Origin of the sequence: Streptomyces sp. NPDC001816, from assembly GCF_042892235.1 — a bacterium.
GTDB lineage: Bacteria > Actinomycetota > Actinomycetes > Streptomycetales > Streptomycetaceae > Streptomyces.
On sequence record NZ_JBIATY010000006.1, the window covers coordinates 56,234 to 112,788 of the forward strand.

The 56,555-nt window shown below is 70.4% G+C and carries 50 protein-coding genes, 8 tRNA genes and 1 pseudogene (2 of these 59 running past the window's edge); 37 read left to right on the forward strand and 22 right to left on the reverse strand.

Annotation, left to right across the window (positions count from 1 at the left end):
• From ACFYZZ_RS21940 to ACFYZZ_RS22005, 14 genes are all read left to right on the forward strand, one after another.
• On the forward strand, positions 1–365 hold the 3' portion of the coding sequence (locus ACFYZZ_RS21940; RefSeq protein ID WP_389178434.1) for a hypothetical protein. Its footprint begins 19 nt before the window's first position; only the last 365 of its 384 coding nucleotides appear in the window; the start codon falls outside the window, past its left edge; its stop codon occupies positions 363–365.
• 60 nt (positions 366–425) lie between these two features.
• A complete protein-coding gene (locus tag ACFYZZ_RS21945; protein WP_389178436.1) occupies positions 426–1,082 on the forward strand; it encodes a phage tail protein in 657 nt (218 codons plus the stop codon).
• Between the two features lie 107 nt (positions 1,083–1,189).
• The gene (locus ACFYZZ_RS21950; RefSeq protein WP_389178438.1) at positions 1,190–1,513 is read left to right on the forward strand and encodes a hypothetical protein; all 324 of its coding nucleotides are present in this window, start codon (positions 1,190–1,192) and stop codon (positions 1,511–1,513) included.
• 116 nt (positions 1,514–1,629) lie between these two features.
• Complete coding sequence (locus tag ACFYZZ_RS21955) at positions 1,630–1,932, forward strand: hypothetical protein (protein ID WP_389178440.1); 303 nt, start codon at positions 1,630–1,632, stop codon at positions 1,930–1,932.
• A gap of 4 nt (positions 1,933–1,936) precedes the next feature.
• A complete protein-coding gene (locus tag ACFYZZ_RS21960) occupies positions 1,937–6,298 on the forward strand; it encodes a phage tail tape measure protein (protein WP_389178441.1) in 4,362 nt (1,453 codons plus the stop codon).
• A gap of 12 nt (positions 6,299–6,310) precedes the next feature.
• Entirely contained in the window at positions 6,311–7,204 is an 894-nt protein-coding gene (locus tag ACFYZZ_RS21965) for a hypothetical protein (protein WP_389178443.1), read from the forward strand.
• The gene (locus tag ACFYZZ_RS21970; RefSeq protein ID WP_389178446.1) at positions 7,204–8,349 is read left to right on the forward strand and encodes a phage tail protein; all 1,146 of its coding nucleotides are present in this window, start codon (positions 7,204–7,206) and stop codon (positions 8,347–8,349) included. Before ACFYZZ_RS21965 ends, ACFYZZ_RS21970 begins: the two co-directional genes overlap by 1 nt.
• Complete coding sequence (locus tag ACFYZZ_RS21975) at positions 8,350–9,276, forward strand: hypothetical protein (protein WP_389178449.1); 927 nt, start codon at positions 8,350–8,352, stop codon at positions 9,274–9,276. It begins immediately after the preceding gene.
• Positions 9,277–9,285: 9 nt separating this feature from the next.
• A complete protein-coding gene (locus ACFYZZ_RS21980) occupies positions 9,286–9,918 on the forward strand; it encodes a hypothetical protein (protein WP_389178451.1) in 633 nt (210 codons plus the stop codon).
• Between the two features lie 9 nt (positions 9,919–9,927).
• Positions 9,928–12,459: a right-handed parallel beta-helix repeat-containing protein gene (locus ACFYZZ_RS21985; RefSeq protein ID WP_389178454.1), complete on the forward strand. Its 2,532-nt coding sequence runs from the start codon at positions 9,928–9,930 to the stop codon at positions 12,457–12,459.
• Positions 12,460–12,521: 62 nt separating this feature from the next.
• On the forward strand, positions 12,522–13,316 hold the full coding sequence (locus ACFYZZ_RS21990) for an N-acetylmuramoyl-L-alanine amidase (RefSeq protein WP_389178457.1): 795 nt from the start codon (positions 12,522–12,524) through the stop codon (positions 13,314–13,316).
• A gap of 8 nt (positions 13,317–13,324) precedes the next feature.
• A complete protein-coding gene (locus ACFYZZ_RS21995) occupies positions 13,325–13,510 on the forward strand; it encodes a hypothetical protein (protein ID WP_389178460.1) in 186 nt (61 codons plus the stop codon).
• Between the two features lie 71 nt (positions 13,511–13,581).
• The gene (locus ACFYZZ_RS22000) at positions 13,582–13,935 is read left to right on the forward strand and encodes a hypothetical protein (protein WP_389178463.1); all 354 of its coding nucleotides are present in this window, start codon (positions 13,582–13,584) and stop codon (positions 13,933–13,935) included.
• Complete coding sequence (locus tag ACFYZZ_RS22005; RefSeq protein ID WP_389178465.1) at positions 13,925–14,302, forward strand: hypothetical protein; 378 nt, start codon at positions 13,925–13,927, stop codon at positions 14,300–14,302. Before ACFYZZ_RS22000 ends, ACFYZZ_RS22005 begins: the two co-directional genes overlap by 11 nt.
• 52 nt (positions 14,303–14,354) lie before the next feature.
• On the opposite strand, the gene ACFYZZ_RS22010 is transcribed toward ACFYZZ_RS22005, so the two are convergent.
• Positions 14,355–14,921 carry an HD family hydrolase gene (locus tag ACFYZZ_RS22010; protein ID WP_389179734.1) on the reverse strand — a complete coding sequence of 189 codons (567 nt, stop codon included), beginning with the start codon at positions 14,919–14,921 and terminating at the stop codon, positions 14,355–14,357.
• Positions 14,922–14,948: 27 nt separating this feature from the next.
• Positions 14,949–16,064: a helix-turn-helix domain-containing protein gene (locus ACFYZZ_RS22015; RefSeq protein ID WP_389178468.1), complete on the reverse strand. Its 1,116-nt coding sequence runs from the start codon at positions 16,062–16,064 to the stop codon at positions 14,949–14,951.
• A 125-nt stretch (positions 16,065–16,189) separates the two neighbouring features.
• On the opposite strand from ACFYZZ_RS22015, the gene ACFYZZ_RS22020 reads away from it, so the two are divergent.
• A complete protein-coding gene (locus tag ACFYZZ_RS22020) occupies positions 16,190–16,843 on the forward strand; it encodes a hypothetical protein (RefSeq protein WP_389178471.1) in 654 nt (217 codons plus the stop codon).
• Between the two features lie 287 nt (positions 16,844–17,130).
• Here ACFYZZ_RS22020 and ACFYZZ_RS22025 read toward each other — a convergent pair.
• Positions 17,131–17,203: transfer RNA gene (locus ACFYZZ_RS22025), tRNA-Lys, on the reverse strand.
• 275 nt (positions 17,204–17,478) lie between these two features.
• On the opposite strand from ACFYZZ_RS22025, the gene ACFYZZ_RS22030 reads away from it, so the two are divergent.
• Complete coding sequence (locus tag ACFYZZ_RS22030) at positions 17,479–19,200, forward strand: hypothetical protein (protein ID WP_389178473.1); 1,722 nt, start codon at positions 17,479–17,481, stop codon at positions 19,198–19,200.
• A 3-nt stretch (positions 19,201–19,203) separates the two neighbouring features.
• Here the strand turns inward: ACFYZZ_RS22030 and ACFYZZ_RS22035 are convergent, their stop codons facing one another.
• Positions 19,204–20,730 carry an amino acid permease gene (locus ACFYZZ_RS22035; RefSeq protein WP_389178476.1) on the reverse strand — a complete coding sequence of 509 codons (1,527 nt, stop codon included), beginning with the start codon at positions 20,728–20,730 and terminating at the stop codon, positions 19,204–19,206.
• A 58-nt stretch (positions 20,731–20,788) separates the two neighbouring features.
• Between ACFYZZ_RS22035 and ACFYZZ_RS22040 the strand changes: the two genes are divergently transcribed.
• Entirely contained in the window at positions 20,789–21,175 is a 387-nt protein-coding gene (locus tag ACFYZZ_RS22040; protein ID WP_389178479.1) for a glycosyltransferase, read from the forward strand.
• Positions 21,176–21,417: 242 nt separating this feature from the next.
• Here the strand turns inward: ACFYZZ_RS22040 and ACFYZZ_RS22045 are convergent, their stop codons facing one another.
• The 3 genes from ACFYZZ_RS22045 to ACFYZZ_RS22055 all read right to left on the reverse strand — a co-directional run bounded on the left by ACFYZZ_RS22045 (position 21,418) and on the right by ACFYZZ_RS22055 (position 24,776).
• Positions 21,418–23,604, reverse strand: coding sequence for a DEAD/DEAH box helicase (locus tag ACFYZZ_RS22045; protein ID WP_389178482.1), 2,187 nt, complete (start codon positions 23,602–23,604; stop codon positions 21,418–21,420).
• Positions 23,605–23,819: 215 nt separating this feature from the next.
• On the reverse strand, positions 23,820–24,326 hold the full coding sequence (locus ACFYZZ_RS22050; RefSeq protein WP_389178485.1) for a hypothetical protein: 507 nt from the start codon (positions 24,324–24,326) through the stop codon (positions 23,820–23,822).
• 99 nt (positions 24,327–24,425) lie between these two features.
• The gene (locus tag ACFYZZ_RS22055; protein WP_058081062.1) at positions 24,426–24,776 is read right to left on the reverse strand and encodes a metallopeptidase family protein; all 351 of its coding nucleotides are present in this window, start codon (positions 24,774–24,776) and stop codon (positions 24,426–24,428) included.
• Positions 24,777–24,870: 94 nt separating this feature from the next.
• On the opposite strand from ACFYZZ_RS22055, the gene ACFYZZ_RS22060 reads away from it, so the two are divergent.
• The 9 genes from ACFYZZ_RS22060 to ACFYZZ_RS22100 all read left to right on the forward strand — a co-directional run bounded on the left by ACFYZZ_RS22060 (position 24,871) and on the right by ACFYZZ_RS22100 (position 32,997).
• Positions 24,871–26,424, forward strand: a complete 1,554-nt coding sequence (locus ACFYZZ_RS22060; RefSeq protein WP_389178488.1) for a metallophosphoesterase — start codon at positions 24,871–24,873, stop codon at positions 26,422–26,424.
• 81 nt (positions 26,425–26,505) lie between these two features.
• A tRNA-Glu gene (locus ACFYZZ_RS22065) sits at positions 26,506–26,578 on the forward strand.
• A gap of 36 nt (positions 26,579–26,614) precedes the next feature.
• Positions 26,615–26,689 (forward strand) — tRNA-Asp (locus ACFYZZ_RS22070).
• A 25-nt stretch (positions 26,690–26,714) separates the two neighbouring features.
• Positions 26,715–26,788: transfer RNA gene (locus ACFYZZ_RS22075), tRNA-Phe, on the forward strand.
• Positions 26,789–26,928: 140 nt separating this feature from the next.
• On the forward strand, positions 26,929–27,228 hold the full coding sequence (locus ACFYZZ_RS22080) for a hypothetical protein (protein WP_389178491.1): 300 nt from the start codon (positions 26,929–26,931) through the stop codon (positions 27,226–27,228).
• A gap of 101 nt (positions 27,229–27,329) precedes the next feature.
• On the forward strand, positions 27,330–28,271 hold the full coding sequence (locus tag ACFYZZ_RS22085; RefSeq protein ID WP_389178494.1) for a hypothetical protein: 942 nt from the start codon (positions 27,330–27,332) through the stop codon (positions 28,269–28,271).
• A 93-nt stretch (positions 28,272–28,364) separates the two neighbouring features.
• Positions 28,365–32,309, forward strand: a complete 3,945-nt coding sequence (gene hrpA / locus ACFYZZ_RS22090) for an ATP-dependent RNA helicase HrpA (RefSeq protein WP_389178497.1) — start codon at positions 28,365–28,367, stop codon at positions 32,307–32,309.
• Between the two features lie 96 nt (positions 32,310–32,405).
• Positions 32,406–32,480, forward strand: a tRNA-Asp gene (locus ACFYZZ_RS22095).
• 322 nt (positions 32,481–32,802) lie between these two features.
• Entirely contained in the window at positions 32,803–32,997 is a 195-nt protein-coding gene (locus ACFYZZ_RS22100; RefSeq protein ID WP_389178500.1) for a DUF6274 family protein, read from the forward strand.
• Positions 32,998–33,457: 460 nt separating this feature from the next.
• Here the strand turns inward: ACFYZZ_RS22100 and bldC are convergent, their stop codons facing one another.
• Together bldC and ACFYZZ_RS22110 are read right to left on the reverse strand one after the other, a co-directional pair.
• The gene (gene bldC / locus ACFYZZ_RS22105; protein WP_003949541.1) at positions 33,458–33,664 is read right to left on the reverse strand and encodes a developmental transcriptional regulator BldC; all 207 of its coding nucleotides are present in this window, start codon (positions 33,662–33,664) and stop codon (positions 33,458–33,460) included.
• Positions 33,665–34,182: 518 nt separating this feature from the next.
• Positions 34,183–35,025, reverse strand: a complete 843-nt coding sequence (locus tag ACFYZZ_RS22110; RefSeq protein ID WP_389178503.1) for a hypothetical protein — start codon at positions 35,023–35,025, stop codon at positions 34,183–34,185.
• A gap of 200 nt (positions 35,026–35,225) precedes the next feature.
• Between ACFYZZ_RS22110 and ACFYZZ_RS22115 the strand changes: the two genes are divergently transcribed.
• Positions 35,226–36,320, forward strand: a complete 1,095-nt coding sequence (locus tag ACFYZZ_RS22115; RefSeq protein WP_389178506.1) for a Leu/Phe/Val dehydrogenase — start codon at positions 35,226–35,228, stop codon at positions 36,318–36,320.
• Positions 36,321–36,626: 306 nt separating this feature from the next.
• Positions 36,627–36,878, forward strand: coding sequence for a DUF3073 domain-containing protein (locus tag ACFYZZ_RS22120; RefSeq protein ID WP_067000810.1), 252 nt, complete (start codon positions 36,627–36,629; stop codon positions 36,876–36,878).
• A 66-nt stretch (positions 36,879–36,944) separates the two neighbouring features.
• On the opposite strand, the gene purM is transcribed toward ACFYZZ_RS22120, so the two are convergent.
• From purM to ACFYZZ_RS22150, 6 genes and pseudogenes are all read right to left on the reverse strand, one after another.
• Positions 36,945–38,036, reverse strand: a complete 1,092-nt coding sequence (gene purM / locus ACFYZZ_RS22125; protein ID WP_389178509.1) for a phosphoribosylformylglycinamidine cyclo-ligase — start codon at positions 38,034–38,036, stop codon at positions 36,945–36,947.
• 34 nt (positions 38,037–38,070) lie between these two features.
• Positions 38,071–39,600: an amidophosphoribosyltransferase gene (gene purF / locus ACFYZZ_RS22130; RefSeq protein ID WP_386580405.1), complete on the reverse strand. Its 1,530-nt coding sequence runs from the start codon at positions 39,598–39,600 to the stop codon at positions 38,071–38,073.
• Between the two features lie 201 nt (positions 39,601–39,801).
• Positions 39,802–40,221: an META domain-containing protein gene (locus tag ACFYZZ_RS22135; protein WP_389178512.1), complete on the reverse strand. Its 420-nt coding sequence runs from the start codon at positions 40,219–40,221 to the stop codon at positions 39,802–39,804.
• A 56-nt stretch (positions 40,222–40,277) separates the two neighbouring features.
• The gene (locus ACFYZZ_RS22140) at positions 40,278–41,075 is read right to left on the reverse strand and encodes a sterol carrier family protein (protein ID WP_389178515.1); all 798 of its coding nucleotides are present in this window, start codon (positions 41,073–41,075) and stop codon (positions 40,278–40,280) included.
• A 162-nt stretch (positions 41,076–41,237) separates the two neighbouring features.
• A pseudogene (locus ACFYZZ_RS22145) lies at positions 41,238–41,498 on the reverse strand (DUF4429 domain-containing protein); the annotation flags it as partial.
• A 159-nt stretch (positions 41,499–41,657) separates the two neighbouring features.
• The gene (locus ACFYZZ_RS22150; protein ID WP_389178518.1) at positions 41,658–42,296 is read right to left on the reverse strand and encodes a TetR/AcrR family transcriptional regulator; all 639 of its coding nucleotides are present in this window, start codon (positions 42,294–42,296) and stop codon (positions 41,658–41,660) included.
• A 96-nt stretch (positions 42,297–42,392) separates the two neighbouring features.
• Between ACFYZZ_RS22150 and ACFYZZ_RS22155 the strand changes: the two genes are divergently transcribed.
• The gene (locus ACFYZZ_RS22155) at positions 42,393–43,856 is read left to right on the forward strand and encodes an MFS transporter (RefSeq protein WP_389178521.1); all 1,464 of its coding nucleotides are present in this window, start codon (positions 42,393–42,395) and stop codon (positions 43,854–43,856) included.
• A 4-nt stretch (positions 43,857–43,860) separates the two neighbouring features.
• Here the strand turns inward: ACFYZZ_RS22155 and ACFYZZ_RS22160 are convergent, their stop codons facing one another.
• From ACFYZZ_RS22160 to purS, 4 genes are all read right to left on the reverse strand, one after another.
• Entirely contained in the window at positions 43,861–45,078 is a 1,218-nt protein-coding gene (locus ACFYZZ_RS22160) for a hypothetical protein (protein ID WP_389178524.1), read from the reverse strand.
• Positions 45,079–45,302: 224 nt separating this feature from the next.
• Positions 45,303–47,579 carry a phosphoribosylformylglycinamidine synthase subunit PurL gene (gene purL, locus ACFYZZ_RS22165; RefSeq protein ID WP_389178527.1) on the reverse strand — a complete coding sequence of 759 codons (2,277 nt, stop codon included), beginning with the start codon at positions 47,577–47,579 and terminating at the stop codon, positions 45,303–45,305.
• Entirely contained in the window at positions 47,576–48,256 is a 681-nt protein-coding gene (purQ, locus tag ACFYZZ_RS22170; protein WP_389178530.1) for a phosphoribosylformylglycinamidine synthase subunit PurQ, read from the reverse strand. Before purQ ends, purL begins: the two co-directional genes overlap by 4 nt.
• Complete coding sequence (gene purS, locus ACFYZZ_RS22175; protein ID WP_015659417.1) at positions 48,253–48,516, reverse strand: phosphoribosylformylglycinamidine synthase subunit PurS; 264 nt, start codon at positions 48,514–48,516, stop codon at positions 48,253–48,255. Before purS ends, purQ begins: the two co-directional genes overlap by 4 nt.
• A gap of 311 nt (positions 48,517–48,827) precedes the next feature.
• On the opposite strand from purS, the gene ACFYZZ_RS22180 reads away from it, so the two are divergent.
• The 8 genes from ACFYZZ_RS22180 to ACFYZZ_RS22215 all read left to right on the forward strand — a co-directional run bounded on the left by ACFYZZ_RS22180 (position 48,828) and on the right by ACFYZZ_RS22215 (position 53,611).
• Positions 48,828–49,145, forward strand: coding sequence for an Lsr2 family protein (locus ACFYZZ_RS22180; protein WP_031164632.1), 318 nt, complete (start codon positions 48,828–48,830; stop codon positions 49,143–49,145).
• A 428-nt stretch (positions 49,146–49,573) separates the two neighbouring features.
• Positions 49,574–49,645: transfer RNA gene (locus ACFYZZ_RS22185), tRNA-Gly, on the forward strand.
• Positions 49,646–49,727: 82 nt separating this feature from the next.
• Positions 49,728–49,800 (forward strand) — tRNA-Gly (locus ACFYZZ_RS22190).
• 130 nt (positions 49,801–49,930) lie between these two features.
• Positions 49,931–50,869, forward strand: a complete 939-nt coding sequence (locus ACFYZZ_RS22195) for an ABC transporter ATP-binding protein (protein WP_389178533.1) — start codon at positions 49,931–49,933, stop codon at positions 50,867–50,869.
• Positions 50,866–51,645 (forward strand): ABC transporter permease, encoded by a 780-nt coding sequence (locus tag ACFYZZ_RS22200; RefSeq protein WP_389178536.1) that lies wholly within the window; start codon positions 50,866–50,868, stop codon positions 51,643–51,645. The genes ACFYZZ_RS22195 and ACFYZZ_RS22200 overlap by 4 nt, the downstream gene beginning before the upstream one ends.
• Positions 51,627–52,901, forward strand: coding sequence for a sensor histidine kinase (locus ACFYZZ_RS22205; RefSeq protein WP_389178539.1), 1,275 nt, complete (start codon positions 51,627–51,629; stop codon positions 52,899–52,901). Before ACFYZZ_RS22200 ends, ACFYZZ_RS22205 begins: the two co-directional genes overlap by 19 nt.
• Positions 52,898–53,512 (forward strand): response regulator transcription factor, encoded by a 615-nt coding sequence (locus tag ACFYZZ_RS22210; protein ID WP_389178542.1) that lies wholly within the window; start codon positions 52,898–52,900, stop codon positions 53,510–53,512. Before ACFYZZ_RS22205 ends, ACFYZZ_RS22210 begins: the two co-directional genes overlap by 4 nt.
• A 23-nt stretch (positions 53,513–53,535) precedes the next feature.
• Positions 53,536–53,611: transfer RNA gene (locus ACFYZZ_RS22215), tRNA-Gly, on the forward strand.
• 38 nt (positions 53,612–53,649) lie between these two features.
• Here the strand turns inward: ACFYZZ_RS22215 and ACFYZZ_RS22220 are convergent.
• From ACFYZZ_RS22220 to ACFYZZ_RS22230, 3 genes are all read right to left on the reverse strand, one after another.
• Complete coding sequence (locus ACFYZZ_RS22220) at positions 53,650–54,549, reverse strand: phosphoribosylaminoimidazolesuccinocarboxamide synthase (protein WP_389178545.1); 900 nt, start codon at positions 54,547–54,549, stop codon at positions 53,650–53,652.
• A gap of 93 nt (positions 54,550–54,642) precedes the next feature.
• Positions 54,643–56,139, reverse strand: coding sequence for a N,N-dimethylformamidase beta subunit family domain-containing protein (locus ACFYZZ_RS22225; protein ID WP_389178548.1), 1,497 nt, complete (start codon positions 56,137–56,139; stop codon positions 54,643–54,645).
• Positions 56,140–56,402: 263 nt separating this feature from the next.
• Positions 56,403–56,555 carry the 3' portion of a hypothetical protein gene (locus tag ACFYZZ_RS22230; protein ID WP_389178551.1) on the reverse strand. The gene runs 1,692 nt beyond the window's last position, so 153 of the gene's 1,845 nt are visible here — the last part of the coding sequence; its start codon lies off the right edge, out of view; it ends in the stop codon at positions 56,403–56,405.

A 56,555-nucleotide genomic window follows, 5' to 3' on the forward strand; every position in this document is an offset into this window, starting at 1 on the left:
TGGCCGTCATGAAGGGGATACGCCCGCAGCTGGAGGGCGTCCGGGTCACGGACGAGGTCCCGGCCAAGGTCGAGGGCCTGGTGCCGGTCGTCGTGGTGCGCATCGCGGGCGGCGCGGACGACCGCATCTCAGACACCGTCACCGTCGACACTGAGTCGTTCGGCGCCGACCGGGCCGCCATGTGGCAGCTGGCCGAGCGGACCCGGGCCGCCGTGCACGCGCTGGCGGCCACCATGGCCGGCGGCGTCGTCATCGACACGGTCGACACCGAGCAGCGGCCAGTCGAGGTCCCGTACGGCAACCCTGCGGTCCGTCGTGCGGTCGCCACATACCGGCTCACCACCCGCGCCCGGGCCGACGCCTGACGCGCAGCAACCATCCCAGCCCCCGCCCGCGCGGGGGCATCGTCATGGAAGGGGGCCGCGATGCCGGCCGCTGACTTCACCACCATCGCGGAACTGCGCCAGTCGCTGATCCGCAAGGCCCTGCGCTACGCCATCTTCGCGGCCGACACGACCGTGGCCGCGGTGACCGCACCGTTCGACACCGCAGGGCTGCTCCAGACCCTGCCGGCCGGCTACCTGCCGGTGGGCTTCACCACGACCGACGGCGTGACGTTCTCCGGCGACCTGTCCAACTCGGACGTCGAGTCGGGGCAGTCGGCCAGCCCGACCCGCTCGGACGTCGAGACGGACACGGCGACCGCGCAGTGGGTGCCGCAGGAGACGAACGCGGCCGCCGTCGCGCTGTACGAGAACCTGCCGCTGTCCGGCACGGGCGCCCTGCCGGACCTCGGCACGGCGACCTGGACCTGGTCGAGGCCGAAGACCCCGCCGACCCGCTACCGGCGCCTGGTCTTCATCGCCGAGGACCTCAACAAGGAGACCGGGAACGCGCTCTACATCGTCCGGCACTTCCCCAGCGCGCTGCGCTCGGGCCGTGAAGACGAGCAGTGGACGCGTACCGCGGAGATCAGCCGCGGCGTGACGTACCAGGCCTACCTGGACGACGAGGCCGGCACGGACTCCATCACGTGGATTGACGGCCCGGGCTGGCGCGACTTCGCGCCGGAGACTCCGTGACGTCGTCCCCCCGCAAGCCGGCGCAGCGGCGGCGGACTGGGGTGAGCCGCGCCGCCGCTGCGCCTTCCACGGTTCACCCCGAGGCCCCCCAGGAACGAGAGCAGACCATGAGCAAGCCCAACCGGAAGCGCTACAAGCTGACCGAGGTGAAGCAGCAGTTCACCGAGGCCGTCGGCGGCGAGGACGTCGAGTTCGAACTGGCCAACGGGGAGGTCCTCACCTTCCCGCACCCGCTGTTCGCCCCGGACGAGTGGTCGACCGCGGTCGATGAGGCGGAGACCAACCGGGACAAGGCGCACGCCATCCTCGGTTCCGAGCAGTACGACAAGTTCGTTGCCGCCGGCCACCAGGACGCCGACATTGCGCTGCTGTTCCTGGCCGTCCAGCAGGACATGCAGGGGCAGGTCAAGCGCCGCCCTACTCGGTCCTAGACGTCCTCGGGCACCACCCCGAGGCCGTCGAGGCCGACCTGCTGCACCACTACAGCCCGCGTGACCCCATCGCTGAGTTCTGGCGGGGGGAGATCAGCCTGCGGAAGCTGCGCGTCATGGTCGAGGGCCTGCCGCCCAACGGGGCCGTGGCCCGGGCCGCAGCAGGTCACCACTGGCAGCACCTGGAGTTCATGACGGCCGACCTGGTCGACCTCATGGCCCGGATGCTGACCGACTTCCGCAACGCCAACCGCGCGGAGAAGGCGCCCATGGCGCCGTACCCGGACCCGGTCTGGCGCCCGGGCCAGCCCAGCAAGAAGCAGCGGAAGAAGAAGGCCCGCAGGGAGGCCGCCGAGGCACGCGCAGGCTACATGCGCATCGTCGCCCAGGTGACCCCCGAGCACGCAGAACGGGGGTGATCCCATGCCCCGCGCTGGTGCTGTGTGGGTCGACGTCCTGCCGAACATGTCCGGCTTCGGCCGCTCCCTCAGCCAGCAGATCGGCGAGCCTGTAGCCCAGGCGTCCCGGTCTGCTGGCGAGGCCGGCGGCGAGGGCCTCATGCAGGGCATGGCAGGGAAGATGAAGGCGGGCGCCCTCGCCGCGGGCGTCGCCGCGGGCGCCCTGGTCGCCAAGGGCGTACAGCTGTCCATGGAGAAGTCGGCGGCCGCGGGCAAGGTCCAGGCCTCGCTGGGCATCTCCGACAAGGCCGCGGCCAAGGCCGGAGCAGCTGCTGGGCGCCTGTACGCCAACGGCGTCACGGAGTCCATCGAAGAGGGCGCCGACTCGGTCAAGGCCATCATGTCCGCCGGCCTGGCGCCGACCGGGGCGACGACCAAGCAGCTGGCCACCATCGCCACCAAGACCCAGGACCTGGCGTCGCTGTTCGAGGTCGACCTGGGGCAGGCCGCCAACGCGGCAGGCCAGGCCGTGAAGACCGGCCTGGCGAAGAACGCCGACGAGGCCCTGGACACGATGTTCCGAGGCTTCCAGGTGATGGGCCCGAGGGCCGACGACCTGGCCGACACGCTCAACGAATACAGCACCATCTTCCGGTCGCTGAACCTGCCCATCAAGACAGCCACCGGGCTGTTCGCCCAGGGGATGAAGGCGGGCGCGCGCGACACGGACGTGGTCGCCGACGCGCTCAAAGAGTTCCAGATCAGGGCCACGGACGGCAGCACGACGTCCGCGGCCGGCTTCAAGGCCCTCGGCCTCAACGCCAAGGCCACGACCGCGCAGATTGCCGCTGGCGGTAAGGGGGCCTCCGACGGCCTCCAGACCGTCCTCGACCGTCTGCGCGACATGAAAGACCCGGTCAAGCGCAACGCGGCGGCCGTCGCGCTGTTCGGGACCAAGGCCGAGGACCTCGGGAAGGCCTTGTTCGCCCTCGACCCGGAGACGGCGGCCGCCGGACTGGGCAAGGTCGGCGGCGCGGCGAAGAAGGCTGGGGACGACCTGCGCAAGAACGCGGGCGCCCAGTTCGAGACGTTCAAGCGCAAGGCCCTCATGGCCATCGGCGACGCCGCCGGGAAGTACGCGATTCCGGCCCTGCTCGGTTTCGCGCACTTCCTCAACAGCGACGTCCTGCCCCCCGTGCGCACGACCGCGTCGTGGCTCGGCGAGCACCTCGCCCCCGTCATCAAGGGCACCGGCACGGCCATCAGCGGCACCGTGCGCTGGTTCAAGGAATGGGGCATCTGGCTGTCCCCGCTGGCCGTCCTCATCGGCGGCGTGACGCTCGCCCTGTCCGCGCAGGCCATCACTACCGGCATCGTCACGGCCGTGTTCTCGGTCTACCGGGCGGCCATCCTGATCGGCACGGCTGTCACGTCCGGATTCACTGCTGCGCAGGCCGCCCTCAACGCTGTGATGGCCCTCAACCCGTTCGTTCTGGTGGCCATCGCCCTGGTCGCGCTCGGCGTCGCCCTGGTCGTCGCCTGGAAGAAGTCCCAGACCTTCCGCGACATCGTCCTGGGCGCCTGGTCGGCCATCCAGACCGGCGCTATGTGGCTGTGGACCAACGGCATCAAGCCCATGGTCGACGGTTTCATGACCGGGCTGAAGTGGGTGGGCACCGCGGCGTCGTGGCTGTGGTCCAACGTGCTCAGCCCCACGTTCTCCGCCATCTCCACTGGCGCCCGCATCCTGGCCACGATCCTGACCATCGTGGTCTTCGGGCCGATCTACCTGGCCGTGAAGGTGCTGGGCGCCGTCTTCGGATGGCTCTGGTCCCACGCCATCCAGCCCGTGTTCGGATGGATCGCTGCCGGGGCAGTGCTGCTCTGGTCCGGCGTGACGCTGGTCTTCGGCTACTTCATGGCCGGCCTGCGCACGGTCGGCGGCTGGTTCAAATGGCTGTGGACGAACGCGGCCAAGCCAGCGCTGGGGTGGATCGTCGGCGGCGCGAAACTGGCCTGGGCCGGCGCCTCGCTGATCTTCGGCTACTTCATGACCGGGCTGAAGACCGTGGGCGGCTGGTTCTCGTGGCTCTGGCGCAAGGCCGTCTCCCCTGCCCTGTCCGGCATCAAGTCGACCCTGTCCACGGTCTACAACGGCGGCATCAAACCCGTGTTCGATGCCCTGCGCGGCGCCGTCGGGCGCGTCGGCGACGCGTTCGAGGCTGGGCAGAAAGCCATCGGTAAGGCCTGGTCCAAGGTCGAGGGCATCGCCAAGGCGCCCATCAAGTTCGTGATCGATACCGTCTACAACGGCGGCATCGTCAAGGTGTGGAACAAGGTCGCCAAGGTCTTCGGCGCACCGACCCTCTCGGAGTTCCACCCCAAGGGCTTTGCCCGCGGCGGCCTGCTGCCCGGGCAGTCGTCCTACAAGCAGGGCGACGACCAGCTGGTGCCGATGCGGCGCGGCGAGGGCGTCGCCGTGTCCGAGGCGATGCGCGACCCGTACGAGCGCGCCCGTCTGCTCGCCGTGAACAAGGCCGCCATGCAAGGCCGTTCCCTGCGCCCGTTCCAGGGCGAGGGGTTCGCCAAGGGCGGCATCTTCGGATGGATCGGTTCGGCGGCGTCCAAGACCGTCGACCTGGCCAAGGCCGGTGTCGACTGGCTGAAGGACGGCATCAAGGCCTCGGCCGAGGCCGGACTGAACAAGGTGGTCCAGCCGCTCATCAACAAGATCGCTGGTTCCGCCTCGATCTACCGGGACATGATCAGCGGCATTCCCAGCCGCATGATCAAGGACATCCTTGGGTTCTCCAGCAAGGCCGACGGGAAGCTGGAGGCCGCTGGCATCGGCGGCAAGGGCTACAAGGCCGCCCTGTCGTGGGCGCGCACCCAGAACGGGAAGCCGTACCAGTGGGGCGGCAACGGGGACCCGAGCTGGGACTGTTCCGGCTTCATGAGCGCCATTGAGTCGGTTATCCGCGGCGAGAAGGCACACCGCCGTTGGGCCACCGGGTCGTTCTCCGGCGCCACGGCTCCGGGCGGCTGGACGCTCAACGCCAACAGCCCGTTCCGCATCGGCATCACGAACGCTGGTGTGGGTCACACCGCGGGCACCATCAACGGCGTCAACGTCGAGTCCCGGGGCGGCGACGGCGTGATTGTCGGCGGACGCGCCCGCAGCTGGAAGGACTCGCTGTTCACCCATCACTACGGCTTCACGGCCAAGGGCTACGCCGACGGCGGTAAGCCCAAGGCCGGCGAGGTCGCGTGGGTGGGCGAGCAGGGGCCCGAGCTGGTGAAGTTCGGCAGCGGCGGCGCCGAGGTCTACAACAACCGCGACTCCATGCGGATGTGGGAGGGCATCGGCGCCCGGGGGTTCGCCAAGGGCACGGCCGCGGCCAAGGCCCGGAAGGACATCCCGGGCGACCTGACCAACTTCACCAAGTCGCTGACCGGGTCGGCCTCGGACATCTCCAAGGCTGCCAAGGAACTGGTCGCCGACCTCAAGGCGGCCGGCGTCGGCGGCAAGTCTCTGACGGCCTCCGTCACCGCGGCCTCGGCCAAGCTCCAGGCGATGGCCAAGCAGCGCGACGCGCTGGCCGACACCATCGCCGCGGCGAAGACGGCGGCCGCCGACCAGAAGAAGACGGCCGCGGACTACCTGGGTCTGTCCAACCTGTCCGGGGCCACCAGCATCAGCGACGTCCTGGGCGGCATGGCCGAGCGGCAGGCCACCGTGTCCGGCTTCCAGTCGTCCATCGCTGCCCTGTCTAAGAAGGGGCTGTCCCAGGACCTGATCAGCCAGCTGGTCGCCATGGGTCCCGACAGCGACCTGGCGGGCGTCCTCTCCGGCGCCAACTCCGGGCAGATCAAGCAGCTGAACGCCATGGCGAAGAACGGCGCCAAGCTGTCGACCAGCTACGGCCGGACGATGGCGGACGCCATGTACGACGCCGGGAAGTCGGCGTCCCAGGGCTTCCTGACCGGCCTGCTGGCGGACGAGAAGTCGATTCAAAAGGCCATGGCGAAGATCGGCGCGGACGCCGTCAAAGCCATCCGCTCCAAGAAGGGAATCGACGCCCACAGTCCCTCGCGCAAGGGCGCCGAGGCGGGCGCCGACCTCGGGGCCGGACTGGTCGCCGGCATGGCGGCCGCGGGGCCGGCCGTCGAGTCCGCGGCCGAGCGCATGGGCGCGGCCGCGGTACCCGCGGGCGTCGTCCCCGTCACCTCCGGCGCCTCGTCCGAGGCCTCGTCCAGCGGCCTCGACGGACGCCCGCTGTACCTGGTGGTCGAGGACGGCACCACGCTGCGCGTGTGGGTGTCCGACCGCGTCGATGAGGGCCTGGAAGACGTACGCCGCGCCAAGCGGTCCGGCAAGAAGAAGTAGGGAGGCACCCGCATGCCGATGATCGTTGACCCGTCGGCGCCGCAGATCACCCCGCCCACGACCATCACCAGTCCCGACGGCTGGCTGACGGCCGTCATTGATGAGCAGTGGGCGGGCGTCTACCTGGCCGTCGACTACCTCGGCGGCGCCTCGCCGCTGCCCGGCGCCGGCCAGGTCATGAAGGTCCGCATCACTCGGCAGGACCCCGGCGCGGCCGCGCCCGTCGGGGTCCGCTCGGGGGACCTGGCCTGGGCCGTGGAAGGCGTCGGCCAGGCCTACGACCATGAGATGCCGCTGGGGGTGGCCGTGGCCTACCTCGCCCGCCCGCAGTACGCGGACGGCAGCTGGGGCCCGGAGTCTGCGCTGGGCCTGGTCGTACCCGCGCCCGCGCCCGCAGAGTCCCGGGACCTGTGGCTGAAGTCCGTGGAGACACCAGGGCTGTCGATGCGCGTCATGCTGATGCTGGCGCAGGGCACCACCAGCTCGGCGCGGCAGGACACGGCCGCCCGCACCGGCACGCCCTATACCGCGGTCGCCTACGACACGGCGGCCGCGCCGGCGGAGACAGTCTCGGTCGACGTGCTCGCCGAGGACATCGAGCGCTTCCGCCTGCTGGTCCGGTCCGGGGTCCTGCTCGCCCAGGTCCGGCCCGGCTACCGCATCCCGGACCGGTTCTTCGTTCCGGGCGACGTCAGCGAGAAGCCCACCGGCAAGCTGGGCAGCACCGGGGGCTACACCGTCACGTTCGACATCGTCCCCATCGAGCGGCCCGCGGCGTCCGGCCAGCCGATGCGGGCGCCCGCCTGGTCCTACGACGCCGTGGCCGCCTCGTTCTCGTCCTACGACGCCGTGGCCGCCTCGTACGGCAGCTACGCCGCCCTGGCCACGAACGGCGCGGTGACCTGATGCTGCCCATCTCCGCGGCCGCGCTGGCCGCCCTCGGGCAGGCCACGGCCCGCCCGGTGCGGGCCGAGTGGTCCAACGACGGCGGCCAGACCTGGACGCCCGTGCAGTTCGGCTCCGGCAACGTCACGCCGGACCGTACGGCCGAGGTCCGGTACGCCGCGGCCGTTGAGCTGCTGGACGCGCCGCGGGGACGCTCGGGCATCAACTCGGTCAGCACGGAGGTCCGGCTGTTCCAGGGCATCGGCGTGCCTCGCCTGGCCGTCGAGTGGATTCCCGCCGGCCGGTACGCCATCGACCGACTACGCCGTACCCGCCTCGGCGTCAGCCTCGACCTGCTCGGCCGCGAGGACGTCGTGCGCGGTGCCTCGTTCCCGACCGCCCGGACCATCGGCCCGGACACGGCCAAGGCCTGCGCCGAGCAGCTGCTGGGCGAGGCCCTTCCCGGCTCACCGGTCGCCTGGCGCGGCGGCGTGAAGGTGGGAACGCAGATGCCTGCGTTCGTGGTGGACGAGGACCGGTGGGCCGCCCTGTCCGGCGGCACCGACGCGTCCGGCACGGCTACCGGCATAGCGGCCTCGCTGGGCGCCGAGGTCTACGCCGACGCCCGCGGCATCCCCACGTTCGCCCCGGTGCCCACCCTTGAGGACCCGGTGGTGTGGGAGATCCCGCGGAACCTGGTCACCGCCGAACCCTCGGACGAGGAGACCAGCGAGGACCTGAAAAACCTCTGGGCCGTCACCGGCGACTCGGGGTCCGGCGGGGCCGTCATCGGCCCGGTGTTCCGGTGGGACGACAACCCCGACTCCCTGACCTACGCCGGCCCCGACCCCGTCAACGACCCGCTGGCGCCAGCGCGGCTGGGCCTCCCCCAGGTGCGCGTGCGCACGGGCCGCTACAGCTCGGCCCTGATCACCAGCCTGGACCAGGCGAACGACGTAGCGGCCGCGCAGCTGGCCGACTCCCTCGGCGTCCAGGCCTCGCTGTCCTTCACCTCGGTCTGCAACCCCGCGCTGGAGCCTGGCGACGTCGTCCTGGTCGAGGTCGCCGAGGGCGTATGGGAGCGCCACCTGATCGATTCCAACCCCTACACCCTGGGCGGCGTGTCGATGGCCTGCCAGACCCGGACCAGCACAAGGAGGCTGTAGGTGGGCATCCGCGAGCAGCTGGGCAAGGACCTCGACTCGCTGGAGGCCGAGGCCGGCGGACTCCAGACCGTCAGCGCCGAGGTCATCGACGTCACCGAGGCCGGCACCGTGAACATCCACATGATGGGCGCGGACATCTACGGCGTCGCCTGCACGGACGCCTACCGCAACCGGCAGGCCGGCGACACCGTAGCCGTACGCCGCGGCGCCGTCCCGGTCGTCCTGTGGCGCCTCGGCGACGACCCGGCGGACACGGAGCAGGCGAACATCGAGCAGACCGCCCAGGCGGCCGCCGAGGACGCCCAGGTTGTCCGCGCGGCCACGTACGGCACCGCCGCCCCCGCGGGCACCGGCTGGCAGGCCGCCAGCGCCGTCTTCATGCGCAAGGTCGACGGCCGCCTGGAACTGTACTTCCAGGTGGGCGACGCCTCCGACCCGTCCCCCGGGACCCCGTCCGTGCCCTCCCCCAAACCGGCCACGGTCAGCCCCACGGACAGCGGCACCTGGCGCAGCGGGCGCCCGGACGAGTACGCCAGCAGCCCGACACAGGGCGACTGGACCGGCAGGGGCAACCGGAGAGGCGCCTGGTTCTACGGCAGCCGGATCAGCGACGCGTGCGCTGGCAAGACCGTGGCGTCCATGAAGGTGGCGTTCGCCAGGAAGACAGGGTCCGGCGTCAATGCCAAGAGGCCGATGCACCTGTACCTGCACGCCCACGCCTCGGCCCCTTCCGGCCAGCTGAACCTCGGCGACGGCCCCGAGGAACTGCTGCGGCTGTCCGTCGGCGCCAAGGGCACCGCGACGCTGCCCAAGTCCTGGTGCACCGCCCTGGCGTCCGGGGCGGCCAAGGGCCTGGCCATCTACGCGTCAGGCAGCACCGACTACATGTCCGTGACCGGCGGCAAGATCACCATTTCGTTCTCGTAGGAGACCCCCTTGGCGACCATCGGATACGCCGCCCTGCCCATTCCGGGCGGCGGCGACAGCCCCACCACGCCCGCACACCTCGCCGAGCTGGCCGAGGCCATCGACCCCCACCTGTGGCAGCACGTCACGAACCTGGCCGACCGCGACGCCCGCCTGTCCGACGCCCCGGCGCAGACCGTCGCCGTGGGCCCGGACGGCACGACCTGGGTGAAGGTCAGCGGCACGACGAACACCTGGGCCACCATCTGGGAACCGTTCGAGGACTGGCAGCCGCTCACGCTGGCCTCCGGTTTCGAGGCTGGGCAGACGCTGCCGGAGTGCCGCATAGACCGCGGCAAGGCCCACCTGCGCGGCCGCATCCAGCGCACCGACGGCCAACTGATCTCCGCCAACGGCGTGAAGCTGGGCAGCGTCCCCACGGACTTCATCCCCCAGCAGATCAGCAGCTTTACCGGCGGGGCCTCCCTCACCGGCGACGCGATGACCGGCGTCTGCCGCATCGAGGTGTTCAGCCCCGACCAGGACGCCAACAGCCTCGGCGGCCGCGGCTCCATCATCGTCTACTCGCAGGACGGCATGCAGGACAGCGGCACGGCCGGCCTGATGTGGGTGGACATCTCCGGCTACTACTGGCTCGACTGAGAGGACGTCATGCCCCAGTACACCTACGGCGGTACGCCGTCCGACGTCCTGACCGACGAGCAGGGCAACGTCATCCCCGACTACCCGGTGCTGGTGAAGGCCGCCGGAACTGGCGCCACCGTCACCGCCCTGTTCGAGGCGGACGGCACCACCCCGATAGCCCAGCTGCGCTCCAACGCGGTCGACTCGCCCGCGCCCGGCGCCATCCGCACCTTCAAGGCCGCGGACGTCTCCGAGATCGAATACGAGTACCTCGACGCCGCAGGGCAGCCGCTGCGCTGGTACCAGGCAGGCAGGGAAGTTGCCTCCGGTGCGCGCGACACCGCCCAGCAGGCCCTCGACGCCGTGGGCACCAAGCTGGACACGGAGACCGAGGACCCGCAGACCGTCAGCGGTCCGGTCAACTTCACCTCCCCCATCAGCGCGCCCAACCTCGGCGACCAGTCCGCGGCCCGCTGGTTCGTCGTCACCGGCGCCACCGGCAACGGGGTGGCCGACGACCGCGCGGCACTCCAGGCCCAGCTGGATGCGGCCCGGGACGCCGGCGGCGGCATCGTCTTCATCCCGCCCGGGCGCACCTACGGCGTGAGCACGTTCCTGGTGGTCTACGACCGCACGACGATCTGGGCCTACGGCGCCACCCTCAAGGCCATTGGCAACTCGGGCCTGTTGAGGAACTTCACCGGTTCGGAGACCTTCACCGGCTACACCGGGCACTCCAACATCCAGGTCCTCGGCGGCACCTGGGACGGCAACGCGAACAGCGGAGTCAGCGGCACCGTGACCGCCGAAACGGACATCGTCAACTTCGTGCACTGCAAGAACATCACGGTCAAGGACGCCACGTTCCTGGACTGCTCGACCGCGCACGCCCTGGAGTTCAACTCGACCGACGGCGGCCGCGCGGTGAACTGCCGCTTCCTGGGCTTCAAGGACAACAGCAGCGGCGGCACCCGCGGATTCTCGGAGGCCGTCCAGGTCGACATGGCCAAGTCGGGGTCCTCGTCCATCGGCGCGTTCGACAACACCCCGGCGCGCAACATCCGCGTGCAGGGCTGCTACTTCGGCCCCTCGGACCGGCTGGGCCCGTACGGCCGCGCCGTCGGCTCGCACACGCTGGCCGCGGGCGTGACCTACGACAACATCCAGGTCCTCGACTGCCGCATTGACGGCACCCTGCAAGAGGGCATCCAGGCCTACGGCTGGAAGCGGGCCGTCATCTCCCGCAACGTCATCACGGGCACCGGCCTGTCGGGGGTCCTGGCCACCCTGACCGACCCGGCCACGACCTCGGTAGCACCGGCCGGCCTCGACGTCTCGGACAACATCATCGACGGAAGCGGCGGCGACTCGGCCGTGCGCGTGCTCGGGTACGCCGCCTACAAGTACCCGGGCGTGTCCATCACGGACAACGTGATCCGCAGCATCACCGGCAACGCCGTCCAGGTCGAGCAGTGCACCGGCGCCAAGGTCAGCGGGAACCAGGTCGACACCACGTCCTCGACCGGCCTGTACTCCAACTACAGCGACGGCACCGTGTTCATCGGCAACGTGGTCAAGAACGCGGCGTCCAACGGCATCAACTGCACAGGGTCCGCAAGCCCGGTCGTGGCTGGGAACATCGTGGACACCACCGGCAGCAACTTCGGCCTGTACTTCGGGCAGGGCGCCGACGGGACGACGAACACGACGGACGCCACCGTGACCGGCAACAAGGTCCGCAAGGCGGCCAGCGCCGGCATCCGCCTGTCGACCGGCGCCAGCGGCTGCCTGGTGGCCAACAACCAGGTCCGGAAGGACGGCGGCGCCACCACCGGCGGCATCAGCATGGCGGCCTCGGCCACCGGCGCCGTACTGCTCGACAACGACCTGTCCGGCAACGGCTGGAACGCCGCAACCGCGCTGTCCGTCTCGACGGCCGCGCCGACCACCGGGCCCGGCGGCATGACGGCGCTTCCCGGCTCGAACCTGGTCGACGGCGACCTGACGCCCGTGCCCGCCCTGGAGGCGGCCATGAGCCCCGCGGGCCGCTACGAGACCACCAGCAGGTTGCGCTGCGGCACCGCGTCCACCCCGGTCAGCGGCGCCCTGTACCTGGTCCCGATCTGGCTGCCCAAGGGCCTGGTCGTCTCCAACATCACGTTCGTCTCGGGCGGCACCGCGGGCGCATCGCTGACGAACCAGTGGTTCACGCTGCACAACAGCTCACGCGTCGCCGTGGCGCGCACGGCGGACGCGACGACCGCGGCCTGGGCGGCGAACAGCGCCAAGACGCTGGCCATCGCCCAGACCACCGCGGGCACGGCGACCTCGTACACCACGACGTACAGCGGCCTCTACTACCTGGGCGTCATGGTCGCCGCCACGACCGTGCCCAACCTGGTCGGCGAGGGGTCCATGCCGGCCGCCGTCGCCAACGCGTCACCCGGTTTCGGGCCGACGAACAGCAGCCAGACCACGCCGCCCACGGTCACCAGCGGGGCCTTCACGGCCGCCGCATTCTCCGGCGCCGGTATCTGCGCCTACGGCTACGTCGCCTGACGTCAGCTCACCCCACGCCCCGAGTCGATGACCGGGGCCTTTCTCATGTCTGGAGACCCTGCATGGCTACTCCCCTGTCCGCGGCCACCTTCCTGGCCAAGCTGCGCGCCGAGGGCGTGAGAGTCCAGGAACACGACGGCTGGCGCACGCACAACCGGGAAGGACACGGCGCCTGGGGCCCAGTGCACGGCGTGATGGTCCACCACACCGTCACCAAGGGCACGGCCAACACCGTGTCCATCTGCACCAAGGGCTACGAGGCCCTGCCCGGCCCGCTCTGCCACGGCGTCATCGCCAAGGACGGCACCGTGCACCTGGTCGGCTACGGCCGCGCCAACCATGCCGGCCTCGGCGACGACGACGTGCTGCGCGCCGTCATCGCCGAGAAACCGCTGCCCGCGGTGAACGAGGCGAACACCGACGGAAACAGCAGGTTCTACGGGTTCGAGTGCGAGAACCTCGGCGACGGCGCCGACCCGTGGCCGGCCGTCCAGGTCGAGGCCGTCGTGCGCGTCTCCGCGGCCCTGCTCCGCGCGCACGGCTGGAACGAGGACGGCGAGGGCGCCATATCCGTCATCGGACACAAGGAGTGGCAGCCGGGAAAGGTCGACCCGCGCGGCCCCGGCATCACCATGCCGGACGTCCGCAAGCGCGTGGCCGAGCGGCTGAAGCACTCCGCCAGCTGGTCGCCCGGCGGCACCAGCACCTACACCGTCGCCAAGGGGGACACCCTCTGGTCCATCGCGGCCAGCAAGCTCGGCGACGGCAACCGCTGGAAGGAAATCGCCCAGCTCAACAGCCTCAAGGACGCCGACGCGATCACGCCCGGCCAGAAGCTGACCCTGCCGAAGAAGTGAGGACCCCCATGAGATTCTCCAGCATCGCCAAGTCCATCGTCTCCGGCGTCGCCGCGGGCGCCACGGCAGCCGTGACCGCCGTGCAGGACGGCGTCGTGACCACCGGCGAGGGCGTCACCATCGTCCTGGCCATCCTCGGCGCCTGGGGCATCACGTACGCCGTGCCCAACAAGCAGCCGGCGACGGAGGCCTGATGCGCCCGGCGGCCCAGCGGCTAACCCGACGTCTGGGCCGCCGTGGGGCACTCCTGACGCTGAAGGGCGTGATGGCCACCGGCTACGGTTCGGGGCAGGTGTTCCAGCCGACCGGCGACCGGCAGGGCCTGACGCTGCTGCTGAAGCTGCGGCCGCTCGAATTCTGGGGCTGGGCCTGGGTCACCGCGGGCACCCTCGCCCTCGTCTGCGCCTGGCTGCCACCCCGCCGGGACTGGCCCGGCTTCCTCGCCGTCTGGCTCATCGCCACCCCGTGGGCCATGGCGTACTTCCTGTCCTGGTGGCCCCTGGGCGAGTCGCCCCGTGGCTGGGTGGTCGCCATGATCTTCGGCGCATTCGGGGCCGTCTGCCTGGTGGCCATCGGCTGGGATGAGCCACCAAGAGCGGAGCTGCCGCGTGAGAACTGAGATGCTGACCGCCGTCAGCGCCCTGGCCGTCGCCCTCGTCACGGCGGCTGGCGGCGTCGTCACGACCGTCATCGGCCGCCGGCAGCCTCGGCGCCCGCGCGGCGCCGAGCGGCGCGACGACTTCACCGCCGTCACGGACAAGCTGGGCGAGCACATCGCGCGCCTGGAGCGGGAGGCCGAGCAGGACAGGGAGCAGGCCGAGGCGGACCGGCAGCGGATTACCGCGCAGGACTACGCCCTGCGGTACATCGCCGGCTGGGCGCGCTCCCTGGTCGCCTACATGCGGCAGCAGCGTCTCGAACCCCCGCCGCCGCCCCAGCCCATACCTGACGAGGTCCGCCCGTACCTTCACGACATCGGATCATGACGGCGGCCCCGTCCTCCCTCGGGAGGGCGGGGCCGCTTTCGTCGTCTCCGGATCAGCTGCGCTCGCCCATGGCCGCGCGCAGCCAGTCGAGCGGGGCCTGGGCCAGCAGCTGGTCGGCGAGCAGCTGGCCGGACTTGGTGACGATCCGGGCCCGGCTGTTGTCGACCCATCGCTGGGCCGCCTCGTACCCCTGTGCCTTGTACTCCAGGCCCTGCAACATGCACTCCAGCTTGTCCGCGTCGCGCGCGCAGATGGCCTCCGGCGTCTCTCGCGCCTCGTACTCGGCGACGACCGCACGGACCGCGGAGCGCAGGACCTCGGGCATGCCGGCTGTCTGGTCCGCCGTCACGGCCACGGGGTCGCCCGGGGCCGCGTACTTCTTCCCCAGGTGGTTCACGTCCCCCGTACGCGTCTCCTGCGAGTCGTGCCACACCGCCAGATGCGCGGCCCGCGCGGCGTCGGCGCCCTCCAGGGTGGCGATGACCGAGGCGATGACGGACGTGCGCCATGCGTGCTCGGCGACGCTTTCGGGGTCACGAACACCCGCCATCCACCAGCCCGTTCGTCGGGCCGTCTTCAGCGTGCCCGCCTCCCACAGGAAGTGGGCCACGTCCGCCATGTCCTGGTCACCCACTGGTGTCCCCTTTCACGCCTCGGCGAGGCGGATTGCGTACTGGATGCCCTCCAGCTCCCGCCGAGCCTGCGGCGAAAGCTCGGAGTCATCCAACATCACCGGCAGGCGTTCGCGCAGGGCCCGCCCGGCAGCCGACCGTGCGCGCAGCAGGTTCGGGCGGGCCGCAAGCAGTGTCCACAGGGTGTGGACGTTGAGGTCAAAGAAGCCGTGCCGCGGCGTGAGGCCGCGGACCAGGTGGGCCATCAGCCGGTCGCCATGCCAGGGCCCGGGCGCCTCACCAATGAAGTCGTCCGACAGCTGGATGTGCGCCGACTCCCCGACCCAGTACGCCCAGTAGTTCAGGTTCGCCGCCTCGGCCCGGTCGTCGTCGCCCAGGGTGCGGCCGATGAAGTGGGCCATACGGTCCCGGTCGCCCTGGCGCGCGGCCACGGCTGCCACGGAGCGGGAGTTGAGCCACTGCGTCAGCCAGTCGTCCGGCCGCTCGGTCCGCTGCTGGTACGCCAGCCACTCGGACGTATCGGCGTCCTGGTCGAACCCAGCGAGGTAGAGGGCCTGTCGGCGCAGCAGGAAGTCCCCTCCGCCTCGGGCCTGTTCGGCCGTCTCCCGCATGCGGCTGAAGAAGCGGCGCCGGTCGACTGTGGGCAGGTCCGGCGCTGTCGGTACCGGACCGCGGCGCGGACGAGGGGGCGCCGGGAGGGAACGAACGGGGGTGGGCGGCACGCCGTTCAGCGGCCAGGTCAGGACCTCTACGAGGTCGCGCTGCATGACCCAGGCGCCGAGCGGGTTGGGGCTGGCGGGCGCCTCGTCCTCCAGCGCGCTGGCCAGCAGCATGTCGGCCTCCATCGCGCGTTCGAGGGCGGCGAGCAGGGCGGGCGCCGTGCCCATCTGCATGAGCCGATGGCGATGCACCAGCATCTGCCCCACGGGTAGGGAGGTCAGCGGCCGGCGCCCCGTTTCCCAGCCGGCGACCGTGTCCGAGGCCACCCCGAACAGCTCGGCGAGGCTGTCCTGTGTGTGGCCCAGCTGCTCGCGTATGACCCGGAAGACGTACCCCGAGATGATGCCCGCGCGCGCCCGCCCAGGCGTTCCCTGACCACTGGTCGGGGTTCCGTTCGCCTGCTGCCCCATGGCGTCCCCTTGCCCGCCCATAACGGGCCCGTACCCGTACTCACAGTCACTACAGCTGCCGCTTACAGCTACCTACCGTCATGGGTGATAGCTGGTCGACTCAGCGTAGTGGGAGTGATGCCGCCATGACCGCCCATGGCCCGAACCAAGGACAGCCCGCCCTCCGCCCGGTGCCGCTGGACACCGGCACCCTCGTCCATACGACCGCCGACCGGCGGCTGGCGACTAAGCACTGGCTGTTGTCCACCCTCCATCCGGAAGGCCGCGACCGCGCCCGCATGGAATGGCAGGAGCAGGGGGTAGCGCTGCTGCCGCTCGGCACGCTGTTCTCTGCCGTTCGGCTGCCTGGCGTCCTCGTCCAGGCCTTGGCCGCCAGCACCGACCCCGAGGACATCGACGCCTTCCTGGAGGAAGCGCTGAAGGGTGGCCCGGTCATCTGCGACCCCAGCGGCCTCCGCTACTACGCCCTCGTACCGGCCAGCGTGCCGAGGACGTACAAGGAGGCCATCGATAAGGAGTGGCGCCCCAACGACGTAGACGTGCTGGGCAGGGATTCCTACCTGGGCGTGCCTCCGGTCGACGCTGTCGAGCACCGGCCGCACACGTCCTACTGGTCCGTGCCGATGCCCTCGGCCGCCGAGCTGTGCGGAGCGCTCACCGTCGCCCGCGTGATCGCCGCGGGCGTGGGCCGCCTCGCCGAGCTGTCGCAGACCGACACTCACGCACGCCTCCAGTCAGTCACCGCCCTTTCAGCCCCCCGCCGGCGGCCGACGCACTGACGCGCCGCCGGCGGGTTGAAGCCCGCCGACGGTGGAGCAGGGGCAGGCGGTGCCCCGGAGAGGCCACCTGAAGCGGGAAGGGTGGCCGTCCCCCGTGGGGCGGCCACCCGCTCCCCTTTCCCCCGCAGGGGAGTTGAACGGCCCCCAGCTGCCGCGCCGGCCAGCTGGGGGCCGTTTCGTGTTCCAGCGAGTTTTCGGGCCAGCTACGGGCCAGCAAGCGATCATGAAGCCCGGACAAAACGGAAGGGACCCCAGCTCGGAATGTCTCTGAGCTGGGGTCCCTCTCGTGGGCCCTGTGGGACTCGAACCCACAACCAATGGATTAAAAGTCCACTGCTCTGCCAATTGAGCTAAGGGCCCAAGCGATGTTGCCTGTCCGAGCATAGCCGGACGAGGCCGTGTCGCCGATCGGGTATCGAGACGCGGCCACGTCAGGCTCTGCGGCAGGACCAGTGTGGCCACTTTTCGGCAGGTTCGGTCGGGTTGGCAGTTGCTGGCTGCATTACACGCATAATCGGCCAGCATGCCCCATACGGGTGAACGGGGGCGGTTCTCTGGATCACACGAGTCGATGGAACGCATGATCGGTGGCGGCAACTGGGTGCGTAGCGCCGAAGGGGGAGGGGGCTGAGGCGATGGCGCGCAAGCGTGCGCTGCGTGTGCTGGCCAAACCGTTCACCGTTGCCGCACCCTCCGGGGCGCGGATCCGGGACCGGCTGCGTCTGGCCCCGACCGATGAGCAGGTGCTGCGCCTGGTGGGCAAGCATCTCGGGCATCATCAGCGGGCCGACCTGGCCGAACGCGTCAGAATCGGCCAGGTCTCGGCGAAGGACACCAGGCGGGCGGCGCGGAAGAAGAAGCTCACCGCGGTGTCCTCCTCCCGCTGGGCCGGGGCGATGACGCGCGCCAGCGAGGATCAGTACCATCTGTCGATGCGCTGCCTGTACGACGAGCGCGCAAGCCTGCGCCGGGCCATCCGCACCATTGGCCGTCGCCTGGCCGCACCTTGCGGCAAGCGTTCCAAGGGCGGGGTGCGCGGCTACGCCGACCAGAACGAACGGGCTCAGAAGCAGCGCCGTATGCAGGCGCTTCAAGTCCGGCTCGTCACAGTGGAGCAGAAGATCGCCGCTGGGCGACCATCGATCACGGTCGGCGGTCGTGGCCTTGCCAGGCTGCGGCACCATCTGGACGACGCTCACCTGGCCGAGGCCGAGTGGCGTGAGCGGTGGGAGGCCGAGCGGCTGTTCCTCACCGCGGACGGCGAGTCCGGCGCCCCGCATGGCAACTACACCATCACCGTCGACCCGTCCGACGGCTCGGTGACCCTCGTCCTGCCCGAGCCGCTGCGGCACCTGGCCAACGCGCCCCGGGGCCGCTACCGGCTGGCTTGCAGCGTGGCCTTCCAACACCGGCACGGCGAGTGGCTCGACCGGGTCACTGCCCACCGGGCGGTGCGCTACGACATCGTCTGCGACCCGAGCCGCGGCCGGTGGTATCTGGACGCGTCCTGGGCGTCCGACAAGAAGGTGGTGCTCACCCCGGACGAACTCAAGGCCTCAGGCGCGCGGCTGCTCGGGGTCGACCTCAACGCCGACCACCTTGCCGCGTACGTGCTTGATCCGCACGGCAACCCGATCGGCGAACCCATCACCTGCCCGCTGGACTTGACCGGCCCGACCACCACCCGGAACGGTCGTCTGCGCGCCGCGATCAGCGACCTGATCGCCCTCGCCCACGAGCATGGCTGCGCCGGGATTGCCATCGAGAACCTGGGCTTCGCCGATTCCCGAGCCACCGGCCGGGAGACCATGGGCCGGGGCAGGCGCGGCAAGCGCTTCCGGCGCACGGTGACGGGGATCCCCACCACCCGCTTCCGTGAACGCCTGCGCGGCATGGCCTGGCACCAGAGCCTGGTGGTGGTCGCGGTCGACCCGGCCTACACCAGCCGCTGGGGCGGACAGCACTGGACCACACCCCTCGAGCAGCAGGCGAAGAAGACCACAGTCACCCGGCACCACGGTGCCTCGGTGGCCATCGGCAGGCGCGCCCTCGGCCATGGGATTCGGCGTCGGCCAGGTGTGACCCCCGCTCACCAGAGGATGAGCGCGGGGAGAGCTACCGGCCAGGCCATATCCCTGCCGAGGGTGTGCGGGACCGCGGACCCACCCAGGACAGCGGGCACGCCCACCCAGGGCGGCAAGACCCGACCGTGCCGAAGTGACCAGCTCGCGCTGTTCCCTGACCCTCAAGACCGCTCGGAGGGTCACCGGACTGCCTGTCCGGACCAGGGCGGTTGGCCAGCACTGGCCAACCGCACCAGGAGCGGTATCGGGGACGCGGCCGCGTCAGGAGCGTGAAAGTTACTTTTCGACCAGTTCGGGGGACCGGGTGCGGGCCGGATCGAGGAACCAGTGGCGGGCCGAGGCCAGCCACCACGCGGCGGCGAAGCCCAGGACGACCAGGACGGCGACCGGGGCGTAGTTGAAGGTCTTCCAGGTGACCGGGGAGACCTGGGGGAGCATGAAGAGGATCGTGATCACGGCGACCCAGGCGACGGACACGATGCCGATCGGGACCGACCAGCGGCCCAGGTGCCAGGGGCCGCGTTCGAAGGCTTCGCCCTTGCGAACCCGGAGGAGGGTCGGGACGACGTAGGCGATGTACAGGCCGATCACCGCGATCGACGTCACCGCCGCGTAGGCCGTGGAGTTGATGAGGTACGGAAGGCCGAGGGCCAGGGCGCCGAGGGCGGCCAGCCAGACCGCGGCCACGGGGGTGCGGGTGCGGGGACTGACCGTGTGCCAGATGCGCGAGAAGGGCAGCGCGCCGTCGCGGGAGAAGGCGTAGATCATGCGGCTGTTGGCGGTGACCGAGGCCATGCCGCAGAAGAGCTGGGCGCCGATCACGACCAGGAGCAGGAGTTTGCCCGTTGTCGCGCCCAGGGCGTCCAGGAGGATCTGGGCGGGGGGTGCGCCGGTCGGGGACGCCAGCTCCTTGTCGTAGGACTGGATGGCGAAGGTGAAGCCGAGCAGGAGGACGAAGCCGGCTATCCAGGAGGTCCAGATCGAGCGGACGATGCCCTTCGGGCCCGCCGTGGACGCGTCGTGGGTCTCCTCCGTCATGTGGGCGGAGGCGTCGTAGCCCGTGAAGGTGTACTGGGCCATGAGGAGGCCCAGCAGGACAACGTAGAGGCCGCTGCCCCAGCCCGTCCCGTTGACGAACTTCGTGAAGACGAAGGATGCCGACTGGTGGTGGTCGGGGACGAGGGCGAGGGCGCCGACGATCAGCGCGACGCCCAGGACGTGCCACCACACGCTCACGCTGTTCAGGAACGCGACGATGCGGACGCCGAAGGTGTTCAGCAGGCCGTGGAGGAGGAGGATCGCGGCGAAGAGGAGCACCGTGCGGCCGGGGGTCACCTTGAAGTCGAACTGGAGGTTCAGGTAGGCGCCGAGGAAGGACGCCGCGCCGAAGTCGATGCCCGCCGTCACCGCCACCTGGCCCAGCACGTTGAACCAGCCGGTGAACCACGCCCAGGCCGCCGCCGAGCGCGGGGGCGCGAGGCGGTGGGCCCAGAAGTACAGGCCCGCCGATGTCGGGTAGGCGGAGCAGATCTCGGCCATCGAGAGGCCCACGAACAGGGTCATCAGGCCTACCGCCACCCAGCCCCAGGTGATGACGGCAGGGCCGCCGGTGACCATGCCGAAGAGGTAGAGGGTCAGGCAGCCGGAGAGGACCGAGATGATCGTGAAGGACACGGCGTAGTTCGAGAACGCCGACATGCGGCGGGCGAGGACCTGGGTGTAACCGAGTTGGGCCAGCCGTTCCTCGTCCGACAGCCCGGCCGCGGCCGGGTCGGCACTGCTCGCTCTTGCTTCATCTGTCATGTCCCCAGCGATTCCCTCCCAGGCGGCGTGACATGCGTCACAGGAGCCTCGCTCCAGCGTGAATTCCGGATCCGTGGCCGCGGCGTTCCACCCCCGTCGTCGCGCGGCCACGGATTCCCAGGTCACACCGGGCACGGACATGCCGCTCCGCGCCACCGAGCTGTCCCGGCAGCTGCGCACCCTGGTCGACCTGCGGGTGCGATGTTTCGGTGAACCCCGCCCCGATCCCGGGGTGTTCGCGTACCGGGAACCGCCGCTGGCGGACGGCGCGAACGCGGCGCTGCGCACCCTCGCCGCGAACGTCGAGATGAGCGCCGCGTGCGAGGGCGCGGACCTGGTGCACAGCCACACCTGGTACGCGAACGCCGCCGGGCAGCTGGCCCGCACCGTGTACGGCGTCCCGCACGTGGTGACCACGCACAGCCTCGAACCCCTGCGGCCGTAGAAGGAGGAGCAGCTGGGCGGCGGCTACCGGCTGCCCCAACTGCTGCGGGCCGCCTTCGAGATGGATCCGGCGGCCCAGCTGGTGCTGTGCTGGGCCGCCGGACACACCCGAGATCGCGGCGGAGACGGCCGGCATGCTGGACGCCGGCTCGCTGCAACGGCTGCGGGCCCCGGATGATCCGGGGCCCGCAGCCGTTTCGTCTGTTCGTTCACCGGCCGGAGGGCCGGTCACTTCTCGCTCTGTCAGCCGTTGCGCTTCCAGCGCGGCTTGTCGTCGCGGCGGCCGAAGGAGCCGGTGCCGCTGCCGCGGTGGTCGTCACGACGGCCGTAGGGACGGTCGTGACCGGCGGAGCGGAAGCCGGGGCGGTCGTCACGACGCTCACGGTTGAACGGACGGTCGCTGCCCCGGTGGCCGGCACCGCGCTCGTCCCGGCGGAAGCCACCACGGTCGTCGCGGCGCTCGAAGGAGCGGCCACCGCGGTCACGGTCGAAGGGACGACGCTCGTCGCGGCGCTCGAAGGAACGCCCACCACGGTCACCGCGCTCGTCACGGCGCTCGAAGCCACGGCCGCCGCGGTCACCCCGGTCGTCGCGGCGCTCGAAGCCACGCTCACGGTCCCGGTCGAAGGGACGACGCTCGTCGCGGCGCTCGAAGGAACGCCCACCACGGTCACCCCGGTCGTCACGGCGCTCGAAGCCGCGCTCACCACGGTCCCGGTCACGGTCGAAGGGACGACGCTCGTCACGGTCACGGCGGAAGCCACCGCGGTCACCACGGTCCTCACGGCGCTCGAAGCCACGCTCGCCCCGCTCACCGCGCTCACCGCGCTCACCGCGGTCACGGTCGAAGGAACGCCGCTCCCGGCGCTCGTACGGCGCCGAAGCCGCCGGACGCTCCTCGCGCTCGGTCTCGCGCTGCGCCGGCTCCTGGACCGCGGCCGCCTCGACCACGGCCTCCGCCGCGGCCGCCTGGGCCTCGGCCACCGCGGTCTCCGGGTCCTCGCCACGCTCGCGGGCGACCCGGACGACCAGCCGGTCGGCCTCCTCGCGCAGCTCGGTGGCGCGGCGCTGGGCACGCTCCAGCTGCTTGGTGAGGTGGGCGACCTCGCGCTCGGCCTGCTGGGCGGCGTTGCCCGCGGACTCGGCCTGGACCTCGGTCATGGAGCGGGCGCCGGTGATCTCGGCGACCTCCGGGTCGAAGGCGCCGGCGCCCTGGATGATGTGGCGCGCGGCGTCGACGCCGGCGTCCTCCATCAGGCGGAAGATCTGGCGGCGCTGGTGCGGCAGGGACAGCGAGACGACCGTGCCCGTACGACCGGCGCGCGCGGTGCGGCCGGCGCGGTGCAGGTAGTCCTTGTGGTCGCCGGCCGGGTCCACGTTCAGGACCAGGTCGATGCCGTCGACGTGGATGCCGCGCGCGGCGACGTCGGTCGCGACGAGCACGTTGACGTAGCCGTCCTTGAAGTCGGCCAGCGTCCGGGTGCGGGCGCCCTGGGTCATGCCGCCGTGCAGCGCGTCGGCCTTCGCGCCGGCCTCGCGCAGCTGCTCGGCGACACGGTCGGCGCCCAGCTGGGTGCGGACGAAGATGATCGTGCGGCCCTTGCGGGAGGCGATCGCGGCGGTGACCGGCGCCTTGTCCTTGGGCTTCACGATGAGGATGTGGTGCGACATGGTCGTCACCGCGCCCTGGGCCGCGTCCACCTCGTGGGAGACCGGGTTGTTCAGGTAGCGGTCGACGAGGGTCTGGATCTCGTTCTCCATGGTGGCGGAGAACAGCATCCGCTGGCCGCCGGCCGGGACCTGGTCGAGCAGCTCGGTGACCTCGGGCAGGAAGCCCAGGTCGGACATCTGGTCGGCCTCGTCCAGGACCGCGATCTGCACGTCCTCCAGGGAGCAGGCGCCGCGGTTGATGATGTCGCGGAGGCGGCCGGGCGTGGCGACCAGGATGTCCACGCCGCGCTCCAGCGCGTAGATCTGGTTGCCCATCGACGTACCGCCGCAGACGACCTTCATCTTCAGGCCGAGGACGTCGCCGTAGGGCTGCAGGGCGTCGGCCACCTGCATGGCCAGCTCACGGGTCGGGGTGAGGATGACGGCGCGGGGCTTGTGCTTCTGGGTGCGGCCGCCGGCCAGCGTGGCCAGGGTAGGCAGACCGAAGGAGAGGGTCTTGCCGGAGCCGGTGCGGCCACGGCCGAGGATGTCCTTGCCGGCCAGGGCGTCCGGGATGGTCGCGGCCTGGATCGGGAAGGGGGTGGTGACGCCGTTCTGCGCGAGCTTGCGCACGATGCCCTCGGGGAGGCCGAGGTCGGCAAAGGTGGTCTGGGGGGTGGTGTCAGCGGCCTCGACGGCCTCGGTGACCTCGGTCGTCACGTCCACGAGTTCGTTGTCGTTCTCGGGCATGACGATCTGATCAGTACTGGACACGGACATGCGAATGCGAAACCTTCCGGAGTCTCTTCGGCACGCGCCCGTCAACTCCGTGAATCGCTCACGACCGCCTCAATGCGGTCCGCCACGGCAAGGGAGAGTACGCGCCACACGGCGCGCTCTGCAGTGGCGCCGGGCAAATGGGATCAAACGATCTACCACCATACGCACCCAACGCCCCCCAAGGCAAACCGAGCCCAGGAGACGCTGGTCACGTCCTACGCCGGAATCCCCGCCGCAGGCGCCGGCTCCCGCTGGGCCAGTTGGGTCCCCGTCTCCTCGTGAGCCGAGGAGGACGGCTCGGCGGACGGCGGCGCGGACGAGGTGGGCGTCGGCTCCTCGGTGGCCGTCGGCGGCGGCTCGGCCGTCTGTGTGGGCGTCGGCTCGACCGTATGCGTAGGGACCGGAACCGCGGTCCCCCCCGGCTTCGACGGTGCCGCCGACGCGCTGCCCGACGCGGACGACGTGACCGAGGGCGTACCCGACTCCCCCCGCCTCTTCTTGCCCCCGTGCTCGCGCTTGCCGCCCCCGTGACCGCCACCGCCGTAGCCGAGGCCGCCACCGCCCTCCACCGGCCCCCCGTCGGGCGCCTCACCACCCCGCTGCCCCGCCGAGTGCGACGGCTTGGCCCGGCCGGCGTCGTCACCCACGCTCACACAGCCGGCGGCGGCCGTGAGGGCCAGCACCGTGACGGCCAGACGGACGGGTACGTACAAGGGGCGCACGGCGGCCACCTCCGGAGGCGAGACTGGGAGTCAACCTGCCCAACTCCCGCCGCCCGCAAGAGGACACGCGCCCCGCCCGCATCGGCCCGCCCCACCCGGTCACCCGTACCCGAGCGCGTGCAGCCGGGCATCGTCGATGCCGAAGTGATGGGCGATCTCGTGCACCACAGTGACCTCGGTCTCGGCGACGACATCCTCGCGGCTGTCGCACATCCGCAGCGTCGGCCCCCGGTAGACAGTGATCCGGTCCGGCAGCACACCCGCGTACCACTCACCCCGCTCGGTCAGCGGCGTCCCCTCGTACAGCCCGAGCAGCTCGGGATCGTCCGCCGGCGGTTCGTCCTCGACGAACACCGCGACATTGTCCATCAGCCGCGTCAATTCCGGCGGGATCCGGTCGAGCGCCTCAGCGACCAGTTCCTCGAACTCCTCGCGCGTCATCTCCAGCACACGGTCATTGTCCGGTACATCAGGCCCGTACGAGGCAGGCGAACCGGCGCATATCCGCCGCATATCCACACCCGGCCGTGGGCATACGCCCCCAATGGCCAGCGCCCGCGCCACCGCCGCAGCCCTCCGCACCCTGCGCACCCGCCGTGCCCGCCGTCCCCGCAAGGCCGCCCCCACCCTCCCGGCCCTGGAACTGGCGGCCCGCCCCAACCCGTGGCTGCGCGCCCTCGGCCTCACCACGGTGGTCCTGGTCGGCGCCTGGCTGGGCCTGCTGATCGTCGGGAACGTCCGGGTCCCGGTCGGCCCGATGGACACGACGATGGCCCTGCGCCCATCCCTCACCGGCGGCACGAAGATCAACGTCTCCCCGCTGGGCGCACTCACCCTGGACAGCCACGTCGCCCCGGTCCGCCTCGACGTCAACGTCGACCAACTGGACCCGCTCCGCTCCCAGGCCCTCGTCGACCACCCCGAGCGACTCTCCGGGCTCCAGGACGAAGTGGCCCGGGACATCGAGCACGGCACACTCGACCTCGCCGTACGCTCCTGCGTCGCCGTGGTCTCCGGCGCGACCGCCCTGGGCCTCGCCGTCTACCGCCGCCCGCGCCGCGCCCTGACAGCCGGCGGCCTGGCACTGGCCCTCCTCGCCGCCTCCGGGGCGACGGCCTACGCCACCTGGAACCCCAAGTCGGTCCTGGAGCCGAAGTTCTCCGGCCTGCTCTCCTCCGCACCCTCCCTGGTCGGCAACGCGCGCAGCATCGTCACCGAATTCGACGTCTACCAGAAGGAGTTGGCGCGCCTGGTGACGAACGTGACGAAGCTGTACGACGTCACGTCCACACTCCCGGCCTACCAGCCGGACCCCACCGGCCTGCGGGTCCTGCACGTCTCCGACATCCACCTCAACCCGGCAAGCTGGAAGATCATCGCCTCCCTGGTGGAGCAGTACAAAGTGAACGTGATCGTGGACTCGGGCGACACGATGGACCACGGCACGGCCGCAGAGAACGGCTTCCTGGACCCGGTCGCCGACCTGGGCGTGCCGTACGTCTGGGTCCGGGGCAACCACGACTCCAGGACCACCCAGCGCTACCTGCAGCGCATGAAGAACGTGCACGTCCTGGACGACGGCCGGGCGGAAACGATCGCCGGCCTGCGGTTCGCGGGCATCGGCGACCCCCAGTTCACCCCCGACCGCTCGGTGTCGCCCGGCGGGGACGCGGCCGAGGTGCTGGCGGGCGACCGCCTGGCCAGCGCCCTGCGCGACCAGCGGGCGGCGGGCACCCCGGTCGACGTGGCGATCGCACACGAGCCCTCCGCCGCGCGCGAGACGGACGGCGAGGTCCCGCTGGTCCTGGCGGGCCACCTCCACCACCAGGGCACGGAGGTCATGAAGTACGGCACACGTCTGCGCATGGAGGGCTCGACGGGAGGCAGCGGCCTGCGCGCCGTGGAGGGCAGGTACCCCGACCCGATCGAGGCCTCGATCCTCTACTTCGACCGCGGCACCCGCCGCCTCCAGGCCTGGGACGAGATCAGACTGGGCGGCCTGGGCCTGACGACAGCCGAGGTCAGCCGCCACCTGCCCGAGGAGAACCTTCCCGGCGCAACCCCCTCCCCCTCCGCGCCTTCGCCATCAAGGTCGTAAAACCGTTTTGGCGATACTCCCCGCCATCCCATATGCTTCTCACGTCCCCGACGCGCTGAGAAGCGCCCAGGCGGGCCGATAGCCCTCATCGTCTAGCGGCCTAGGACGCCGCCCTTTCAAGGCGGTAGCACGGGTTCGAATCCCGTTGGGGGCACGCAAGATCGTGTGCGACACTGTTGCACGCAAGCTTGGTCCTGTGGAGCAGTTTGGAGTGCTCGCCACCCTGTCAAGGTGGAGGCCGCGGGTTCAAATCCCGTCAGGACCGCAAAGGCCTTGCAAAAGGCCTTGACGGCTGGGTAGCTCAGTTGGTACGAGCGATCGCCTGAAAAGCGATAGGTCGCCGGTTCGACCCCGGCCCCAGCCACAACCAGAAGGCCCCGTTCACTGAACGGGGCCTTCGCCGTTTCGGAGCTGGCGGAGCTGACCAGGCGGACTCCTTGGCAGGTGACCCCGGCAGCGCTACGTTCTGGCTGGTTGACGGGGATTTTTTGGGGGGCGGGGACGATGAGCCGGGACGAGGCCAGAGCCATCCGGGACACCGAGCTGGAGAAGGACCGGGCCCGGTACGGGCTGCTCGCGGTGGTCATCAGTAATCTGGCGATAGCCGGGGTCGCGATCTTCGGGGTGTGGCGGCTTGACGGGGACAAGGCGGTGATCGTCGGTGTGCTGACCGCCGCGTTCACGGCCGTGAGCAGCATGACCACGGCGTACCTCGGTATCAAGGCGGTCTCCAACACCGCCAAGTCCATCGCCCTCGGGGATGGTGTGCGGCGCGGCGGCGATTCCGGCGGCTCGGGGGCGTAGCAGCGCTGAAGCTGTGCGCTCGCTGTGACGTTTCCTGATCTTGGTGCGCTCCTCCTTCTGGGGGCCGGACCGCCGGTCCCGACCCGATGGAAGGGGCTCAAGTGCGCTTCAGACAGGCCGCGTTGACCGTCACGCTGGTGATCGCGGCGAGTGTGCCGCTGGCAGCGGGGACCGCGGCGGCGGAGGGGACGCGGGGGCCGGGCCGGCTCACCGCCACCGACTATTCGGCCGGCTCTCCCGCCCTGGTCACCCTCAACCCCGTCAGCGGATCCGTCACCGCCACCCTCGCCCGGGGCGCGGAGGACGGCGTGCTCTCGCCCGACGGCTCCCGGGTGGCGTACGTCCACCGGCAGGACACCTGCATACCGCAGACCGAGGGCTGCGCGTACGGCAGCGATCTGGTCGTCGCGGGCGCCGACGGCAGCGACCCGCACGTCCTGGTCCCCGGCACCGGGTCCGGGCCCGTTCCGTACGCCGGGCACCCCGACTGGTCTCCCGACGGACAGCGGATCGTCTACGAAACGGGGTCCGGCCTGGGCTGGATCAATGCCGACGGCACCGGGAGCGAGGTCCTCACCCCGTACGGCAGCCGCGGCACCTTCTCGCCCGACGGCCGGAGCATCGCCTTCCTGAGGAGCGAGTACTACGAGACCGATGACGGCTGGGATGTCGGCACCGACGTCTACGTCCTCGACACGGTCACCCGTGAGGAGCGCCAGGTCACCTCGAGCCACAACGTGGGGGACGCGCCCGCCGACTGGTCCCCCGACGGCAGCCGCCTCGTCTATGCCACGGAGAACGGCCTGCGCACCGTCGATGTGGCCTCCGGCGCCACGACCGATCTGCAGGGCAACTGGGGCATCGCCCTGTCCAGCCTCCGCACCCCGGTCTACTCCCCCGACGGCAGCCGGATCGCCTTCAACGGCTTCGAGCAGGCGGTCGGCGCGAGCGCCACGTATGTCGTCGACGCCGTCGACGGCGGAAACCTCCGCATGCTCACGGACCGACCCGTGACCTTCACCGACTGGCTCCCCAACGAGTAAGGACTCCAGGTGAGGGCGGCCGCCCCCGGTCGGCGGCCGCCCGCCCAAAAGCGTTCGCCACGAATTTCCCCGAGGTGAGATCCTGGGTCGCGTATGTCTACGCACCCAGCCCCCGCCCTCGGCACCCTCGCCTCCCGCCTGACCGAGCTGTCGCTGCGCGAAGCGCACCGGCTCGGCCGGCGACTCGAGGGCGCGCGCAAGATCCGTAAGCCGGAGGCCCGCGCCGCCGTCCTCGCCGAGATCGAGGCAGAGGTCGCCAAGGCCGAGGCTCGGATGGACGAGCGGCGCTCCCGCGTGCCCGCCGTCACGTACCCCGAGCAGCTCCCTGTCAGCCAGCGCAAGGACCAGATCGCCGAGGCCATCCGCGATCACCAGGTCGTCATCGTCGCCGGTGAGACCGGGTCCGGCAAGACCACGCAGATCCCCAAGATCTGTATGGAGCTGGGCCGCGGCGTCCGCGGCATGATCGGGCACACCCAGCCCCGCCGTATCGCCGCCCGCACCGTCGCCGAGCGGGTGGCGGAGGAGCTGCGGACCCCGCTCGGCGAGGCGGTCGGCTGGAAGGTCCGCTTCACCGACCAGGTGAATCCGGACGCCACCTTCGTCAAGCTGATGACGGACGGCATCCTGCTCGCCGAGATCCAGACCGACCGCGAGCTGCGCGCCTACGACACGATCATCATCGACGAGGCGCACGAGCGGTCCCTGAACATCGACTTCCTGCTGGGGTATCTCGCGCAGCTGCTGCCCAAGCGGCCGGATCTCAAGGTCGTCATCACTTCGGCGACCATCGACCCGGAGCGCTTCTCCCGGCACTTCGGCGACGCCCCGATCATCGAGGTCAGCGGCCGTACCTATCCGGTCGAGGTCCGGTACCGGCCGCTTCTCGAAGAGGATTCCGAGGACGCCGACCGGGACCAGATCACCGCGATCACCGACGCCGTCGAGGAGCTGATGGCGGAGGGGAAGGGCGACATCCTCGTCTTCCTCTCCGGTGAGCGGGAGATCCGGGACACGGCGGACGCGCTGACGAAGAAGCAGTACCGCTTCACTGAGATCCTGCCGCTCTACGCCCGCCTGTCCCACGCCGAGCAGCACCGCGTCTTCCAGCCGCACACCGGGCGCAGGATCGTTCTGGCGACCAATGTCGCCGAGACCTCCCTCACCGTCCCCGGCATCAAGTACGTCATCGACCCCGGCTTCGCCCGGATCAGCCGGTACAGCCACCGCACCAAGGTCCAGCGGCTGCCCATCGAGCCGATCTCCCAGGCCAGCGCCAACCAGCGCAAGGGCCGCTGTGGCCGTACGTCCGACGGCATCTGCATCCGGCTGTACGCCGAGGACGACTTCCTCGCGCGCCCGGAGTTCACGGACGCCGAGATCCTCCGCACGAACCTCGCCTCCGTCATCCTCCAGATGACCGCGGCCGGGCTCGGCGACATCGAGAAGTTCCCCTTCATCGACCCGCCGGACCACCGCCACATCCGCGACGGTGTGCAGCTGCTGCAGGAGCTGGGCGCGCTGGACCCGGCCCAGAAGGACCCGCGCAAGCGGCTCACCGACAACGGCCGCAAGCTCGCCCAGCTGCCCGTCGACCCGCGCCTGGCCCGGATGGTCCTGGAGGCCGACAAGAACGGCTGTGTCCGCGAGGTCATGGTCATAGCGGCCGCGCTGTCCATCCAGGACCCGCGCGAGCGCCCGGCCGAGAAGCAGGCCCAGGCCGACCAGCAGCACGCCCGCTTCAAGGACGAGAGCAGCGACTTCCTCGCCTACCTGAACCTGTGGCGGTACGTCCGCGAGCAGCAGAAGGAGCGGGGGTCCAGCTCCTTCCGCCGGATGTGCAAGCAGGAGTACCTGAACTTCCTGCGCATTCGCGAATGGCAGGACATCTACACCCAGCTGCGCACGGTCGCCAAGCAGATGGGCATCCATCTCAACGAGGACGATGCCCCTGCCGACCGCGTCCATGTCTCGCTCCTCGCCGGCCTCCTCTCCCACATCGGGATGAAGGACGTGAAGGACGGCAACAAGAACGAGTACCTGGGCGCGCGCAACGCCAAGTTCGCGATCTTCCCGGGCTCGGCGCTGTTCCGGAAGCAGCCCCGTTTCGTGATGTCCGCCGAGCTGGTGGAGACGTCCCGCCTGTGGGCCAGGGTCAACGCGAAGATCGAGCCGGAGTGGGTCGAGCCGCTCGCCGGCCACCTCCTGAAGCGCACGTACAGCGAGCCGCACTGGGAGAAGGACCAGGCGGCCGTGATGGCGTACGAGAAGGTCACGCTGTACGGCGTCCCGATCGTCGCCCAGCGGAAGGTGAACTACGGCCGGGTCGACCCCGAGGTCTCCCGTCAGCTGTTCATCCGCAACGCGCTCGTCGAGGGCGACTGGCGCACGCACCACAAGTTCTTCGCCGACAACCGCAGACTCCTCAGCGAGGTCGAGGAGCTGGAGCACCGGGCGCGGCGCCGGGACATCGTCGTGGACGACGAGACGCTGTTCGACTTCTACGACCAGCGGGTGCCCGAACACGTCGTCTCCGGCGCCCACTTCGACTCCTGGTGGAAGCACAAGCGGCACGAGCAGCCCGATTTTCTGGACTTCGAGCGGGAGATGCTCATCCGGGAGTCGGCGGAGGCGGTCACCAAGGCCGACTATCCGGACAGCTGGCGCCAGGGTCCGCTCAAGTTCCGGGTGACCTACCAGTTCGAGCCGGGCGCGGACGCGGACGGTGTGACCGTCCACATCCCGCTTCAGGTCCTCAACCAGGTCACGGACGAGGGCTTCGACTGGCAGATCCCCGGCCTGCGCGAGGAAGTGGTGACGGAGCTGATCCGCACCCTCCCCAAGCCGATCCGCCGCAACTACGTGCCCGCGCCGAACTACGCGAAGGCGTTCCTGGAGCGCGCGGTGCCGCTGCAGGAGCCCCTGACGGTCACCATGGCCCGCGAGCTGAAGCGCATGGTCGGCGTCCCCTTCGAGGCGGACGACTTCGACTGGGCGAAGGTCCCCGACCATCTGAAGATCACCTTCAGGATCGTGGACGAGCGGCGCCGGGGGCTCGCCGAGGACAAGGACCTGGAGGCGCTGAAGCTCCAGCTGAAGCCGAAGGCGCGCAAGGCCCTGTCCCAGGCGGCGGCCGCGACCGCCTCCCGCGAGGGCGGGGAGTCCCTGGAGCGGGCGGGCCTCACGGACTGGACGATCGGCACGCTCACCCGGGTCTTCGAGACCCGCCGGGCCGGGCAGCCGGTGAAGGCGTACCCGGCGCTGGTGGACGACGGCGACACGGTCTCGGTCCGCCTCTTCGACACGGAGGCCGAGCAGGCGGAGGCCATGTGGAAGGGCACCCGTCGCCTCATCCTGCGCAACATCCCGGTGAACCCGGCCAAATTCGCGAGCGATCGCCTGACGAACGCCCAGAAGCTGGCGCTCTCCGCCAACCCGCACGGCTCGGTCCAGGCGCTCTTCGACGACTGCGCGATGGCCGCGGCCGACAAGCTGATCGCGGACTTCGGCGGGCCGGTGTGGGACGAGGAGTCGTACCGGAAGCTGTACGACAAGGTGCGGGCGGAGATCGTCGACACGACGGTCCGTACGGTCGCCCAGGTGCAGCAGGTCCTCGCCGCCTGGCAGGCCTGTGAGCGCCGTCTGAAGGGCGTACGCAGCCCCGTCCTGCTGGCGAACCTGACGGACGTCCGCAAGCAGCTGGACGCCCTTGTGAAGCCCGGTTTCGTGACCTGGGCGGGGATACGCCGCCTGCCCGACCTCATGCGCTACCTGGTGGCCGCGGACCGGCGCCTGCAGCAGATGCCGACGGGCGTCCAGCGGGACACCACGCGCATGGAGAAGGTCCACGAGATGCAGGACGAGTACGCCTGGCTGCTGGAACAGCTCCCGAAGGGCCGGCCGGTACCGCAGCAGGTACTGGACATCCGCTGGATGCTCGAGGAGCTACGGGTCAGCTACTTCGCCCACGCGCTGGGCACGGCGTACCCGATCTCCGACAAGCGGATCGTGAAGGCGATCGACGCGGCCGTACCGTAACCGCAAGTGTACAGAGGGTGAGTTCGACCAGGGCCCTCACCCTCCTGTACAGTCCTTCTCGCAGCGCAAGGCGGCAAGCCAAGCGCAGCGAAACCTGGTCCTGTGGAGCAGTTTGGAGTGCTCGCCACCCTGTCAAGGTGGAGGCCGCGGGTTCAAATCCCGTCAGGACCGCAGCGAGAAGGCCCTCATCCGTCGGATGGGGGCTCTTTCTTTGCCGTCGACCACCCCGCTCGCCACCCTGTCGAGGTGGAGGCCGCGCCCGCGGCGGAGCCGCAATCGATACAGCAAATCCCGTCAGGACCGCAGCAGGAAGAGCCCCCATCCCGTCGGATGGGGGCTCTTTCTTTGCCGCGAACAAAGTAGGCCCTCGTCCGATCCGGACGGGGGCCTGCTTCTTGTGCTCAGCCTGCCCCCTGGGGGATTGACGACGTCACATTCCGCCGGTACCCAGAAACCAGGGCCCGCCCCCCTGTGCGGCCCCTGGAGGTGGCGTATGACGGCATCGGCCAGGCACGAGACGCGGGCGTTGCTCAGGGCGCATCTGGCGGCCGCCTCGTCCTACCGGCGGCACCTCACCCGCCACTGTCCGATCTGCCATCACCTGCTGCGGCTGGCGATGGACGCCGGCCCCCGACCCGAGGACGCGAGCGAAGAGGTCCTGGAGGACGAAAGTCCCCGAAGCGCGTGACCGGCGCCGGGCCCAACACCCGCCCGGACGTGGCACCCTGGAAGAGGTGGTTCCACTACCGCACCCGTGCCAGAGGCAACAAGCTCCCTGGCGTGTGACGGGAGTCACCGCATGACTTTTTGAAACGGCGGAACTTAACCCCCTCCTACAACTGTTCAATTTAATATGTGCAATTGCACTCGACTCAGGGGTCGTGCACAGAAGTTCCGACACCCCTCCCCAGACTCCGACAAGGCCGCTCACAGCGACCTCGGCACCCCCACGACCAGCGCACAAAAAGATCGCGCTGGACCCGGCGGAGTCCAGCGCGATCTACGACGCACCCTGTGTCGCTGCCTACAACGTTCTCTTCGGCTTGGGCGTGGGCCCTGTTGGGGCAGGTCCCGCGTCGCTTGGAGCTAGGGTTCCGGGCACCTCGGTCAGTTGGGGGACCAGCCGGTTTGCCCGGTTATTCAGTTGTTCAGGCCTCGCTGCGCTGCTGCGGGATGCCCGCGAGCAGAGCGCGGACCTCGGCCTCGCGGTAGCGGCGGTGCCCGCCGAGCGTACGGATCGAAGTGAGCTTGCCGGCCTTCGCCCACCGCGTGACCGTCTTCGGGTCCACGCGGAACATCGTGGCGACCTCAGCCGGGGTCAGCAGCGGCTCGGCATCAGGGGTGCGAGCGGTCATGAGCGGCCTCCTCGGGAGAACCGAACCTTCTCGGTTCTTTCCTCTAAATTCTGCACCTTGACCCGCGTTGCCCGAAATGGCGGACGCGGGCCGAGTCGGTTATAGGACGAACGGCTTGTCCTCGGCACTACAACTACACCATCTGTCCAGCCACGTCGGCCAAACCGATGGAATTGCCCTCCCAGGTGTTCATCAGCCGCGGAAGCCGATGGACCATGCCATAGCGGACAGTCACGCCACTGTGACGATCAGTCACAGGGCGATCAGGAGGCACCAGACCCCCCAAAGTGCGCAATGCTGGGATTCCGCCCACGGTGGAGCATAGTTGGGCGGACGGAGCCTTCCCCGGACTCCTTGTCCTATTTTGGCATGAGGGGCGGCAAGAGGCGCAAGAGCCGTGTAAGTGCCGTCCATCACCCTTGGGACAAAAGCCCGGATCGGGATCAACATCCCGTCAGGTGGTCAAGTGCGGTAGACCGTACGTCGTTCAGGGCTGTTTTGACCGTGACGTACGTCACTCAGTTCGCGGAACGCCGGTCACGTACCGCCCGCCACCGCTCCACCAGCCGCCCGTAGGCCTCCCCGGCGGCCATCCCGTCCCCCCGGCGCAGCGCCTCGATGCCGTCGGCGACGTCCGCCGCCGAGTGGTCGCCCTCCAGCTCGCCGGCCGGCAGCGCGTGCACCAGGCCGCCGTAGTCCAGCTCCACCAGCGAGCGCGGGTGGAACTCCTCCAGCCAGCGGCCGACGTCCACCAGGCCGTCGATCAGCGGCCCCTCCTCGATGGTGTCCCGCAGCGTGCGCAGCGCCCGGGCCACCCGGCGTCTGGCCTGCACCATCGGGGTGCGGTAGCGCAGCATCGGCGGCACCTCGCCGGACCCCTTCTCGTACCGGCGCTCCTCGTCGGAGACCAGCACGAACCAGTTCAGCGGGACCTGCCAGGTCGCCGTGCGGATCCAGGGGCGGGCGTCCGGGTTGCGGGCGAGCCAGCGCTCGTAGTCCTGGGCGGCCTGGTGGCGCACCAGCGGCGGCAGCACCGCGTCCAGCACCGAAGCGGGCAGCTCCTCGGCCAGCTCGCCCAGGGCCTGCCAGCCGCGCAGCCGGGTCCGCCAGGGACAGACGCAGACGACTCCGTCGACGTCCAGCACGAAGGCGTCGCTGCTCTCGTGGACCGGCACCGGGATCGGCGGGGTGGGCAGCAAATCGGCGAGCGAGCGGCGCAGTTCGTCCTGGTAGGAGGGACGGTCGGGGCGCCGGGCGTAGCGCGCCCAGCGGGTGCGCTCCGGCTCCGGGAAGGCGGCCAGCGGCTCGTAGACGCGCAGGTACGCGGCATACGGGACGACCACGGAGGACACCTTGGGCACGCCTGCTCCCTCCCCATAGGACCCGGCTCGAAACCACTGCAAATCGTCCCACGGTCATGCGTGCGCCGAAGGCACGGCAGAGTGATCCTGAACACTGCGAGGATGGCTGGTGGGCACAGGCTCTACGCTCATGCCACAGCACCCGCCACCCGCACGGGAGCTGAGCCCCACCCGCCGCTATTTACACAGGAGTCACCACAGTGACCGACGTAACCGGCGCATCTGCTGATGTCCTGCACACCCTGTTCCACTCGGACCAGGGCGGCCATGAGCAGATCGTGCTCTGCCAGGACCGCGCCAGCGGTCTCAAGGCCGTGATCGCCATCCATTCCACCGCCCTGGGCCCGGCCCTCGGCGGAACGCGCTTCTACCCCTACGCGACCGAGGCCGAGGCCGTCGCCGACGCCCTCAACCTCGCGCGCGGGATGTCCTACAAGAACGCCATGGCCGGCCTGGACCACGGCGGCGGCAAGGCCGTGATCATCGGCGACCCGGAGCGCGACAAGACCGAGGAACTGCTGCTCGCCTACGGCCGCATGGTCGCCTCCCTCGGCGGACGCTACGTCACCGCGTGCGACGTCGGCACGTACGTCGCCGACATGGACGTCGTGGCCCGCGAGTGCCGCTGGACCACCGGCCGCTCGCCCGAGAACGGCGGCGCCGGCGACTCCTCGGTGCTCACCGCCTTCGGTGTCTACCAGGGCATGCGCGCCTCCGCCCAGCACCTGTGGGGCGACCCGTCGCTGCGCGGCCGCAAGGTCGGTATCGCGGGCGTCGGCAAGGTGGGCCACCACCTGGTCCGGCACCTGCTCGACGAGGGCGCCGAGGTCGTCATCACGGACGTACGGCGGGAGGCCGTCGGGCGGATCTCCGACCAGCACCCGACCGTGCAGGTGGTCGCGGACACCGACGCGCTCATCCGCGTCGAGGGCCTCGACATCTACGCCCCCTGCGCCCTGGGCGGCGCCCTGAACGACGACACCGTGCCGGTGCTGACCGCCCGGGTGGTCTGCGGTGCCGCCAACAACCAGCTCGCCCACCCGGGCGTGGAGAAGGACCTCGCCGACCGCGGGATCCTCTACGCGCCGGACTACGTGGTGAACGCCGGTGGCGTGATCCAGGTGGCCGACGAGCTGCACGGGTTCGACTTCGAGCGGTGCAAGGCGAAGGCGGCGAAGATCTTCGACACCACGCTGGCCATCTTCGCACGTGCGAAGGAGGACGGGATTCCGCCGGCCGCCGCGGCCGACCGGATCGCCGAGCAGCGCATGGCCGAGGCCCGCGCGGCACACTGAAAACCGCGGTCGGGTGTCCGATCGCACGCATGAGCGGTACCCGCCGGCGGGAACTTCGAGAGAACTCTCACTTCCACCGGCGGGTCGTACCCCGATAAGTGGTTAAAATCGCCACTGACCAGCGAGGACGGGGCGCCTCGAGGGTCCTGGGCACACGCGCGTGCTGCGGGCGACGTACCGTATGGGCGCGGGCTCAGGTACCGTGGAAGCCCTACGGACCGGCCTCTCTGCGGAGGGTCCGTTCCGGATCATGAACGCGTGTCAGACTCTGGGGCCGTCGAGCCCCGTCATCGAGGGGGTCGAGCCATGGGGCGCGGCCGGGCCAAGGCCAAGCAGACAAAGGTCGCCCGCCAGCTGAAGTACAACAGCGGTGGGACTGACCTGTCACGTCTGGCCAGTGAACTGGGCGCATCGACTTCGAGCCAGCCGCCGAACGGCGAGCCGTTCGAGGATGATGAGCATGACGAGGACGATCTTTACTCTCGGTACGCCGACCTCTACGAGGACGACGACGAGGACGAGGACGAAGGTCCCTCACAACACCGTCGCGGCGCTTGACCTTGCATTGAGCACTCACCCGGTCGGTGGCACAGCCACCGACCGGGTTCTGTGCTACCCGCAGGCTCAGGCGTAGTCGCCTACCAGCTCCGCGCCGGTCTCCTTGTCGCCCCGGTCGGTGATCTCGCCCGCGACCCATGCGTCGACCCCTCGGTCGGCCAGGGTCGCGAGGGCCACGTCCGTGGACGCCTCCGGCACGATCGCGATCATGCCGACGCCCATGTTCAGCGTCTTCTCCAGCTCCAGGCGCTCGACGTTCCCGGTCCTGCCGACCAGGTCGAAGATCGCGCCCGGGGTCCAGGTGGCCCGGTCGACGGTGGCGTGCAGCTCGTCCGGGATGACCCGGGCCAGGTTGGCCGCGAGCCCACCGCCGGTGATGTGGCTGAACGCGTGCACCTCGGTGGTGCGGGTCAGCGCCAGGCAGTCCAGGGAGTAGATCTTGGTGGGCTCCAGCAGCTCCTCGCCGAGCGAGCGGCCCAGCTCCGCGATCTCGGACTCCAGGGCCAGGCCCGCGTGGTCCAGCAGGACGTGACGGACCAGGGAGTACCCGTTCGAGTGAAGCCCGGAGGACGCCATGGCGATCACGGTGTCACCCGTACGGATACGATCCGCGCCCAGCAGCCGGTCGGCCTCCACAACGCCCGTACCGGCGCCGGCGACGTCGAAGTCGTCCTCGCCCAGCAGACCGGGGTGCTCGGCCGTCTCCCCGCCCACCAGGGCGCAGCCGGCCAGCACACAGCCCTCCGCGATGCCCTTGACGATCGCGGCGACCCGCTCGGGGTGGACCTTGCCGACACAGATGTAGTCGGTCATGAACAGCGGCTCGGCACCGCACACCACGATGTCGTCCATGACCATGGCGACCAGGTCGTGGCCGATGGTGTCGTAGACGCCCATGCGGCGCGCGACGTCGACCTTCGTCCCGACGCCGTCCGTGGCGGAGGCGAGCAGCGGGCGCTCGTAGCGCTTGAGGGCGGAGGCGTCGAAGAGCCCGGCGAAGCCGCCGAGGCCGCCCAGGACCTCGGGGCGCTGGGTCTTCTTCACCCACTCCTTCATCAGCTCTACGGCGCGGTCGCCCGCCTCGATGTCGACGCCTGCGCTCGCGTAGCTGGCGCCAGTGCCCGCGTGCGGAGCACGCTGATCAAACTCGGCTGACATGACCTTGAGAACTTTCGTGTCGTCCTACGGGGGCTTACGGGCGACGGATCGCGTCGGCCGCGGCCGTGGCGGCCGGACCTGCGGCCAGCTCGGTCTCCAGCAGCTGCTTGCCGAGCAGCTCCGGGTCCGGCAGCTCCATCGGGTACTCGCCGTCGAAGCAGGCGCGGCACAGGTTCGGCTTGGCGATGGTGGTCGCCTCGATCATGCCGTCGATGGAGATGTACGCCAGGGAGTCGGCGCCGAGCGAGGTGCCGATCTCCTCGATGGTCATGCCGTTGGCGATCAGCTCGGCGCGGGTGGCGAAGTCGATGCCGAAGAAGCAGGGCCACTTCACGGGCGGCGAGGAGATCCGGATGTGGACCTCGGCGGCGCCCGCCTCGCGCAGCATGCGGACCAGGGCCCGCTGGGTGTTGCCGCGCACGATCGAGTCGTCGACGACGACCAGGCGCTTGCCCTTGATGACTTCCTTCAGCGGGTTCAGCTTCAGACGGATACCCAGCTGGCGGATGGTCTGCGAGGGCTGGATGAAGGTGCGGCCCACGTAGGCGTTCTTGACCAGACCGGCGCCGAACGGGATGCCGGAGGCCTCCGCGTAGCCGATGGCGGCCGGGGTGCCGGACTCCGGGGTCGCTATGACCAGGTCGGCCTCGACCGGAGCCTCCTTGGCGAGGCGACGGCCCATCTCGACCCGGGAGAGATACACGTTCCGGCCGGCGATGTCGGTGTCCGGGCGGGCCAGGTACACGTACTCGAAGACACAGCCCTTGGGCTTCGCTTCCGCGAAGCGGGAGGTGCGCAGGCCGTTCTCGTCGATGGCGACGAACTCGCCCGGCTCGATCTCCCGCACGAAGCTGGCACCGCAGATGTCCAGGGCGGCGCTCTCGGAGGCGACGACCCAGCCGCGCTCCAGCCGGCCGAGGACCAGCGGGCGGATGCCCTGCGGGTCACGGGCGGCGTAGAGGGTGTGCTCGTCCATGAAGACGAGGGAGAAGGCGCCCCGCACCTTCGGGAGGACCGTGTGAGCGGCCTCCTCGATGGTCAGCGGCTTGCCGTCCTCGTCGACCTGGGCGGCCAGCAGGGCCGTCAGCAGGTCGGTGTCGTTGGTGGCCGCGACCCGGGTGGAACGGCTGTTGTTGTCGTTCGGGAGTTCGGCGACCATCTCGGCGAGCTGCGCCGTGTTGACCAGGTTGCCGTTGTGGCCGAGCGCGATCGAGCCGTGCGCGGTGGCACGGAACGTCGGCTGGGCGTTCTCCCACACGGAGGCACCGGTGGTCGAGTAGCGGGCGTGTCCGACCGCGATATGACCTTGGAGCGAACCGAGAGAGGTCTCGTCGAAGACCTGGGACACCAGGCCCATGTCCTTGAAGACGAGGATCTGGGAGCCGTTGCTGACCGCGATTCCCGCGGATTCCTGACCCCGGTGCTGGAGGGCGTAGAGCCCGAAGTACGTGAGCTTTGCGACCTCTTCACCCGGAGCCCAGACACCGAAGACGCCGCAAGCGTCCTGGGGGCCTTTTTCGCCGGGAAGCAGATCGTGATTGAGTCGACCGTCACCACGTGGCACGGCACCGAGTGTAGGCGAGGTCGACCACTGGTCCGAATTGGGGATACACGGCGTTAACGGGTCAGGGCTTGCCGATCACCTTGGCGGTTTCTTCGTTTCCGCAGGTCAGCAGGGCGTCGGGGCGGTCGGAGCGGCCATCTGCGACCCTCTGGGCGGCGGCCGGGGATCTGTTCGCCGTATGCATGAGTGAGGTGTCGCACATCATTCTGGTGCGCCACGGCTGAGGTGGACGACGTCGCCGTCGCCGTCGGTGAGCGTCAGCTTCCCGTCATCGGTCCGGGCGGTGAGCGTGCCGGTGGTGAGGGTGCGGGCGAAGGCGCGCTCGAAGTCCATCCGCTCCGGGGCGCAGGCCATCTTGGTGGCGCGGACGTCCCCGATCGTGATCCGGTCGCCGCGCACGGTGGCCCGGGCGCTGAACTGGTTGCAGCCGAGGTTGCCGGCCGCCAGGCCGTCCGCGCCGATCCGGATGTGGGCCGTGGCGGGCGCCTGCCGGGTGGTGCCTTCGGCGGTGAGGCTGTCCACCCGCCAGTCGACGCCGGTCACGGGCTGCCGTACGCCGGACGGGCCGCTGGCGCAGGCCAGCGTGAGCGGGACGAGCACGGCGGCCGCCGTCAGGGTCATACGCCGCTTGTACCGGTTCATACGGATTCGACGGCCCGTCCGGGCCGCCGGTTCCGTCACGACATGATCGGCAGCAGGTCTCCGATGTCCGCGCGCTCCCCGCTCGCGCTGACCTCGGCCTCCTCGAGGGCGTCCTTCCAGGCCAGGCGTCCGGTGGCGAGCCGGATCCAGGTCAGCGGATCGGTCTCCACGACGTTGGGCGGGGTGCCACGGGTGTGCCGGGGCCCCTCGACGCACTGCACGACGGCGTACGGCGGCACGCGCACCTCGGTGGAGCCGCCGGGCGCCTTCACGGCGAGGGCGTCGGCGAGGAGCCGGGTGGCGGCGGCCAGGGCCTGGCGGTCGTACGGCACCTCCAGGCCGGGGACAGCGGCGTTGAGGTCGTCGGTGTGGACGACGAGCTCGACGGTCCGGGTGACCAGGTAGTCGTCCAGCGGCAGCGCACCGGCACTGGTCTGCAGGAGCCGGTTGCCGGAGTGTGCGTCGAGCAGGGCGCGCAGGCTCTGGTCGACGTCGGCGAGGTAGGCGTCGAGGTCGGGGTGCTCGGCGGCGAGGTTCCGGGTGAAGTCGGCGATCGCAGCGGAGTTGGCGGCGGTGCCGAAGGCCCACTCGACCACCTGGACGTCCTGCTTCGGCGGGGCCGGCAGGTCCAGGGCCCGGTGCACGGCCGTGACGGCCATACCGATATGCGCGACCAGCTCTCGTACGGTCCAGTCACCGAGCCGGGTGGGCAGGGCCAACTGCTCGGACGTGAGGCCACGTACGGCCTCCCGCACGTTGCCGAGCTGGGCCAGAACCGCGGCGCGGGTCTTGGCGGGGTCGTAACTGCGGGCGCGCTTCTTGGCCGGTGACATGACAGCGACCCTATGCCTGCGGGGGGCACTGCTTCAGCCGGATATCGCCTACGCCGCACAGGCCTCAGGCCGCTCCGCCACGCAAGCCTCAGGTCCACTTCTCCGCGCAGGCCTCAGGCCCGCTTCTCCGCGCAGGCTTCAGGCCGTCCCGCCCGCGCAAGCCCCAGACCGTCCCGCCGTGCCGTCCCAGGCCGAGGCGGACAGCGGCACGGACGGCCCCGGCAGCAGGTAACCGTCGACCGGGTCAGGTGAAACCCCGTCCAGCAGCAGGGCATTGCGTACCTCGTCCGCGAAGTACTCGGCGACGCCGTACCGGTCGGACTCCACGGTCAGCTGATAGGGGTCGTGCGGCTCGGTGAGCCGGCCGCCGGTGGCGTGCAGCAGCGGGTCGGCACCGTCGCACAGCCGCAGCCTCAGCCGCCCGCGCAGGCCTCAGGCCACTCCGCCGCGCGGGCCTCAGGCCGGTCCCGCCGCCCAGGCCTCAGGTCACTCCGCCGCACAGGCCCCAGGCCACTCCGCCGCACAGGCCCCAGGCCACTCCGCCGCACAAGCCCCAGGGCGCTTCTCCGCGCCGCGAGCCGGCTACTGCTTCACCCCGTAGTCCTTCAAGCCGTTCTCGACCAGGGCGAAGGCGACGCGGGCGCGTTCGGCGGCGTCGGCAGCGACCTGGTCGGCGCTCTCGCCCTCGCCGATCCGGCGGTGGTGCTCCTCGATCAGGGCGTTGCGGGCGGCGCTGAGGGTGGCGGCCGCGATCGTGGCCTGCATCAGGTCGCCGGTCTCGGCGGCCAGCAGGGCAGCCAGCTCCCGGGTGCCCTTCTGCGCGGCGACGAAGGCGCGTTCCATCAGCACCGGGGTCTCCCGCACGAGTTCGCGCACCTGGCGGGCGAGCGGGTCGGGGGTCAGCCCGATCGACGGGTCGCGGCTCTCCACCATCTCCAGGAACTGCCGGCGTACGGCGGCCGCGGCGGACTCGCCCGGCTGCCGCTCGCGCACGGCCCGGGCCGCGTCGCCGAAGTGCTCCTCCATCGGCCGGAAGACCAGGTCCTCCTTGGTGCCGAAGTAGTTGAAGACGGTCATCTTGGAGACCTCGGCGGCGTCGGCGATCTCCTGCACGGAGACGTGGTCGAAGCCCCGCTCGGCGAACAGGCCGATCGCGACCCGGAAGATCCGCATCCCCGTCTGCAGCTTCTTGCGCTCGCGCAGCCCCATCGCCTCAGCCATGCGGACACCTTACCGCGATGAAATTTATGTCTGGCTCAAATTTGATCCGAGTTGAAACATTGACTCGGTCCATGAATACCGGGCATGGTGATGCCCATGACCGAAACCCAGCGCAAGATCGGCTTCCTCGTCTGCCTCGTCACGATCGTTCTCGCCGTCCTGGACATGCAGATCGTGTCCGCGGCGACCGTGCCGATCGTCCGGGACCTCGACCCGGAGCACGGCATCGACAAGATCCCGTGGCTGGTCAGCGCCTTCTCGCTGGCGTCGGCCGCGATGCTGCCCCTGTACGGCCGACTGTGCGACGTGCTCGGCGCCAAGCGGGTCTTCCTCGGCGCCCTGGGCGCCTTCCTGACCGGCTCGGCGCTGTGCGGCGCGGCCCCCTCGATCGGCTGGCTGATCGCCTCCCGGGCCGTGCAGGGCGTCGGGGCGGGCGGGCTGATGAGCGTCACGATGGTGGTGATCGCGCAGCTGAAGGGGCCCGGCGAGACGAAGAACAAGGGCGCGGGCACCGGCGGGATCGTCGCCGGCGGCGGCATGGCCGTCGGCCCCTGGCTCGGCGGGTTCCTCGCCGACCACGCGAGCTGGCGCTGGGCCTTCTACCTCAACCTGCCGCTCGGCATCGCGGCCCTCGCCACCGCTGTCGTGGTCCTCAGGCTGCCGCGCGACACGCACAGCCGCGCCATCGACTTCCCCGGCGCGGCCCTCGCCGCCGCGTTCTCCACCGCGCTGCTGCTGATCACCGAGTGGGGTGGGAAGCAGTACGCCTGGGCCTCGCCGCAGATCCTCGCCCTGGGCCTGGCCTCGGCAGCCGCGCTCGCCCTCTTCCTGCACCGCCAGTCCACCGCCGCCGAACCGATCCTGCCGCCCTCGCTGTTCCGCGTCCCCGAGCTGCGCCTGGGCTTCGCGATCCAGGGGCTGATGGGCATCGCCATGACGGGCGCGATGTACTACGTCCTGGTCTACCTCCAGGTCGCCCGTGGCATCGCCAGCTCCTCCGCCGGACTGTTCCTCATCCCGATGGCGGCCGGGATCATGGCGGTGGGCGTCGTCACCGGCCGGCTCACCGAACGCGGCTGGTCCGAGCGGACCTTCGTGATCAGCGGGTCCGCCGTCACCGCGGCCGCCTTCCTGCTCCTCGCCACCACCGGCACGAACACCTCGTTGTGGCAGCTGCGCGCCGCCCTGCTGCTCGTCGGCATCGGCTTCGGCCAGCTGCTCGGCCAGCTGATCCAGCTGGTGCAGGCCGCGGCGCCGCACCACCAGCTGGGCGTGGCCACCACCGCGATCCGCTTCTTCCAGACCCTCGGCACGGCCCTCGGCGCCGCCCTCTTCGGCACCCTCCTCAACCGCCTGTACGACGGCCCCGGCGACATCGGCTCGCTCGCGGCGCTGCGGGGTGCCGCACACGCCCAGGGAGTGGCCGCGTACGTCTCCGCGATGGACTCGGTGTTCCTGTGCGGGGCCGCAGTGATGGTGCTGTGCCTCCTGCTGGGCCTGCGCCTGCCGAAGTCCGGACCGGCCCGTGCGGAGCCGGTCCGAGAGGTGGCGGCGGTGTGAGGGGTCAGTCCTCGACGAAGGTGGCGGCGGAGGGGAACTTCAGGTAGGTGCAGTGGCGGCGGGCGGCGACGTCGGTGACGTAGGCCTTGAAGAGTGCGCGGAGCCGCTTCCCGACGACGCGGTCGTACGGGTAGTCGCTGCTCAGGGTGTGGACGGCCGGCTCGCCGTCGCAGGTGGAGGATGCCCACCACACGTTCTCGGCGCCGTCGCTGCCTGTCGTGCCGGGGGGGAGCTCCCTCTGGTCCCTGCCGAAGTGATCCGTCTTGACCTCGCCCGCCTCGTCACCGAAGTAGGACTCGGTCCGCAACCAGAAGGGGGCCACGCGCAGGACGTCGTCCAGGCTGTCGCTGCCGACCTCGTCCTTGCTGAGAGAGGGCCACAGCCTGCGCACCTCCTCGCCGCTCATCCCGAGCAGGCAGCTCTCCTCCTGCGCATGGGCGGCGGGGGCAGCCAGGGCGCGGTCGGGGAAGCGCCCCCGGCCCTCGGCCGCCACGTAGTCGGCGTACCAGCCGCAGGTCCCGCCGGCCGACTCCGCGTTCACCAGCCGCTTGCTCGGGGTGGGCAGCTCGGCCGGGACCGCGGGCAGCGTGGCCTTGCAGCCCAGCTTCTTCGCCGCCCGCCCGGCGGCGGTGCGGGCCAGCTCGGCGAGGGTTCTGCGGTCGGTGTCCGTGACCGGGTCCTGCTCGAAGTACTTGGCCACGGTCATAGTGTTGACGGAGGTCGTCCTGCCCAGCTTGTTGGTGCACTTGGCCTTCACGACGGCGGCGTTGTCGTAGTACACACCGAGCCGCCCGTCGCCGAGCGGGTGCGGAACCGCCGCTTCCGCCTCCCGCGTGATGTCGCCGTCGGCATGCCTCTTCCATGTCTGGAACGGATCGTCCCAGCCGCTGACGAGCCGCGCCTGGCGGTCGTTCGGGTTCACCCAGACCGAGAGCAGGAAGTGGCTGTATGTGGTGCCCGGCTGCCCGACCCGGTAGATCACACAGTCCGTCGGGGTCGAGATCAGCGCGTTCGGTGAGTCGAGGTCGTACATCGAGTCTTCCTCGTCACTGCCGGCCCTCGCCCGAACCGTCCCACCGTTGAGTCCGAGCACCTGGTCGGGGTCGACGAGCCCCTCACAGGCGCTGGTGATCCGCTCCCGGCTCTCGGCCCGGTCGAGCTGGTCCCTCGTCTCCAGCCACAGCCCCCAGCCGCCCGCCAGAATCCCGAAGACGCCGGTCATCGCGACAAGTTGGTTGACGACGTTCCGCCTACGGCTCCCCCGGTCCGGCGTCAGCCACCGCGACCGCGGAAAAGGCACGCGGGCCGATTCCGAAGGATCAGGTATGTGTTCGCTCCGGAAACTGCTCACTGCTCCCCCGTAACAGCCGACTGCGCGACCGAAGTTAGCACGAGCGAAGGCCCCGCCCGGAGTCCCGGGCGGGGCCTTCGCAGGGCTGTGACCGCTTACGCCAGCAGCGCCTCGATCGTGCCCTCGTGCGCCTCACGCAGCTCGGCCAGGGTCAGCGCGAACTCGCCCTGGATCTCGACCACTGCATTTGAATCGGACACAGTACCGTCCACGACACCGATGCGGGCGGCCGGCAGACCCCGGGCACCGCACATGTCGTTGAAACGGACCTCCTCCGAGCGCGGCACCGCGACGATCGCGCGCCCGGCCGACTCGGAGAACAGGAAGGTGAAGGCGTCCAGCCCGTCCGGTACGACCAGCCGCGCGCCCTTGCCGCCGAGCAGCGCCGACTCCACGACCGCCTGGACCAGACCGCCGTCGGACAGGTCGTGCGCGGAGTCGATCATGCCGTCGCGGGAGGCGGAGATCAGGATCTCGGCCAGCAGACGCTCACGCTCCAGGTCGACCTGCGGGGGCAGACCGCCGAGGTGGTCGTGGACCACCTGGGACCAGGCCGAGCCGCCGAACTCCTCCCGGGTGTCCCCGAGGAGGTAGATGAGCTGGCCCTCCTCCTGGAAGGCGACCGGCGTGCGGCGGGCGACGTCGTCGATGACGCCCAGCACGGCCACCACCGGGGTCGGGTGGATGGCCGCCTCGCCCGTCTGGTTGTAGAGCGAGACGTTGCCGCCGGTCACCGGGGTGCCCAGCTGCTGGCAGGCGTCGGCGAGACCGCGCACGGCCTCCGCGAACTGCCACATGACCGCCGGGTCCTCGGGCGAGCCGAAGTTCAGGCAGTCCGAGACGGCGAGCGGCTTGGCACCGGTCGTCGCCACGTTCCGGTAGGCCTCCGCCAGCGCCAGCTGGGCACCCGTGTACGGGTCGAGCTTGGCGTAGCGGCCGTTGCCGTCCGTCGCGATGGCGACGCCGAGGCCGGTCTCCTCGTCGACGCGGATCATGCCCGAGTCCTCGGGCTGGGCCAGCACCGTGTTGCCCTGCACGAAGTGGTCGTACTGCGAGGTGATCCACTTCTTGGACGCCTGGTTGGGCGAGCCCACCAGCTTCAGGACCTGGTCCTTCAGCTCCTCGGCGGTCTGCGGCCGCGCGAGCTTGTTCGCGTCGTCGGCCTGCAGCTCGTCCTGCCAGGACGGGCGGGCATACGGGCGCTCGTACACCGGGCCCTCGTGGGCCACGGTCCGCGGGTCGACGTCGACGATCTTGCCGCCGTGCCAGTAGATCTCCAGACGGTCGCCGTCGGTGACCTCGCCGATCACCGTGGCGATGACGTCCCACTTGGCGCAGATCTCCAGGAAGCGGTCGACCTTCTCCGGCTCGACCACCGCGCACATGCGCTCCTGCGACTCGCTCATGAGGATCTCCTCGGGCGAGAGAGTCGAGTCACGCAGCGGTACGTCGTCCAGGGTCACGCTCATGCCGCCGGAGCCGTTGGAGGCCAGCTCGGACGTGGCGCAGGACAGGCCCGCCGCACCGAGGTCCTGGATGCCGACGACCAGCTTCTCCCGGAAGGCCTCCAGGGTGCACTCGATGAGGAGCTTCTCCTGGAAGGGGTCGCCGACCTGGACCGCCGGGCGCTTGGAGGGCTTGGCGTCGTCGAAGGTCTCGGAGGCCAGGATCGAGGCGCCGCCGATGCCGTCGCCGCCGGTCCGGGCCCCGTACAGGATGACCTTGTTGCCCGCGCCGGAGGCCTTGGCGAGGTGGATGTCCTCGTGCCGCATCACACCGATGGCACCGGCGTTGACCAGCGGGTTGCCCTGGTAGCAGGCGTCGAAGACGACCTCGCCGCCGATGTTGGGCAGACCCAGGCAGTTGCCGTAGCCGCCGATGCCGGCGACGACGCCCGGCAGGACGCGCTTGGTGTCGGGGTGGTCGGCCGCGCCGAAGCGCAGCGGGTCGACCACGGCCACCGGACGCGCGCCCATCGCGATGATGTCGCGCACGATGCCGCCGACACCCGTGGCCGCGCCCTGGTAGGGCTCGACGTAGGAGGGGTGGTTGTGCGACTCGACCTTGAAGGTGACCGCGTAACCCTGGCCGACGTCGACGACACCGGCGTTCTCGCCGATGCCGACGAGCAGCGCGTCCGACTGGGGCGCCTTCTCGCCGAACTGGCGCAGGTGGACCTTGGAGGACTTGTACGAGCAGTGCTCGGACCACATGACCGAGTACATGGCGAGTTCGGCACCGGTGGGGCGGCGGCCGAGGATCTCGACGACGCGCTCGTACTCGTCCTTCTTCAGACCGAGTTCGGCCCAGGGCAGCTCGACGTCGGGGGTCGCGGCCGCGTGCTCGACCGTGTCCAGAGGCGTCCGGCTCATGCGTTGACCAGCTTCTTGAGGATCGAGGTGAAGAAGGGGAGGCCGTCGGTACGGCCCGACCCGATGAGCGGCTCGACGGCGTGCTCCGGGTGCGGCATGAGGCCTACGACGTTCCCGGCCTCGTTGGTGATGCCCGCGATGTCGTTGAGCGAGCCGTTCGGGTTGAAGTCCAGGTAGCGGAAGACGACCCGGCCCTCGGCCTCCAGCTTGTCGAGCGTGTACGCGTCGGCGACGTACCGGCCGTCCATGTTCTTCAGCGGGATGTGGATCTCCTGGCCCTCGCGGTAGTCGCTGGTCCAGGCCGTCCCCGCGTTCTCCACCCGCAGCTTCTGGTCGCGGCAGATGAAGTGGAGGTGGTCGTTGCCGAGCATCCCGCCCGGAAGGAGGTGGGCCTCCGTGAGGATCTGGAAGCCGTTGCAGATGCCGAGGACCGGAAGTCCGGCCTTCGCCTGCTCGATGACGGACTCCATCACCGGCGAGAACCGGGAGATGGCACCCGCCCGCAGATAGTCGCCGTAGGAGAAACCGCCGGGCAGCACCACGGCGTCGACCTGCTTGAGGTCCTTGTCCTTGTGCCAGAGGGCGACCGGTTCGGCGCCCGCGAGGCGGATCGCGCGCTGGGTGTCCCGGTCGTCGAGACTCCCCGGGAAAGTGACGACGCCAATACGAGCGGTCACTTCGCGGCCTCCGCGACTTCCTCCACCTTGACGGTGAAGTCCTCGATCACGGTGTTGGCGAGGAAGGATTCCGCAAGATCGTGGATGCGGGCGAGCGCGGCCTCGTCAACCGGCCCGTCAACTTCCAGTTCGAAACGCTTTCCCTGACGTACGTCCGAGATCCCTTCGAAACCCAGGCGCGGCAGCGCACGCTGGACCGCCTGGCCCTGGGGGTCGAGGATCTCCGGCTTGAGCATGACGTCGACTACGACGCGTGCCACTGGCACTCCCGGTGTGTGGTGCTGAGCATGTTCCTTCAGACTACCCGCACAAAATTTCTACGCGAGTAGAGTTGTAGGAAACTACGTGAGGCGCATCACGATCGGGTGACAGGCGGGCGCCCTCACGAAAAGTTCTGGGAAAGTTCCACGGGTCCGCCCACGACACCTATTGCACTGGGACACGCTGACGGATTTAGTCGGGCTTCACTTTGCATTGCCGGGCACTGTACAAATGAATTGGCAATAGCCGATACTCGGCACGTCATCGCCGATGAGCTGTATCGACGTGCCGCACGAAGGGACCGATATTCGTGGCGCAAAAGGTCGTGGTCACTCTCTTTGACGACATCGACGGCTCGGAAGCGGCGGAAACGATCGCCTTCGGACTCGACGGCAAGTCGTACGAGATCGACCTGAACGAAACCAACGCCAAGAAACTGCGCAAGGCGCTCGCGCCCTACGTGGAGGCCGGCCGCAAGCGCTCGCGCTCCGGCAAGGCGTACAAGCAGACGGAGGTCGCTCCCGATCCGGCGGCCGTCCGGGCCTGGGCCCAGGCGAACAAGATGGACGTGCCGGCGCGCGGACGCATCCCGAAGAAGGTCTACGAGGCGTTCAGCGCCGCGCAGTGAGGCCCGCGAAGGGGCAGCTCCCAGGGTCCGTCAGCGACCCTGGGAGCCGTTCGTTCAGCTGCCGACAAGTCGGTGAATCTCCAGACAACTGGCGGCCATTCGCACCACTCTGGACCTGTCGGTGCGCGAGTCGCGGAGGCACAAGCCCAGCCTTGAGCTGGTGGACCCGGTTATGAACGGCAGTGACCGCATCAGACCGGCCTGGCTGCGGGGCATGGCCAATTGCCTCAGTCCTCCTCGCGGGACAGGACGCGTCTGTGCATGCGGAGACGCAAGCCCGGGCGCCGCTCGGGCACTTGGCCAGCAGAACATCCCCCAGGGGGGCGAGTCGCCGCGATTCGCCCCCCGCCCCATGCGACTTGGACTTCAGCCCCATGCATGGGCTAGAGTCTGTGACGTGCCGCGGGGCAGATGACCTGCGGAAACACGCGGGTGTAGTTTAGTAGCAGAACAACCCCCTTCCAGGGGGAAGGCGCAGTGTGCAATTCCTGTCACCCGCTCTGGCACCGGTCGACACGACCACTCCTGTGGATCAGGTAGGCTGGTGCTCGCACCGATCGGTGGGAGCCGGTCGGGAGCAGTGCGGACGTAGCTCAGTTGGTAGAGCGCAACCTTGCCAAGGTTGAGGTCGCGAGTTCGAGCCTCGTCGTCCGCTCGGGAATGAGACCCCGGTCCATTGGACCGGGGTCTTTTCGCACCCCCGCGAGCGTCCGCCTGACATTTGTCATGCCGGGTGATGACACCGCGCACTGCTCTTCCGGCCCGTGCGCCGGGACGCTGAAGGCATGAACACCAACGAACACGAGCACGTGATCGAGGTCACCGACCTCAGGCGTGTCTACGGGGGCGGGTTCGAGGCCGTACGCGGAATCACCTTCTCCGTGGCACGCGGGGAGATCTTCGCCCTGCTGGGCACCAACGGCGCGGGCAAGACGTCGACGGTCGAACTGCTGGAAGGCCTCGCGGCACCGGCCGGGGGCCGGGTCCGCGTCCTCGGCCACGACCCCTACCGGGAGCGGGCCGCCGTACGCCCGCGGACCGGGGTGATGCTCCAGGAGGGCGGCTTCCCCGCCGACCTGACCATCGCCGAGACCGCCCGGATGTGGGCGGGCTGCACCAGCGGGGCGCGGCCCGAGACGGAGGTGCTGGAGCTGGTCGGGCTGGCCCGGAAGAGCGACGTACGGGTCAAGCAGCTGTCCGGTGGCGAGCGGCGGCGCCTGGATCTGGCGCTCGCCCTGCTCGGCGACCCCGAAGTGCTGTTCCTGGACGAGCCGACGACCGGGCTCGACGCCGAAGGCCGCCGGGACACCTGGGAGTTGGTGCGCGGCCTGCGGGAGGCGGGCACGACCGTGCTGCTCACCACGCACTACCTGGAGGAGGCGGAAGGCCTCGCCGACCGGCTCGCCATCCTGCACGAGGGCCACATCGCCGCCTCCGGAACCCCGGCCGAGGTCACCGCGGGCCGGCCCTCCCGGATGTCCTTCGAGCTGCCCGACGGCTACTTCCTCGGTGATCTGCCGCCCCTCGCCGACCTCGGTGTCTGCGGGCACGAGAGCGACGGCAGCCTCGTCCTGCTGCGTACCCGGGAGCTGCAGCGGACCGCCACCGGGGTGCTGGCCTGGGCCGAGCGGGCCGGGGTCGAGCTGCGCCGCCTCGATGTGCGCTCGGCCTCGCTGGAGGAGGCGTTCCTCGGGATCGCGCGGGAGCAGGAGGTCATGGCATGAGCACTCTCGCCTGGGCACCGGCGGGCCGGCGGCTGCGCGCGCTGGCCCGCGCCGAACTCGCCCTCCTCGGCCGCAACCGCAGCGTCGTCCTCACCGCGCTCGTCATGCCGCTGGCCCTGCCGTTCAGCGTGCGGCCGGCCCTCGACCAGATCGACCTGAAGAAGGAAGGGCTCTCCGCCGGCGCGGTGATGATGACGGCCGCGATCGGCTTCTCCTTCCTCTTCGCCGTCTACACCTCCCTGGTGAACGCCTACGTCGCCCGCCGCGAGGAACTCGTCCTCAAGCGGCTGCGCACCGGCGAACTCTCCGACGCCGAGATCCTCACCGGCACGGCCCTGCCGGCTGTCGGCCTCGGCCTCGCCCAGGCCCTGCTGCTGTGCGCGGGCTGCGCGGTGCTGCTGCACACCGGGGCGCCCAAGGCGCCGTACCTGACCCTGCTGGGGCTGGCGGCGGGGCTCGTGCTGAGTGCCGCGCTGGCCGCGCTCACCGCGTCCGTCACCCGAAGCGTGGAGAGCGGTCAGGTCACCGCGCTGCCGCTGGTGTTCTTCTCGATGATCGGCTCCGGCATCGCGATCCCGACCGAGGTCCTGCCCGACCGGCTCGCCTCCGTCTGCGAACTCCTTCCGCTGTCCCCCGCGATCCGGCTGGTCCGCGGCGGCTGGACCGGCGAGTTGAGCGCGTACGAGGTGCTGGGCGCCGTGGCGACCGCGCTGGCCTGGACCGTCGTGGCGGTGTTTGCTGTACGGCGGTGGTTCCGGTGGGAGCCGCGACGCTGAGCACGGGGGCACACATGGTCGGGCGGATACGGCGGTGGCAGCAGCGGCACTGGGCAGAGCGGAGCAAGGCCGAGCGGGTCGAGCTGCAGTCGATGGTCACCTGGCACGCCACCGTCTGGACGTTCCCGCTCACCTGGCTGCTGTTCCCCCTCATGAGCGGGGTCGAGCGACGGCCCGTGCCAATGGCGCTCGGCTGGCTGCTGGCCGTCGTGGACCTGCTGCAGTGCGTGGCCGCACACCGGGTTCTCCGGCCCGCGGTCGACCACTACCTCGGGCGCACCGAACTGCCGTCGCGTGCCATGCGCGCTCCCGCCATCCTGCTCGGCCTGGCGCTCGCGCTGACCATGGCACTCGCTGCGGTCGGCGGGACCGATCCGCTCGGCATCCGGTTCATGATCGGGGCCGTGCTCGTGCCGTTCGGGCTGCCGTACGCGTTCACCGTGCCCGTCAAGGTGTTCCTGCGCCGGAGCGCGGCCTTCGCGGCGCTGTTCACGGCCGCCTTCGCGATCGGGAGCCCCAGCGGTCTCGGCGCCCTCGCCACGGGCGCGGTGATCGTCTTCTCCGCCGGCTTCTCCGTGATGGCCGCCCGCTGCGGCGCCTGGACCCTGTCCGTGGTCTGGGAGGCGGAACGCGCGCGGGAGATCGAGGCCCGGCTCGCCGTCGCCGAGGAACGGCTGCGGTTCGGGCGGGACCTGCACGACGTCCTGGGGCGGAACCTCTCGGTGATCTCCCTGAAGAGTGAGCTGGCCGTGCAACTGGCCCGGCGGGGACGGCCGGAGGCCGTGGAGCAGATGATCGAGGTGCAGCGCATCGCCCAGGATTCACAGCGGGAGGTGCGAGAGGTCGTACGCGGCTACCGGGAGGCCGACCTCGGAGTCGAACTCGCCGGTGCGCAGGGTGTGCTGGCGGCGGCCGGGATCGACTGCGAGGTCCGCGCGGAAGCCGTGAGGCTGCCTGCCGAGGTGCAGTCCGCGCTCGGCTGGGTGGTGCGGGAGGCCACCACGAACGTGCTGCGGCACGGGGATGCCGGGCGATGCACCGTGGCGCTGCAGGTGCTTGAGGGGCATGTGGTGCTCACGGTGGAGAACGACGGGGCATCCGGAACCCCCGACGGGGGTGGGGGTTCCGGACTCGCCGGACTGCGGGAGCGGCTGGCCGTGGTCGACGGCACGCTGGAGACGGGGACCGTCGGGGAGGACGGGTTCCGGTTGGTGGCGGAGGTGCCCTTGACGGGTGTGAGTGGAGTGACGCGATGAGTTCGCCGGTACGGCTGTTGCTCGCCGACGACGAGCATCTGATCCGGGGCGCGCTGACCGCCCTGCTCTCCCTGGAGGACGACCTGATCGTCGTCGCGGAGGCGGCGAGCGGGCCGGAGGCACTGGCGATGGCGCGGGCGCACGAACCCGACGTGGCCGTCCTCGATCTCCAGATGCCGGGCGCCGACGGTGTGAAGGTCGCCACATCTCTGCGCGCCGAACTGCCCGGCTGCCAGGTGCTGATCGTCACCGGTCACGGCCGGCCCGGGCACCTGAAGCGGGCGCTCGCGGCCGGTGTGCGGGGGTTCGTCCCGAAGACGGTCAGCGCCCAGCGGCTCGCCGAGATCATCCGGACCGTGCACGCGGGAAACCGTTACGTCGACCCGGAGTTGGCCGCCGACGCGATCTCCGCCGGGGACTCCCCGCTGACCGCGCGGGAGGCCGAGGTGCTGGAGCTGGCGGCCGACGGCGCGCCGGTCGCGGAGATCGCCGAGCGGGCCGCGCTGTCGCCGGGAACCGTGCGGAACTACCTCTCCTCGGCCGTCATGAAGCTCGGTGCGGAGAACCGTCATGCGGCAGTGCGACTCGCACGCGACCGAGGTTGGGTATAGTTGGCCTCGCGCCACGGCGCAGTGCGGACGTAGCTCAGTTGGTAGAGCGCAACCTTGCCAAGGTTGAGGTCGCGAGTTCGAGCCTCGTCGTCCGCTCCACAACGAAGGCCCCCGGTTCTCACCGGGGGCCTTTCGCGTTACATCCAGCTGATGCCGGTCAGGCGCTCGTACGCCTCCACGTACTTCGCCCGGGTCGCGTCCACGACGTGCTGCGGCAGCGGCGGCGGGGGCTGCTCGCTCCCCCGGTCCCAGCCGGACTCGGCCGAGGTCAGCCAGTCGCGGACGAACTGCTTGTCGTACGACGGCTGCGCGCGGCCCGGCTGCCACTGGTCGGCCGGCCAGAAGCGGGAGGAGTCCGGGGTGAGGACCTCGTCGGCGAGGACGAGCGTGTCTCCCTCGAAGCCGAACTCGAACTTGGTGTCCGCCAGGATGATCCCCCGGTCGCGGGCGATGTCCCGGGCGCGGGAGTACACGGCGAGGGTGGCCTGGCGCAGCTGGGCCGCGGTCTCGGCGCCGACCTGGCGGGCGACCTCCTCGTAGGAGACGTTCTCGTCGTGCTCGCCGACCTCGGCCTTGGTGGCCGGCGTGAAGATCGGGCCGGGCAGTTCCGAGCCGTCGACCAGGCCTTCGGGGAGGGCGAGGCCGCAGACGGTCCGGGACTCGTTGTACTCCAGCAGGCCGGAGCCGGTGAGGTAGCCGCGGGCCACGCACTCCACCGGGACCATCCTCAGGGACTTGCAGACCAGCGTGCGGCCCGCCCAGTCGGCGGGGGCGCCCTCGGGCAGCTCGGTGCTCAGCACGTGGTTGGGGGCCAGGTCGCGCAGCTGGTCGAACCACCACAGGGAGAGCTGGGTGAGGACGCGGCCCTTGTCGGGGATCTCCGTGGGCAGCACCCAGTCGTACGCGGACATACGGTCGCTGGCGACCATCACGAGGTCGCCCGCCTCGTTCTGGTACAGCTCGCGCACCTTTCCGGTGTGCAGGTGCACCAGGCCCGGAACCTGGATCGGCTCGGGCTTTTCTACGAATCCGGACACGGTTCCTCCCCGTGGTTCTGTCCAAGTGCCTCGATTCTCCCTTATGGGGGCGATCGGTTTCGGCCAGGGGGGCGGTGGGGGTCCGCCCGGGGGTCAGTCCCGTTTGCAGATGCGGTCCAGCAGGTTCGCCGTGGCCCGCTGGATGCGGGGGTCCACATGGCCCGGGCGGTCCAGGGACGGGGACCAGGCGAAGGTGCCGGCGGCGAACACCCAGGCGCCGGAGGGAGCGCGGTACAGGGAGGTCTCCTGGTGGCGCAGGACGCCGTCGTTGTCGGTGTAGGGGGAGTGCGCGAGCAGGATGCGCTCCTCGTGCTCGGGCAGCGGGGTGCGCGGGAAGTAACGATCGGCCTCCCCGGCGACCAGGCCCTCGATCTCGTCGCCCTCGTGCGCGCCGGTCGCCTCCCACAGCCAGTGGCCCGCGTTGCGGACGATCAGCGGGTACGGCTCGGGGACCCGGCCCGCGTACTGGATGCCGACCAGTTGCTGCTCGGGCCGGTCGATCTCGCGCCACAGCACCGGCTTTCCGGGGCTCTTGCGCTTGCGGCAGGTCAGCAGCCGGTCGGGGACGCCGGACGGGGAGGGGCCCAACTCCACCTGCCAGTACATGGTGTTGGCGGAGAGGAAGACCAGTGAGGTGCCGCGGTCACGGGCGTCCTCGACGGCGCGGCGCATCGACACCGACCAGTACTCGTCGTGGCCGGGGAAGACCAGGCCCCGGTACCGGCTGGGGTCGACGCGGCCGGCGTGCAGGTCACGGGCGTCGGCGTAGGCGAGGTCGTAGCCGTAGCGCTCGGCCCAGCGGATGAAGTCGTAGGCGTGGCCCACGTGCAGGGGCAGGCCCGCGCCCGCGTACGGGCGGTCGAAGGAGACCGTGGTGGCCGCGTCCGCCTCGCCGAGCAGGCGGCCCTTCTCGTCCCAGGCGTGGTAGAGGCTGGCACCGGTGTGGCCGTCCTCCGGGTAGAGGTTGTACGCCTGCCAGGTGATGTCGGGCAGCAGCAGGAGCAGATCGGCGGGGTGGTCGTCGCGGACCGTGAACGGCACGTGGGAGCGGTAGCCGTCGGCGGTGGTGAGGACGGCCACATAGGCGCCGATGCTCCAGTGGGAGGGCACCTGGAGGCGCCAGGACAGCCACCAGTGGTGGCAGGAGACCGTGCGGTCGGCGGCCAGCGGCGCGGGCTGGACGATGCCGGAGAGCCGGGGGCTCGTGGTGATCTTGGCGGCGCCGTCGCCGCCGTAGTGGCCGATGCGGTAGATGTCCACGCTGAACTGCTGGGGCGGGTCGACCGTGATGTGGAAGTCGATCGCCGCGCCGGGCGTGACCGCTCCGGTGGAGGTGAAGCCCTTGATCTGCCGGTGCACGTCGTCGGCCGAGCGGGGGCCGGAGCCGGCCGAGCGCGGCGCGGGGACGCGCGGCCGCTCCCCGGCCGGCTGGGGCGGGCTCGGGTCGACGTACCAGGGCACGACGTGTCCCGTGTCGTCGAAGTAGGTCTCACTGCCACGCAGCCAGGGGACCGGGCCCTGGCCGAAGGGGTCCGTGACAGCGTGCGCGAGCGCTCCGGACTCCCAGCGGCGGATGTGGTCCGAGGCCATGGTCGCTCCCCTCCCTCATGCCCCCGTGTCGCTCTGACGGTGGTGCGGTGTGATGCTCGGTCGTGCTGTCGTATGACGTGCGCTGTCGTATGACGTGCTGTCGTATGTCGCATGCGCTTGCCATGTGCGAGGTCGATCCCAGCACATCACATAACGCATGGGTCTGGTCACTATTCGTTGCGAATTGACCTGAAGTGGAAGACGCTTCTCCGTTACAACGCCCAGGCCGCCGGGTAGACCACGGCATTCGGCTCTGGCCGGATTCAGACGAGCCGCACCGGCTTCTCCGGGCGTATCCCGGACTCGGCCAGCCAGTCGCGCAGCGGGCCCGGGTCTCCCTCCTCGACCAGGCTGAGCACCTTGGGTGCGAGGTCGGCGGCCCGCTCGCCGCCCAGCAGCAGGGAGGGGCCGTCGAG

What these genes read in the sequence shown, in the direction of transcription:
- ACFYZZ_RS22135 (WP_389178512.1), bottom strand. Translation starts at nt 40,221, where the DNA reads ATGACCCTGACGGCGGCCGCCGTGCTCGTCCCGCTCACGCTGGCCTGC.
- purM (WP_389178509.1), bottom strand. Translation starts at nt 38,036, where the DNA reads ATGTCAGCCGAGTTTGATCAGCGTGCTCCGCACGCGGGCACTGGCGCC.
- ACFYZZ_RS21970 (WP_389178446.1), top strand. Translation starts at nt 7,204, where the DNA reads ATGCTGCCCATCTCCGCGGCCGCGCTGGCCGCCCTCGGGCAGGCCACG.
- ACFYZZ_RS22160 (WP_389178524.1), bottom strand. Translation starts at nt 45,078, where the DNA reads ATGACCGGCGTCTTCGGGATTCTGGCGGGCGGCTGGGGGCTGTGGCTG.
- ACFYZZ_RS22225 (WP_389178548.1), bottom strand. Translation starts at nt 56,139, where the DNA reads ATGGCCTCGGACCACATCCGCCGCTGGGAGTCCGGAGCGCTCGCGCAC.
- ACFYZZ_RS22060 (WP_389178488.1), top strand. Translation starts at nt 24,871, where the DNA reads ATGGCCAGCGCCCGCGCCACCGCCGCAGCCCTCCGCACCCTGCGCACC.
- ACFYZZ_RS22080 (WP_389178491.1), top strand. Translation starts at nt 26,929, where the DNA reads ATGAGCCGGGACGAGGCCAGAGCCATCCGGGACACCGAGCTGGAGAAG.
- ACFYZZ_RS21990 (WP_389178457.1), top strand. Translation starts at nt 12,522, where the DNA reads ATGGCTACTCCCCTGTCCGCGGCCACCTTCCTGGCCAAGCTGCGCGCC.
- ACFYZZ_RS22035 (WP_389178476.1), bottom strand. Translation starts at nt 20,730, where the DNA reads ATGACAGATGAAGCAAGAGCGAGCAGTGCCGACCCGGCCGCGGCCGGG.
- ACFYZZ_RS21985 (WP_389178454.1), top strand. Translation starts at nt 9,928, where the DNA reads ATGCCCCAGTACACCTACGGCGGTACGCCGTCCGACGTCCTGACCGAC.
- ACFYZZ_RS22120 (WP_067000810.1), top strand. Translation starts at nt 36,627, where the DNA reads ATGGGGCGCGGCCGGGCCAAGGCCAAGCAGACAAAGGTCGCCCGCCAG.
- ACFYZZ_RS22100 (WP_389178500.1), top strand. Translation starts at nt 32,803, where the DNA reads ATGACGGCATCGGCCAGGCACGAGACGCGGGCGTTGCTCAGGGCGCAT.
- ACFYZZ_RS22195 (WP_389178533.1), top strand. Translation starts at nt 49,931, where the DNA reads ATGAACACCAACGAACACGAGCACGTGATCGAGGTCACCGACCTCAGG.
- bldC (WP_003949541.1), bottom strand. Translation starts at nt 33,664, where the DNA reads ATGACCGCTCGCACCCCTGATGCCGAGCCGCTGCTGACCCCGGCTGAG.
- ACFYZZ_RS22150 (WP_389178518.1), bottom strand. Translation starts at nt 42,296, where the DNA reads ATGGCTGAGGCGATGGGGCTGCGCGAGCGCAAGAAGCTGCAGACGGGG.
- ACFYZZ_RS22140 (WP_389178515.1), bottom strand. Translation starts at nt 41,075, where the DNA reads ATGTCACCGGCCAAGAAGCGCGCCCGCAGTTACGACCCCGCCAAGACC.
- ACFYZZ_RS21950 (WP_389178438.1), top strand. Translation starts at nt 1,190, where the DNA reads ATGAGCAAGCCCAACCGGAAGCGCTACAAGCTGACCGAGGTGAAGCAG.
- ACFYZZ_RS21945 (WP_389178436.1), top strand. Translation starts at nt 426, where the DNA reads ATGCCGGCCGCTGACTTCACCACCATCGCGGAACTGCGCCAGTCGCTG.
- ACFYZZ_RS22155 (WP_389178521.1), top strand. Translation starts at nt 42,393, where the DNA reads ATGACCGAAACCCAGCGCAAGATCGGCTTCCTCGTCTGCCTCGTCACG.
- ACFYZZ_RS21995 (WP_389178460.1), top strand. Translation starts at nt 13,325, where the DNA reads ATGAGATTCTCCAGCATCGCCAAGTCCATCGTCTCCGGCGTCGCCGCG.
- ACFYZZ_RS22010 (WP_389179734.1), bottom strand. Translation starts at nt 14,921, where the DNA reads ATGGCGGACGTGGCCCACTTCCTGTGGGAGGCGGGCACGCTGAAGACG.
- ACFYZZ_RS22210 (WP_389178542.1), top strand. Translation starts at nt 52,898, where the DNA reads ATGAGTTCGCCGGTACGGCTGTTGCTCGCCGACGACGAGCATCTGATC.
- ACFYZZ_RS21955 (WP_389178440.1), top strand. Translation starts at nt 1,630, where the DNA reads ATGGTCGAGGGCCTGCCGCCCAACGGGGCCGTGGCCCGGGCCGCAGCA.
- ACFYZZ_RS22000 (WP_389178463.1), top strand. Translation starts at nt 13,582, where the DNA reads ATGGCCACCGGCTACGGTTCGGGGCAGGTGTTCCAGCCGACCGGCGAC.
- ACFYZZ_RS22020 (WP_389178471.1), top strand. Translation starts at nt 16,190, where the DNA reads ATGACCGCCCATGGCCCGAACCAAGGACAGCCCGCCCTCCGCCCGGTG.
- ACFYZZ_RS22045 (WP_389178482.1), bottom strand. Translation starts at nt 23,604, where the DNA reads ATGTCCGTGTCCAGTACTGATCAGATCGTCATGCCCGAGAACGACAAC.
- purL (WP_389178527.1), bottom strand. Translation starts at nt 47,579, where the DNA reads ATGAGCCGGACGCCTCTGGACACGGTCGAGCACGCGGCCGCGACCCCC.
- ACFYZZ_RS22015 (WP_389178468.1), bottom strand. Translation starts at nt 16,064, where the DNA reads ATGGGGCAGCAGGCGAACGGAACCCCGACCAGTGGTCAGGGAACGCCT.
- ACFYZZ_RS21960 (WP_389178441.1), top strand. Translation starts at nt 1,937, where the DNA reads ATGCCCCGCGCTGGTGCTGTGTGGGTCGACGTCCTGCCGAACATGTCC.
- hrpA (WP_389178497.1), top strand. Translation starts at nt 28,365, where the DNA reads ATGTCTACGCACCCAGCCCCCGCCCTCGGCACCCTCGCCTCCCGCCTG.
- ACFYZZ_RS21965 (WP_389178443.1), top strand. Translation starts at nt 6,311, where the DNA reads ATGCCGATGATCGTTGACCCGTCGGCGCCGCAGATCACCCCGCCCACG.
- ACFYZZ_RS22030 (WP_389178473.1), top strand. Translation starts at nt 17,479, where the DNA reads ATGGCGCGCAAGCGTGCGCTGCGTGTGCTGGCCAAACCGTTCACCGTT.
- ACFYZZ_RS22200 (WP_389178536.1), top strand. Translation starts at nt 50,866, where the DNA reads ATGAGCACTCTCGCCTGGGCACCGGCGGGCCGGCGGCTGCGCGCGCTG.